The organism is Streptomyces sp. NPDC001848, assembly GCF_042891915.1.
In the GTDB taxonomy this organism is placed as follows: Bacteria; Actinomycetota; Actinomycetes; order Streptomycetales; family Streptomycetaceae; genus Streptomyces.
This window is the reverse complement of the sequence record NZ_JBIATP010000006.1, coordinates 210,534-266,190: the sequence shown is the minus strand read 5'-3', so window position 1 is coordinate 266,190 and position 55,657 is coordinate 210,534. Positions and strand designations below refer to the sequence as shown.

Genomic DNA, 55,657 nt, shown 5'->3' with positions numbered 1-55,657 from the left:
GTCCCCGACTGACGCTTTCGAAATGCGTTCGACGGCCACTGGCGCCGCTTCAACGGCCCCGGCATGCTGTCGCATCGGCGACAGGCCGAACCGATCGCCGAGGTCATCGGGCGCTCCGACGGTCTCATGGAGCGGACCCGGGCGTCGGTGTCCCGAATCTCGTTCGACGACCTCGGGTTCGTACGGCAGACTCTTCAGGCTTTGTCGGGGCGTTCGCGGAACCACGTGCGGGGTTGCCGCACCGAGGGGGCTGGAGAGCGTTGGCGTTCAAGTTGGAGGGACCGCTCCTGGAAGGCGCGTTGGTGCGCCTGGAGCCGCTGGAGCACCGGCATGCGGCCGACCTGGCGGTGGCGGCGGAGGAGGACCGGGACACGTACGCATTCACCTGGGTGCCCAGGGCGGACCAGGCCGGGGCGTACATCGACGCCCAGCTCGGCCGTGCGGCGGCGGGACGGCTCGCCCCGTACGCACAGATCTCCCTCGCCACGGGGCGGGCGGTCGGCACCACGGCGTTCTGGGACCCGCGCTCCTGGCGCACGGACGACCGGCTCGACGCCATCGAGGTCGGCTTCACCTGGCTCGCCCGCTCCGCCCAGGGCACGGGCGTCAACGCCGAGTCCAAACTCCTGCTGTTCCGCCACGCGTTCGAGAAATGGGGTGTGGCCCGCGTCGACCTGAAGACCGACGCCCGCAACGACCGCTCCCGCGCGGCGATCCAGAGCGTCGGCGCCCGCTTCGAGGGCGTCCTGCGCAACTGGTCCCGCTCCTGGGCACCGGGCGAGGAGGGCCGACTCCGGGACTCCGCGATCTACTCGATCACGGCGGAGGAGTGGCCCGAGTGCCGGTCGCTGCTTGAGGCCAGGGTGGCGAGGAAGTCGGCCCAGGCGGCGGGGGAGACGGTGAGGTAAGGGCGGTCCGGGGTCTTGGAGTCGCGGATGTGTATCGCCGTGGTGGCGGCGACTTCCACGCATTCGCCGCCGCCGGAGTCGCTGTAGGTGCTCTTGCACCACTTCAGCTCAGTCATAGCTCACCCGCCAACTGCGTGATCGCGTCTACGGATTCCTCCGGCCGGAGGGCCTGCCGACTGATCATCGCATAGCGGCGCGCGAGGATACCCACTTCGTCAGGCTTGGATACCAGCAGGCTCTTGCCCAGAGCTTCCGTGTACACCAGCGAGGTCTGTTCCGGCGTCTCTACGACCGTCATGGGACCGCGAAGTCCTGCGTGGGCGCCGAGCCGAGAAGGCATGACCTGAATAACCACGTTGGGGCGCTCTGCGCACGCGACGAGATGCTTGTACTGATCGTGCATCGCTTCTGCCGTGCCGATCTGCCGCCTGAGAGCCTCCTCTTCGAGGATCACGTTGATCACGCACACCGGCTTCCGGTCGAGCAGCGCCCTGCGTTCCAGCCGGGCCTGCGTCAGTTGCTCGATCTCTTCGTCGTCGAGGGGCGGGAAGTCGGACTGGAGCAGCGCCCGCGCGTACGCCTCCGTCTGCAGTAGCCGTGCACCAACTGAGTGCTGTATGACGACACGCTCAGCGCCTCCTGCTCCAGTTGCACGAAGCCCTGGAAGTACTCCGGATACCGCTCCAGCCGCACCTACTTCGCCGCCGCCGCAACCAGCCCCCCGGCATCCAACGCCTTCTCCGCCGCCGCGATGAACTCGTCCGTCGCCGGTTTCGCGCCGGTCTCCACCGCGCTCACCGCCGCCCCCGAGTACGCCATCAGGTTGCCCAGGTCGTTCTGCGACAACCCGGCCTGCACCCGCAGCGTCCGCAGCACCTCCGCGAAGTACTGCGCGGCGGGCGACGCCGAGTTCTTCTTGAGCTGCCCCATCGCAGCCACCCCCCTCTACACGGCTCCACACGACTCAACGCGCGCACCGCACCGGTTGCCGTGCGCGACCGTCGACGCTCCTCCCCTGGTGGTGGCGGCTTCCATGGCCGACAGTATCTACATGAGCACAGAAAGTGATGACGTATCTCCACAACTCCGCACCTGGAGGCTGAGGTTCGCGCCGACCCCGCGCAACGTCGTCGAGGCCCGCCGCGGCGCCCGCTGCGTGCTGCGCTCCTGGGCGGTGTCGGCCGATGCGCGGGACGTGGTCGAACTCGTCGTCTCCGAGCTGGCGACGAACGCGATCCGCCACGGCCGCGTCCCCGGGCGCCACTTCGAGGTGGCGATGACGTACGACGGCGAGAAGACCGTGGACGTGGAGGTGTCCGACGCCTCCCCGCGCCGACCGGTCCTGTCGGCCCCGGACCCGGAGGCCGCCTCGGGCCGCGGCCTGCTGCTGGTGGCCGCGCTGGCGGAGACGTGGGAGGTCAGGGAACGATGCGTGGGGAAGACGGTGTGGGCCCGCGTCGTCGTCTGACCGACGCGCGTTCATACCATCGACCCATGAGCGCCTACCTCCTCCTCCACGGCTGGCAGAACCACCGCCCGAAGGACCACTGGCAGCACTGGCTGGCCGACCGGCTCACCGAACTCGGCCACCACGTCACCTATCCGCAGTTGCCCGACCCCGACGACCCGGATCTGGACGTGTGGCTCGCAGAGCTGGCCCGCCACCTCGACGACCTGCCCGACGGGGCCGAACGCGTCGTCGTCGCCCACAGCCTGTCCAGCGTGCTGTGGCTGCACGCGGTCGCGCGCGGGGTGAAGGGCCTGGAGGTGGACCGCGTGCTGCTCGTGGCCCCGCCGTCCGCCTCCGTCCTCGCCCGGTACCCGGAGGTCGCCGCCTTCGTACCGCCGCAGCTCGACGGTCTGACACCGCCCGCGCCCACCCTTCTCGTCGCTGGCGACGACGACCCGTACTGCCCGGAGGGCGCGAAGACGGTCTTCGGGGATCCCCTCGGCATCCCGGCCGAGATCATCCCCGGCGCCGCCCACCTCGACCTGGACGCCGGCTACGGCTCCTGGCCCGCCGTACTGGAGTGGTGCCTGGACGGGTCCGTACGGTTCACGGCGCGTCCGGCGTAGTCCGGTCGCGCGGTTCCGGGGTGCCCGCGCCACCCACACCACCGTGAGCAGGCAGAACTGGCCGCGGAGGAGAGGGCTCCACACGGGGGGAGGCGAACGGGGCCACGAGAACCGGCGACGGGGAGCACGGTGTCTGTGAAGCCGGCAGGGACCGGTTCCCGCGGACGGCTCGCCCGGGCGTATCGACCACCCGAGTGGCCGCGTACGGATTGCGGCGTCGATCGGGTGTCAGCAGGCTGTAGCTGGCCAGCGACCTGCTGACCCGAAGAGGAGATCAGGTTGGACCGCGTGCGCTCGGTCCGCCCGCCGGAAGATTCGTCCGGGTGACGCCTGCCCGTCCTGGGCCGATACGCCGGTCGTCCGGTCGCGGCCCTCCGGTGACCCCGCCCGTCCTTCTTCGCAGCATGCGCTGCGGGCCGCCCGACCGATCCGTCCTGTCCGCTGCCCCTGTGGCCCGCGGTGGACCACGGGGCCGACGTGTGTGACCCCCGGTTGCCGCAGCCCGCCACCAGCGACAAGGAGCCACACCACATGGGTGGAATACAGAAGACACTCGCCGTGCTGACCGGGACCGCGCTGGCAGCCGGACTCACCAGCCCTGCCTTCGGATCCACCGCCACTCACGCGCAGCCCCTGCGCACCGCCGCCGCAGCTTCCGGGATGCCGGTCGTCGAGTGGAACCGCGAGCTCATCACCATCCTGAGCGATCCGAAGGCTCAACCGTCCACCGTCCACCCCACGCGCAGCTTCGCGATCCTCCAGGCCGCCGAGTACGACGCGGTGGTCTCGATCACCCGGACCGGCCCCGCCTACGTGTCCTCGGTGTCGGCTCCGCGAGGCGCCCGTGCGGATGCCGCAGCGGACCAGGCGGCCCACGATGTGCTGGTCGCCCTCTATCCGGCCAAGCGCGCAGGCCTGGACCAGCGGCTGAAAAGCCGGCTGTCCGCCATCCCCGACGGCGCCGGCAAGCAGGCAGGCACGCGCGTGGGAGCCGAGGTCGCCCGCCGGCTGATCAGCCTGCGGTCCCATGACGGGTCCTCGGTCAAGCCCCCACCGTTCAGGCCCGGCAGCAAAGCCGGTGACTACCGGTCCACACCTCCCGATTTCCCCGCACCGGTGTTCACCAACTGGGGCTCGGTCAAGCCGTTCGTGCTGGCCACCGGAAGCCAGTTCCGCCCGCCGGCACCCCCGGCCGTGAGCAGCGCCGCGTACGCCACCGCCTTGAACGAGGTCAAGGCTCTGGGGAGCAAGACGAGTCGCACCCGCACCCCCGACCAGACCGCGGCCGCGAAGTTCTGGGCGGCGGCGCCGGTCTGGAACGTCTGGAACCAGATCGCGCAGAACCTCGTCACCGCCCAGAACGCGAGCCTGGAGAAGGCGGTGAAGGTCTTCGCCCGGCTCGACCTGGCCCTCGCCGACACCGCGATCGCCATGTACGACGCGAAGTACGCCTACCGTGTCTGGCGGCCCGTGACCGCCATCCGGCTCGGCGGCACGCACTACAACCCGCGCATCACCGGCGATCCCGCCTGGACCCCCCTGCTGCCGACCGCCCCGGATCCGTCCTACCCCGGTGCTCACGGTGCGCTCAGCCAGGCAGCGGCGACGACGCTCGCCGGACTCTACGGTGCGCACCACCCTCTCGCGGTGACGTCGAAGGGCGTCACCCGCACCTTCCCCGGCTTCCAGGACGCCGCCACCGAAGCGTGGCTCAGCCGGATCTGGTCGGGCCAGCACACCTCCCTCGACAACAGCGCGGGCCGACAACTCGGCACGCAGGTGGCCGACTTCGTGGCACGCCGCCTCTGACCGGCCGCATCCGCGCGCAGCCGGCGCGCCGCACGGCGAGTGAGCCGAGGGCGGTTCCCCCCGCCGCCCTCGGCGCCTTACGCCGACTCGTTGAGCAGCCGCCCCAGGTGCTCCCGCCCCGCCCCCAGCAGCTCCGGCAGCGGTGTCACCGACTCGTACCAGCGCTTCTCGTACTCCCAGCACAGCCAGCCGTCCCAGCCGTGGCGGGAGAGGACCTCCACGCACTCGGCGAGCGGGAGGACACCGGAGCCGAGCGGCAGCGGGGTCGTGTCGTCGGCGGACGCGATGTCCTTGACCTGGACGTAACCGAGGTACGGGGACAGTGCCGCGTACGTCTCCTGCGGCTGCTCGCCGCCCAGCCAGGTGTGCATCACGTCCCACAGCGCGCCCACCTGACGGTGGCCGACCGCGCCGAGGACGCGTAGGACGTCCGCGCCGGTGCGGTGCGAGTCGTGCGTCTCCAGCAGGATGCGCACACCGGCGTCGGCGGCGTACTCCGCGGCGGTGCCCAGGCGCCGGGCGGCCGTCGCGTCGGCTTCCTCCGTGCTCTGTTCGGTGCCGCCGCCGGGGAAGACGCGGATGTAGGGGGCGCCCAGGTCGCGGGCCAGGTCGAGGAGTTCGCGGATCTCGGCCAGGACGGGCGCGTCGTCACCGGGCGCGGCGACACGCGTGTACCCCGCGAGTCCCAGGATCTCGACCCCGGCCGCCTTGAACGCGGCGGCCGCGTCGGCCCGTTCGGCGGCGCCGATGCCCGGGTGCACGGGCTCGTCCGGATGCGCGCGCAGTTCGACACCGTGGTAGCCGTGCGTGGCCGCGAGGTGCACCACGTCGGGTATGGGCAGGCCGGGGACACCGAGGGTGGAGAACGCGAGCTTCATGCAAACGGACCCTACTCGGCACGTGGGGGCGGCGCCCGTCGGCGACACTCGGGCGCGCCGGGCCGATGTCCCTGCCGAGCCAGAAGGGCGCCGGGGGCCGGCTTCCACGAACAGCGCACGGGACGGGCCGACCGCCGGCCCCAGCCGGGGCCTACCCCCGCGGCGCCCCCGTGGACCCCCGCACCATCAACTCCCCCCGCACCGCCGCGATCCCGCCGGGCGGTGGCTCCTCGCGCCCCATCGCGATACGGCCCGCGCGTGCTCCCGCCTCCGAGAGCGGGAGGCGGACCGTCGTCAGGGCCGGTACCGCGTCGATCGCGAACGGGAGGTCGTCGAAGCCCGCCACCGAGACGTCGTCGGGGATGCATAGCCCGGAGTCCCGCAGGGCCGCGCAGGCGCCCAGCGCCACCGTGTCATTCGCGGCCACGATCGCGGTGAGGGACGGGTCCCTGCGCAGCAGTTCGAGTGTCGCCTCGTAACCGGCCCGGCGGTCGTAGCGGCCGTGCACCGTCAGCTTCGGGTCGTCCTCGATCCCGGCGGCGGCCAGTGCCGCCCGGTGGCCCTCCAGGCGGTGCCGCGTCGTCGTGCGTTCCTCCGGGCCCGCGATGTAGCCGAGTCGCCGGTGCCCGAGCCCGATCAGGTGCTCGGTGAGCTGCCGGCCGCCGCCGCGGTTGTCGAAGGTGAGTGCGATCGCCTCGGGCGCCGGCGGCCGGCCGCACAGCACGACCTTCGTCCCCGCCGCCGCGAGCTTGCGCAGCTTCGCGCCCACGGCCTCCACATGCGCGCTGACCTCCATCGCGCCACCGGTGAGCACCACGGCCGCCGCCCGCTGCCGCTGCAGCAGCGTCAGATACGTCAGCTCGCGCTCCGGGGAGCCGCCCGTGTTGCAGACCACGGCGAGCCGTTCGCCGCCGGCCCGCCCGCCCGGGCCCCCGATCTCCGACTGGATCGCGCTCGCCATGATCCCGAAGAAGGGGTCGGCGATGTCGTTGACCAGGATGCCGACCAGGTCGGAGGTGGCCGCCGCCAGCGCGCTGGCCGGGCCGTTCAGGACGTAGTCCAGCTCGTCCACCGCGCGCAGCACCCGCTCCCGGGTGGACGCCGCCACGGGATAGTTCCCGTTCAGCACGCGCGACACGGTGGCGGGCGACACCTGTGCGCGCGCCGCCACGTCCGCCAGGGTCACCGTCATCGTCGTCGTCCTCCGGTCGCGTGTTCTCGTCGTCGTACCCGTCGTGCTCGGCGGCGTCCGTCGTGTCCGTCCACGGACATCCACCGACTTCCGCCGAGATCCATCTACAGCTCTACAGACACCCGTGTACAGGCCCGCGGTTCACCGTGTTCGACGGATCGACCAACTTCACGCTCCCGAACCGTCCGAGTTCACGGCACCGTGCCCGCAGTGTCACGTTCTGTGACGCCGTATACGGACACGTACATATCGCCGCCCCCCGCGGTCTTGTCCGAGCGGCCGCACAGAGGCTAGCGTCTCACTGTATAGAAAGCGCTTGCTGTCACGCTCACCGCACGAGCGTACGAGGCGCCGGACGCGTACGAAGGGATCGACGTGACACGCAAGACGGTGCGTATCGCCATGAACGGCGTGACGGGACGCATGGGCTACCGCCAGCACCTCGTCCGTTCCATCCTGGCCCTCCGCGAGCAGGGCGGCCTCGACCTGGGCGACGGCGCCGTGCTGTGGCCCGAGCCGGTCCTCGTCGGCCGCCGCGAACACGCCCTGAAGGCGCTCGCCGAGCGGCACGGCCTGGAGCACTGGTCGACGGACGTGGACGCGGTCCTCGCCGACCCGACCGTCGAGATCTACTTCGACGCTCAGGTCACCTCCGCCCGCGAGGAGTCGATCAAGAAGGCGATCGCGGCGGGCAAGCACATCTACACCGAGAAGCCGACGGCCACGGGCCTCGAGGGCGCCCTGGAGCTGGCCCGCCTCGCGAGCGAGAAGGGCGTCAAGCACGGCGTCGTCCAGGACAAGATCTTCCTGCCCGGCCTGCTGAAGCTGAAGCGGCTCATCGACGGCGGCTTCTTCGGCCGGATCCTTTCGGTGCGCGGCGAGTTCGGCTACTGGGTGTTCGAGGGAGACTGGCAGCCCGCCCAGCGCCCCTCCTGGAACTACCGTGCCGAGGACGGCGGTGGCATCGTTGTCGACATGTTCCCGCACTGGGAGTACGTGCTGCACGAGCTGTTCGGCCGCGTGAAGTCCGTACAGGCCCTGGCGACCACCCACATCCCGCAGCGCTGGGACGAGAACGGCAAGCCGTACGACGCGACGGCGGACGACGCCGCGTACGGCATCTTCGAACTCGAGGGCGGCGCGATCGCCCAGATCAACTCCTCCTGGGCGGTGCGCGTGAACCGCGACGAGCTGGTGGAGTTCCAGGTGGACGGCACCGAGGGTTCGGCCGTCGCCGGACTGCGCAAGTGCCGCGTACAGCACCGCTCGGCGACCCCCAAGCCCGTGTGGAACCCGGACATCCCCGCCACCGAGGTCTTCCGTGACCAGTGGCAGGAGGTCCCGGACAACGGCGAGTTCGACAACGGATTCAAGGCGCAGTGGGAGCTGTTCCTCAAGCACGTCTACGCCGACGCCCCCTACCACTGGGACCTGCTGGCCGGCGCCCGCGGCGTCCAGCTCGCCGAACTCGGCCTGAAGTCCTCGGCCGAGGGCCGCCGCCTCGACGTACCGGAGATCTCCCTGTGACCATCCACCTCCCGGACACGAGCGGGCGGCTCAGGGCGTACGAGCCGCGCCGCGAGCCCCTCGCCCTCTCCGCCGGCACGCCGTTCACCTCCCGTACGGTCTTCTCCGCGGCGCACGTCGTCGCCGACCCGTACGCGGACGTCTCCCCCGACTCGCCCGCCGCCGTCGACTGGGACGCCACCCTCGCCTTCCGCCGCCACCTGTGGTCGCACGGGCTCGGCGTCGCGGAGGCCATGGACACCGCGCAGCGCGGGATGGGCCTGGACTGGGCGGGCGCGGCGGAGCTGATCCGCCGGTCCGCCGCCGAGGCGAAGGCGGTCGGCGGCCGGATCGCCTGCGGCGTCGGCACCGACCAGCTCGCCGCCGGCTCCCTGGAGGAGATCCGCAAGGCGTACGAGGAGCAGCTCGCCGTGGTGGAGGAGGCGGGTGCGCAGGCGATCCTCATGGCGTCCCGCGCCCTGGCCGCCACGGCGAAGGGCCCCGAGGACTACCTGGAGATCTACGGCCACCTGCTGCGCCAGGCCGCCGAACCCGTCGTCCTGCACTGGCTCGGCCCCATGTTCGACCCGGTCCTGGAGGGCTACTGGGGCTCAAGTGACCTGGACGCGGCGACGGACGTGTTCCTGCAGGTCATCGCAGCCCACCCGGACAAGGTGGACGGTGTCAAGATCTCCCTGCTCGACGCCCGGCGCGAGATCGACCTGCGCCGCCGCCTCCCGCCGGGCGTGCGCTGCTACACCGGCGACGACTTCAACTACCCGGAGCTGATCGCCGGCGACGAGAAGGGCTTCAGCCACGCCCTGCTCGGCATCTTCGACCCGCTCGGCCCGCTGGCCGCCGAGGCGGTACGGGCCCTGGACACCGGTGATGTGAAGGGCTTCCGGGAACTCCTCGACCCGACCGTGGAGCTGTCCCGCCACCTGTTCCAGGCGCCCACCCGCTTCTACAAGACGGGCGTGGTCTTCCTGGCCTGGCTCGCGGGCCACCAGGAGCACTTCACGATGGTCGGCGGCCTGCAGTCGGCGCGCTCGCTGCCGCACTTCGCGACGGCGTACGAACTCGCCGACGGCCTCGGCCTGTTCCCCGACCCCGAGCTGGCCGAGACGCGCATGAAGACGCTGCTGTCCCTGTACGGAGTGGCCCAGTGAGCACGGCACCGGAGCGGTTCTCCATCAACCAGATGACGGTCAAGCAGCTGAGCCTGCCCGAACTGGTCGACGCCTGCCAGGAGTTGGGCGTGCGCGGCGTGGGCCTGTGGCGGGAGCCCGTCCAGTCGTACGGCCTGGAGGCCACCGCCAAGCTGGTCCGTGACGCCGGGCTGACGGTGACGACGCTGTGCCGGGGCGGCTTCTTCACCGCGATCGACCCCGAGGAGCGGGCGCGAGCCCTCGACGACAACCGGCGGGCCGTCGACGAGGCGGCCACGCTGGGCACGGACACGCTGGTCCTGGTGTCGGGCGGGCTGCCGGCCGGCTCCAGGGACCTGCGCGGGGCGCGCGAGCGGATCGCGGACGCGCTCGCGGAGCTGGGCCCGTACGCGGCCGAGCGCGGCGTGCGGCTGGCCATCGAGCCGCTGCACCCGATGTACGCCTCGGACCGTTGTGTGGTCTCGACCCTGGCCCAGGCGCTGAACCTGGCCGAGCGCTTCCCGGCCGAGCAGGTGGGCGTCACGGTGGACACGTACCACATCTGGTGGGACGACACGGCCCCCGAGCAGATCGCCCGCGCGGGCGCCGGTGGCCGGATCCACACCTTCCAGCTCGCCGACTGGACCACCCCGCTGCCGGAGGGCGTGCTCACCGGGCGCGGCCAGCTCGGTGACGGGGCGGTCGACATGCGCGAGTGGAAGGGGTACGTGGAGGCCGCCGGCTACACCGGTCCCATCGAGGTCGAGCTGTTCAACGACGGGCTGTGGGCGCGGGACGGCCGGGAGGTCCTCGCGGAGACGGTGGAGCGGTTCGTGGAGCACGTGATCCGGTGACGCCCGGGTGGGTGGACCGGGCTCCGCGCCCGGCCCACCCACCGGCCGTCAGGGCGGAAGCAGCGTGCCCAGCGGGCCCAGGTCGATGTTGAGGTCGGCCATGGTGAGGCCGTACTGGTCGCACAGGTCGGCCATCCGGTCGTGCAGGAGCATCAGGGTCAGCCCGAGCCGTTCCTCCTGCGCCTCGGTGAGGTCGCCCTCGTCGACGCGGTGCAGGGCCTGCCGCTCCATCAGCTGGCGCAGCAACTCGACGATGGTGAGGACCAGTTTGACGAGGTCCCGCTCCACCGTGTCCGGGTCGGCGTGCAGACGGCGCGCGAGTTCCGTGCCCCGGCCTGCGGACGGCGGGGGGACCTCGTCCGGGCGGGCGGGCAGCAGCGAGAAGGCGCGGGTAGCCGCCTCGGCCACCTCCCGCAGCCGGTCCGCGCCCGAGCCGTCAGCCGGGCCCGTCACCGTGGCTCCCGTGGACGGGAAGCGCGGAGCTGCCCGGGGGAAGGAACGTCGCCCACTCCTCGTCCAGCTCCTCGCGGATCGCGACGATCACCGCGCGCAGCGAGATCCGCACCAGGTCGACGTCGGCGATGGACAGCACGAGATCGCCGGTGAGCACCACACCGCCGCTCAGCAGCCGGTCCAGCAGGTCGATCAACGCCACCTGCGGCTGAGCGACCGGACGGTCGTCGTACGGGCCGTACTCGCTCACCGCTGCCCGGCCCCTTCCCGCGCGCCGGGCGCGAGCGGCGCGGTGAAGGAGTACGGCGCCCACGGCCCGGTGACATCCACGCGGACCCCGGGCAGGCCGTCGGCGGCGTGCAGCATCCGGTCGCGGAACTCCTCGGACAGCCGGCGCGGGACCAGATAGGCGTCGTTGGCGATGTTCTCGCCCGGCACCTGTGCGAGACCTCCCTGCTGCGGCCGGTGCCGGGTGCGCTCCACCGCCAGGCCCCGGGCCTGCTCCTCGGTCCGCCGTACGGCCTCCTCGGCGAGCCGCCACGCGTCCTCACGCGCCTGCCGCTGGTGCCGGCGGCTGCGCAGATACGCCCGGCCCGGGTTCTCCTCGCCCGCCGGGACGCCGGTGGCCGCCTGGGCGGGCGGCGGCTCGGGCGGCGCCTCGGCGTACACCTTCACGCCCCACTCCACGTGCTCGGCGAGCCGGTCCAGCAGCGCCGTGAACTCCGCCTCCCGCCCGGCCAGCATCTCCTGCACCCGGCTCTCGTCCAGGTAGACGGTGGCCAGCCGCAGCGGAAGGACCGTGGTGTGCCCGGCCAGCGTCTCGATCACGAAGTGGTGCGCCCGCGCCGTCGCCTCCAGCCACCGCAGGTCCTCCAGGCCGGCCCTCAGGGCCGCCTCCGAGAACTCGGCCGCGGGCACCGCGCTGACCGCGGCGGCCACCTGGCCGTGGTGGACCAGGGTGACGGGGGCGTCCGCCACGCCCCGGACAGGCGAGAGCACCGTCTCGTCCAGGGCCGACGCACCCAGCACGGCATACGCATAGCACAGCTGCTCGTCCACCGCCCTCAGCTCCGGTCCTCGTCCTCATCGGCCCTGCGCCGGGTGCGCCGCGGCTCGGTGCGTGGCTCTCGTTCGGTGTCGCGGTCCCGGCGTGGCTCTCGTTCGGTGTCGCGGTCCCGGCGTGGCTCTCGTTCGGTGTCGCGGTCCCGGCGTGGCTCTCGTTCGGTGTCGCGCTCCTCCCGTGGTCGGCTGCGGCGGGCGGACCTGCCCTCGGACAGCTCGGGCGGCGGGGAGGCCGCGAGCTGTTCGCGCAGCTCCTCCAGCTCGGCCCGCAGTCGCTCGTTCTGCTCCTTCAGGCTGCGCCGGCCGTCGGCGCGGGAGGACAGCGCCGGGTCGCGCTCCCACCAGTCGATGCCGATCTCCCGGGCCTTGTCCACGGAGGCAACCAGGAGCCGGAGCTTGATGGTGAGCAACTCGATGTCGAGCAGGTTGATCTTGATGTCGCCGACGATCACGATGCCCTTGTCGAGCACGCGTTCAAGGATGTCGGCCAGGTTCGCGCCGGAAGACCCCTGACTGTAGGGGGTCAGTGGCCGCGACGCGGGGACGGCGGGATCGGACACGGCACACTCGACCTCGTTTCCCTGAGCACCCGGCGCCGGCGACAACGAAGGCCGGCGAGTTCGCGCACCTCAGCGCCCGCGACTATCCGCGGCGCCGACGCCCTTCGGGTGCCTCCCTCTCGTCGTAGCGGTCGTCAGGTTGCTCGTCCTCGTCCTCCTCCCACTCGTCGTCCTCCTCGGAGGACTCGGGCTCCTCCTCGTCGTCCTCGTCCCGGCGTCCCCGACGCCCCTCTTCTCTGTCCGCCTCTTCCTCTTCTTCCTCTTCTTCCGCGTCCTCGTCGCGGCGGCGCTCCTCGGGCTCCTCTTCCCGCTCCTCGGGCTCCTCTTCGCGCTCCCCGCGGCCCTCCCTCTCGGCCTCTTCCTCGCGCTCGACCTCCTCCGAGCTGCGGACCACCTCCCCGTCGCGGATCTCGCCGCGCCAGGCGCCGGTGGCCTCACCGCGGGTCATGACGAACGAGCGGTAGAGCTTGAGATCGAGCCGCACCCGCCGCCCCTGGGCGCGCCACAGGCTGCCCGTCTTCTCGAACAGGCCCTTCGGGTAGTACTGCAGGACCAGCAGCACCTTGGTGAGGTTGTCGCCGAGCGGGTGGAAGGTGACGACGCCCTTGTTCGTGCCCTTGGGACCCTCTGTGGTCCAGGCGATGCGCTCGTCGGGCACCTGTTCGGTCACGACGCCCCGCCATTGGCGACGTGACTTGGCGATCTTCGCCTGCCAGTGGGTGTTGGTCTCGTCGTCCTGCCGGACGTTCTCGACACCCTTGGCGAACTTTTCGAAGTCCGGGAACTGCGTCCACTGGTTGTAGGCCTCGCGGACGGGCACGCCCACGTCGACGTCCTCGATGATGGTCAGCCCCCGCTGCGGTCCGCCGGGCTTGTTCTTCCTGCCGCCTACGCCCGCCGCCTCCTTGACCTTGCCGAGCAGCGTGTCCTTCGCCTGGGACAGGATCCCGCCCGCCCCCGCCCCCGCGCCTTCCCCTCCGAGGAGCCGCTTGCCGCCCTTGAGGGCGAGTCTGCCCAGCATGCCGGGACCGACGTGCGTCTCCGCCAGCCGGCGCGCCCCCTCACCCAGCCGCTCGCCCATGCTCTCGAGCATCACCTGGAGCCGGGCCTGCAGGTAGCTCTCCAGCTCTGCCCTGAGCCGGTCCGCGCCAGGGTTCCCCTGCACCTGATCACGCACCTTGTTGAGGGTGCCCTCAACCATCGTCCGGCCTCCTTGATCGTGCGGACCCGCTCTTCGCCCTCTTCTCGCGTCCCTCGCTCCGGCGACCCGGCTCCTCCCCTGCTCCGCTCCGGCGCTCTCTCCGGCCTCCGTCGTCCCGGCCGCCGTCGTCCCGGTCCCCCTCCTCGTCCGCGTCTTCCTCGTCGCGGGCTTCCTCGCGGCCGCGCCCGCCCTCGCCGTGCGCCCTCTCCTTCAGCCCCGCGGTGCGTTCGTGCAGGGCGTCGGCCAGGCTCTCGGCCTTCGCCGACAGCACGGTGGTGGCCGCGGCCTTGCCCGCGCTCGCCAGCTCACCGCGCACCTGCTTGCTGACATTGCCGAGGACGGGGGAGTCCTGCAGCAGCTTGCCGACCTGCCCCGGCCTCATCCGCGACCCGGCCAGCGCCGCCCCGAGGCTCAGCGCGAGCTTGCCCTTCTTCGTCCGGCCCAGCAGGTAGCCGCCGAGGACGGCCGCGCCGATCTTGACGTTGCTCATGGTTCCGTCTTCTCTCTTCCGCCGACCGTCACGTTTCCTTCGCCGACCGTCACGGCCCGCCCTGCGCACGCCGCAGGTGGTAGGCCCTGATCTCCTCCAGGCGGTGCAGCAGCGCCTCCTCGCGCCGCGCGGCCTCCTCCTCGCCGACCCGGCCCTCGGCCCGCGCCTGCTCCAGGTTCACCAGCTCCTCCTGGATGGGAGCCGGGTCGTAGTACTCCTGCTCCGCGGTCTGGACGACCTTGTCGAGCACCCAGCCGATGCCCTTGAACGGGGCGAGCGGCAGCCCCAGGATCCCGGTGACCAGTCCTCCCACAGCGCCTCCTCATGCCGTCCGGGCCGGTCGGTCGCCACGGTCAGGCGAAGCTGTACGGCGGCAGTGGCCCCCGTACGCGCAGCTCGATGCCCTCTCCGAGGCGCTCGGCCAGTTCCTGCCCGGTCCGTGTGAACTCCTCCGTCCGCTCGCCGTCCACCAGGAAGGACGCGTTCACGAAGTACTGCCTGGACGGCGGGGAGACCTTCTCGGACAGCGCGAACGGCCGCAGCGCGGCGAGGACCTCCTCGGCCTGCGCGTCCTGGCGGCTCTGCACCTCCTGCGCGATGAGCTGACCGAGTGCCAGCCGGTCCTCGTAGCTGCCGCCCTCGCGGGTCCGCTCGTTCAGCACCCGGGCCTGCTCGGACTCCTCAAGGATGGTGCGCAGCAGGGCGTCCTCGTCCTGAACGCCCTTGACGTTGAACTCGGCCCGCCCGGTGAGCTCGTCGAGGCGCCGGGCGAACTCCTCGGCCCGCGACTCCAGCACCGCGCGCACCGCGTCCTCGTTCTCCGCGACGTACCCGAAGCCGAGCGGCAGGATGCTGCCGCCGGCCCACAGACGTCCCTGGACCTCGTTGTGCGCCTCCAGGTCCCTGCGGGCGACCGACAGGTCCTGGGGGGCGTCACTGACGACGGCGCACAGTGAGCCGCTGCGGACGGTCCGCAACTCGGCGGGGGCCTCGCCCACGCCCTTGACCCCGTTCAGGTCCAGCGGATGCGAGTCCTTGGCGATCGCGTACACGTACAGCGACATCGGCTCGCTCACTCCTCCCGGTCCTTCGAGGAGCGGTGGCTCGAGCCGCGTTCGATGTGCTCGGGCTCCCTCTCGCGCTCCTTGCTCCCCTTCTGGAGCGATTCGGTGAACGCCTCCACCGCGCCGGTCAGCGCGCCCTTGCTCTTGCCCCGGGCACCACCCTCGGTGATGCTCTGGGTGATGTCCGTCAGCGTCGCGGGGGCCTTGCGGCCGGACTCCAGGTCCAGCCGGTTGCACGCCTCGGCGAAGCGCAGATAGGTGTCGACGCTGGCGACGACCACGCGGGCGTCCACCTTCAGAATCTCGATTCCGATGAGGGACAACCGTACGAATGCGTCGATGACGAGGCCCCGGTCGAGAACCAGTTCCAGTACGTCGTAGAGGTTGCCGGAGCCTCCGCCGCCCCCGCCGACCGGCAGACCACCGCCCTGCGGCATTACAGTCACAATCTTCTGTCCCTTCAAACGAAGGGCGTCAGCCGCTGTCAGCGGCCCTCTTTGTCGACCTGCGCGCGGGTGTAGCGGCGTACTTGTTCGTAGCCCATCAGATTGCCCGCGGGGTCCAGAACGACCCGGTAGCTGGCCATCACACTGCTCGTGTCCGGAACGCGCTCCAGCTCCACGACCTCGACGAGGGCCTCCCAGCCATGGTCCGTCGGCCTCAGCGCCGAAACGGACTGAGGAGCCCGCCCGAGCAGCTCCGTCAGCTGTTCGGCCGCGCTCCGCATAGCCTGGGGAGCGCTCACTCGCTGAGGAGCGGACGCCTCCCGCGACGAGGAGTCTGCCTTGTCCGGCTCACGGTCGTTCGTGATCCATCACCTTCTCACTCCACTTCCATCATCGACCCTGACCACATCCGGTGCCAGTTCTTGCGCCGCCCGCAACGGACCCTCGGAAAATTCCCCGGCGAAAAGTGCAACCCTTACCGCCCTCTGCGTGTCGTAAGGGGAGTCAGGACTCCCCGGGGGGATCCGGGGGGATCACGGGGGTTCTGGCCGGGTGGGGGGAAACCGAGGGGCCCGGGCAGTGACCGGGCCCCTCGAAGTATCGCGGTATCGCGGGCAGAGCGGCCGGTTCAGAAGAAGACGCCGCAGCGCAGGAGCACGTTCGCGTACGGGCGGGCCTCGCCGGTGCGGACCACCAGGTGCGCGTCGGCCGCAAGCTGCTTCAGCTTCTCGTGCGGGACCAGTTCGAGGTCCGGGAAGCGGGCGTCCAGCAGCGCCGTGGCCTCAGGGTTGGCCTGCCGGACCTCGTGCGCGGCCGTGGCGCCCTCCACCACCAGCTCCTCCAGCAGGCCGTCGAGGATCTCCGCGAAGGACGGCACCCCGGCGCGGAACGCCAGGTCCACGACCCGGGCGCCCGCCGGGATCGGCATGCCCGCGTCGCAGACCAGCACCTCGTGCCCGTGCCCCAACTCGGCGAGTGCGCCCGCGAGGTGACGGTTCAGGATTCCGGTCTTCTTCACAGGGACTCACCTCGCGCGGACGCTCCTCGCGCAGGCGCTCCCGGCTCGCCTTCCCGGCCGGGCGCCCGGGGGTTGTCCCCCAGGCCGGCGCCGCACAGGGCGTCGACCTCCTCGGCGGTGGGGTAGGACTCCTGAGCGCCGGGGCGCGTCACCGCCGCCGCCCCCACCCGCGCCGCGTACGCCGCCGCCTCGGGCAGCGCCGCGCCCGTGCCCAGCCGCCAGGCCAGCGCCGCCGTGAACGCGTCGCCCGCGCCCGTCGTGTCGACGGCGTCCACCTTCACCGAGGGCACGCGGGTCATCGAACCGTCGGCCGCCACCAGTGCCCCCTCCGCGCCCAGCGTCACCACCACCGAGCGGGGGCCGAGCGCCAGCAGTGCCTGTGCCCAGTCCTCGGGCGCCCCGCCCAGCTCGCCGCCCGCGATGACCCGTGCCTCGTGCTCGTTCACGATCAGCGGGTCGCAGGCCGCCAGCACCTCGCCGGGCAGCGGCCTCGGCGGCGACGGGTTCAGCACGAAGCGGGTGCCGGACGGCAGGTTCCGTACCACCTCCTGGACCGTCTCCAGCGGGATCTCCAGCTGCGCCGACACCACTCGGGAGGCGTGCAGCAGGCCCTGCGCGGCCCGTACGTCCTCGGGGGCGAGCCGTCCGTTGGCGCCCGGGGAGACCACGATGCTGTTGTCCCCCGACGGGTCCACCGTGATCAGCGCGACCCCGGTGGGCGCCCCGCCGACCAGGACCCCGACCGTGTCGACGCCCGCCTCGCGCTGCGCGTCCAGCAGCAGCCGGCCGTGCGCGTCGTCGCCGACCCGGGCCAGCAGCGCCGTGCGGGCACCGAGGCGGGCGGCGGCGACCGCCTGGTTCGCGCCCTTGCCGCCCGGGTGGACGGCCAGGTCGGAGCCGAGCACGGTCTCCCCGGCCGCGGGCCGCCGCTCGACCCCGATCACCAGGTCGGCGTTGGCCGATCCCACGACCAGCAGGTCGTAGTCGTACATGAACTGTCTCCCAACGGATCCCCGTGGACCCAGTGAAGTGGATCCGGCAAGCGGTGAAACCGGTGCCACGGCCGCGGACCGCGCGTCCTGCGCGGCCCGCCGCCGTGGCGACCGGATCGGGCGGGTCAGCCGGTGAACCCGGCCACGTTCTCCTTCGTGACCACCTTCACCGGCACCATGACCGTCTGCTCGACCTTCTTGCCCTCAGCGGCCCGCAGCGCGTTGTCGATCGCGATCCGGCCCAGCTGTGAGGGCTGCTGCGCCACCGACGCGTACAGCGTGCCCGCCTTGACCGCGGCGAGTCCGTCCGGCTCACCGTCGAAGCCGACGACCTGGACCGACTTCCCGGCCTTCGACCCCAGCGCCTTGATCGCGCCGAGCGCCATCTCGTCGTTCTCGGCGAAGACGCCCTGGATGTCCGGGTGGGCCTGGAGCAGGTTCGTCATCACGTCGAGGCCCTTGGTGCGGTCGAAGTCGGCGGGCTGCTCGGCGACGACCTGGATGCCCGGGTAGGCCTTCAGGCCCTCGGCGAAGCCCGCGCCGCGCTCACGGCTCGCGGACGTGCCGGCCAGACCCTGCAGGATCACGATCTTGCCCTTGCCGCCGAGCTTCTCGGCGAGCGCCTTGGCGCCCAGCTTGCCGCCCTCGACGTTGTCGGAGGCGACCAGCGCGGCCGTCTTCGCGTTGTTGACGCCGCGGTCGACGCCCACGACGGGGACGCCCGCCTTGTTCGCGGCCCGCACCGCCGGGCCCGCGGCGTCCGAGTCCACCGGGTTGACGACGATCGCGCCCAGGCCCGAGCTGGTGAAGTTCTGCAGCTGGTTGGCCTGTTGCGAGGCGTCGTTCTGCGCGTCCGTGACCGTCAGGTCGACGCCCAGCTTCTTCGCCTCCGCCTGCGCGCCCTGCTTGATCTGCACGAAGAACGGGTTGTTGAGGGTGGACAGGGACAGGCCCACCTTCGGCGTGGTGGAGGACGAGCCGCCGTGCAGGAAGGACATCCCGCCCGCCACGGCCACCGCGACCACGGCCGCGAGCGCGTACGTCAGCGTCTGCCTGCCCTTGCCGCCCGGAGACGTGCCGGCGGCCACCGGGGTCGCCCCGGCCTTGCGCCGCACGGTGTCGAGGAGCACCGCCAGGGCGATCACGACACCGATGACGACCTGCTGCCAGAAGGCGGACACCGACAGGAGGTTGAGGCCGTTGCGCAGCACCGCCAGGATCAGCGCGCCGATCAGCGTGCCCGACGCCTTTCCGGTGCCGCCCGCGAGGGAGGCGCCGCCGATCACGACCGCGGCGATCGCGTCCAGCTCATAGCCGCTGGCGGCCTGCGGCTGCGCGGAGGACAGGCGCGCGGCGAGCACGATGCCCGCGACGGCGGCGAACAGGCCCGCCAGTGCGTAGATCGCGATCTTCTGCTTCTTCACCCGCAGACCCGACAGACGGGCCGCTTCCTCGTTGCCGCCGATCGCGTACATGGAGCGGCCGATGTACGTGCGGCCGAGGACGAACGCGGTGATCAGGCCCATGACGACCATGACGAGGACCGGCACGGGCAGCCAGCCGCCGAGCGTGTCACCGAGGTGCGAGACCGAGTTCGGGAACGCGATCGGGGAGCCCTGCGAGATGACCAGCGACAGACCGCGGCCCACCGACAGCATGGCGAGGGTCGCGATGAAGGGCGGGAGCTTCCCGTACGAGATCAGGACGCCGTTGACGAGTCCGGCGGCGAGGCCGGTTGCGATCGCCAGGATCACCGCTATCGCGACCGGCACGCCCGCCGAGGTGGCGCTCCAGGCCAGGACGGTGGCCGACAGCGCGGCGACCGAACCCACCGACAGGTCGATGCCCGCCGAGACGATGACGAAGGTGGCGCCGAAGGCGAGGATGGCGGTGACGGCCGCCTGGACGCCGATGTTGAGGAGGTTGTCGGCCGTCAGGAAGTCGCCGGACAGCGCCGACATCGCGATGACGAGGACGATCAGTGCGGTGAGCGCGCCGTTGTCGAGCAGGAGTCTGCGGACCCCCGCGGCGCCACCGGCGCCCGCTGTGCTCTTGAGCGTGTCAGTGGCCACGGGTGGCCTCCATTTCGTTCACAGACGTGGTGGGTGTGCTGACGGCGAGCGCCATGACGGAGTCCTGCGTCGCCTCGTCGGCGGAGAGTTCGCCCGCGATCCGGCCCTGGGCCATCACCAGCACCCGGTCGCTCATGCCGAGCACCTCGGGAAGATCGCTGGAGATCATCAGGACCGCGGCGCCGGCGGCCGTGAGTTCGTTGATCAGTTGGTAGATCTCGACCTTGGCGCCGACGTCGATGCCGCGCGTCGGCTCGTCGAGGATGAGCACCTTGGTGTTCGCCAGGAGCCACTTGCCGATGACGACCTTCTGCTGGTTGCCACCGGAGAGGGTGCGCACGTGCTGGCCGAGCCCGGCCATCCGCACCCGGAGCTGGTCGGCGACCTTGGCCGCGGCGGCGTGCTGCCCCTTGCGGTCGACGAGCCCGCCGCGGGTCGCGGCCCGCAGGGTGACGAGCCCGAGGTTCTCCTCGATGGACGCGTCCAGCACGAGACCCTGGCCCTTGCGGTCCTCGGGCACGAGCCCGATACCGGCCTCCATCGCGGCGTTCACGTCGTAGCGGCGCACCTGCGTGCCGGCGACGCGCACGGCTCCCCGGTCATAGGGATCGGCACCGAACACGGCCCGTACCACCTCCGTGCGGCCGGCCCCCACCAGCCCCGCGATGCCGACGACCTCACCGGCCCGCACCTCGAACGACACATCGTGGAAGACCCCGTCCCGGGTGAGCCCCTCCACGGTGAGCAACGCCGCGCCGGTGTCGGGCCGTTCGCGTGGGTACTGCTGCTCGATCGACCGTCCCACCATGAGGCGCACCAGCTCGTCCTCGGGCGTGGCGGCGGGCACCTGCCCGACGCTCCTGCCGTCGCGGATCACGGTCACCCGGTCCCCGAGGGCGGCGATCTCCTCCAGGTGGTGGGTGATGAAGACGATGCCGACGCCGTCCTCGCGCAGGGTGCGCACGATGGCGAACAGCTTCTCGACCTCTTCGGAGGTGAGCACGGCCGTCGGCTCGTCCATGATGAGCACGCGCGCGTTCAGGCTGAGCGCCTTCGCGATCTCGACCATCTGCAGTCGGGCGATGCCCAGTTCACGCACCCGCGCGCGGGGAGACACGCTCACGCCGACACGTTCCAGCAGCGCGGCGGCGTCCGCCTCCATCCTCTTGCGGTCGATCATGCCGAAGCGGCGCGGCTGGCGGCCCAGGAAGATGTTCTCGGCGACGGTCAGGTCGGGGACGAGGTTGAACTCCTGGTAGATGGTGGCGATCCCGAGGCGCTCGGAGTCCTGCGCACCGTGGATGCGCACCTCCTCGCCGCCGACCAGGATCCGCCCGGCGTCGGGGCGGTAGGCGCCGGAGAGCATCTTGATGAGGGTGCTCTTGCCCGCACCGTTCTCACCGAGCAGCACGTGCACCTCGCCGCGGCGCAGATCGAAGTCGACGCCGTCGAGCGCGACCACGCCGGGGAAGGTCTTGCGTATGCCTTCGATGCGCAGCAACTCGTCAGGGTTGCTCACGGCTTGCTCCTTTGCAAGGGGAGGGACTGCGCAGCGGGGGTCTGCGCAGGAACCGGCTCGCCGCACGAGCGGCGTACGACGAGACGGGCGGGGAGGGTGAGGGACTCGGGGTGCCGCCCCTCGATGCGGTCCACCAGCGCGCGCACGGCGGCGCGTCCCAGTCGGCCCGTGGGCTGGGCGATCGCGGTGATCGGCGGATCGGTGTGCACGAACCACGGGATGTCGTCGAACGCGGCGAGCGCGATGTCGTCCGGCACCCGCAACCCGCGTGCGCGGATGGCGTCCAGCGCGCCGAGCGCCATCAGGTTGTCGGCGGCGAAGACCACCTCGGGCGGCTCGGGCAGGTCGAGGAACCGCTCGGTGGCGCTCCGCCCGCTCTCCGCCTGGAAGTCGCCCTGGCCGATGTAGGCGTCCGGGAGGGGAAGCCCGTACTCGGCCAGGGCCTCGCGGAAGGCCTCGACACGTTCACGGCCGGTCGTGGTCGCCGCCGGGCCCGCGATGATGGCGAGCCGCCGGTGCCCGAGCCCGTGCAGATGACAGACGAGATCGTGGACGGCGGCGCGGCCGTCGGAGCGTACGACGGGTACGTCGACGCCCGCGATCCACCGGTCGACGAAGACCATCGGGGTGCCGGCCCGCGCCGCGTCCAGCATGAGCGGCGACCCGCCGTCCGTCGGGGAGACGAGCAGCCCGTCGATCCGCCGGTCCAGCAGGGTCCGCACATGGTGGTCCTGGAGGTCGGGCCGCTCGTCGGCGTTGCCGATGATCACGCTGTAGCCGAGGGCGCGGGCCTCCTCCTCGACGGAGCGGGCCAGATGGGTGAAGTACGGGTTGAGCACGTCGCTGATGACCAGGCCGAGGGTGTGGGTCTGGTCGGTGCGCAGGGACCGGGCGACGGCGTTCGGGCGGTAGCCCAGCGCCTCGACGGCGGCCAGCACGCGGGTGCGTGCCTCGGCGCTGACCGACGGGTGGTCGTTCAGGACGCGGGACACCGTGGCGACGGAGACCCCCGCCTCGGCGGCGACGTCCTTGATGCTCGCCATCGCCGGACCACCTCCTTGTGAGTCCGTGGAATCGTTTTCACGACTGACAAAGAGGATTGGAAACGATTACATTCCCGCCTTCAAGGGGTGGATCGACGGCGAGACCGGATTGTGACCTATGTGACGGCGGTCACTTGGGCGGGCGGCGTGGTGCGACAACACAAGCCGCCGGTGGCGCCGGCGGTGCGGTGGTCGTCAACTTCGCCCGGCCGGTTGGTGATTGGGGAAAGTCGACGTGTGACGTCGCGTCAGGAGAACGTAATCGGCCGCGGGCTGAGCTGCCGGGCGTTCACCGGGTCCGGCCCACCCGCCCCCTTTGTCACACCCCGGCGGTAGCGTCGGATCATGACCAAGGAGGCGAGTCGGGCAGGGCAGGCCGGTGCCGGGGAGCGGCGCCTGGCCGTGCTGGAAGGTGTGCTCGAGCGGATCACGTACGCCAACGAGGAGAACGGCTACACCGTCGCCCGCGTCGACACCGGCCGCGGCTCCGGTGACCTGCTCACCGTCGTCGGCGCGCTCCTCGGTGCGCAGGTGGGGGAGTCGCTGAGGATGGAGGGGCGCTGGGGGTCGCACCCCCAGTACGGCCGGCAGTTCACCGTGGAGAACTACACGACCGTCCTCCCGGCCACCGTCCAGGGCATCCGCCGCTACCTCGGCTCCGGCCTCGTCAAGGGCATCGGGCCCGTCTTCGCCGACCGGATCACCCAGCACTTCGGGCTGGACACCCTGAAGATCATCGAGGAGGAGCCGAAACGGCTGATCGAGGTCCCCGGCCTCGGGCCCAAGCGCACCAAGAAGATCGCCGACGCCTGGGAGGAACAGAAGGCGATCAAGGAGGTCATGCTCTTCCTGCAGACCGTCCAGGTGTCCACCTCCATCGCCGTGCGCATCTACAAGAAGTACGGCGACGCCTCCATCTCCGTCGTCAAGAACCAGCCGTACCGCCTCGCCGCCGACGTCTGGGGCATCGGCTTCCTCACCGCCGACCGCATCGCCCAGTCCGTCGGCATCCCGCACGACAGCCCGGAGCGCGTCAAGGCGGGCCTGCAGTACGCGCTGTCTCAGTCCGCCGACCAGGGGCACTGCTACCTTCCGGAGGAGAAGCTCATCGCGGACGCCGTCAAGCTCCTCCAGGTCGACACCGGCCTCGTCATCGAGTGCCTCGCCGAGCTGGCGGCACCTCCTGAGGACGGCGACGACCCCGGTGTCGTGCGGGAGAAGGTGCCCGGCCCGGACGGAGGGGACCCCGTCACCGCCGTCTACCTGGTGCCCTTCCACCGCGCCGAACTCTCCCTCTCCGCCCAGCTGCTGCGCCTCCTGCGTACGGAAGAGGACCGGATGCCCGCCTTCCGGGACGTGGCCTGGGACAAGGCCCTCGGCTGGCTCAAGGGCCGCACGGGCGCCGATCTCGCGCCCGAGCAGGAGGAGGCCGTACGGCTCGCGCTGACCGAGAAGGTCGCCGTGCTCACCGGCGGCCCCGGCTGCGGCAAGTCCTTCACCGTACGGTCCATCGTCGAGCTCGCCCGGGCCAAGCGGGCGAAAGTCGTGCTCGCCGCACCCACCGGCCGTGCCGCCAAGCGCCTGTCCGAGCTGACCGGCGCGGAGGCCTCCACCGTCCACCGGCTGCTGGAGCTGAAGCCCGGCGGCGACGCCGCGTACGACCGGGACCGCCCGCTGGATGCCGACCTGGTCGTCGTCGACGAGGCCTCCATGCTCGACCTGCTCCTCGCCAACAAGCTGGTCAAGGCCGTGCCGCCGGGCGCCCACCTGCTCTTCGTCGGCGACGTCGACCAGCTGCCGAGCGTGGGTGCCGGGGAAGTCCTCCGCGATCTCCTCGCCGACGGCAGCCCCATCCCGGCCGTCCGTCTCACCCGCGTGTTCCGCCAGGCCCAGCAGTCCGGCGTCGTCACCAACGCGCACCGCATCAACGCCGGACAGCACCCCCTCACCGACGGCCTGAAGGACTTCTTCCTGTTCGTCGAGGACGACACCGAGGCCGCCGGCCGGCTCACCGTGGACGTGGCGGCACGGCGGATCCCGGCCAAGTTCGGCCTCGATCCGCGCCGCGATGTACAGGTGCTCGCGCCCATGCACCGCGGCCCTGCCGGAGCCGGCACCCTGAACGGCCTGCTCCAGCAGGCGATCACCCCCGCTCGCCCCGACCTGCCCGAGAAGCGGTTCGGCGGCCGCGTCTTCCGTGTCGGCGACAAGGTGACCCAGATTCGCAACAATTACGAGAAGGGGAAGAACGGTGTCTTCAACGGCACCGTCGGCGTGGTCACCGCGCTCGACCCGGTCGACCAGCGCCTGACGGTGCTGACGGACGAGGACGAGGAGGTGGCGTACGAGTTCGACGAGCTGGACGAGCTGGCCCACGCCTACGCGGTGACGATCCACCGCTCCCAGGGCAGCGAGTATCCGGCGGTGGTCATCCCGGTCACCACCGGAGCCTGGATGATGCTCCAGCGGAACCTCCTCTACACCGCGGTCACCCGGGCCAAGAAGCTGGTGGTGCTCGTCGGTTCGCGCAAGGCGATCGGGCAGGCGGTACGCACGGTCTCGGCCGGACGCCGCTGCACGGCCCTGGACTTCAGGCTGGCGCCGCGGCCCCTGCAGAGCTGAACCCGCCGCCTTCGGCACCCCATCCCGGGCCAACCAAAAAAATGATCGATCAAATGAGTCGCAAAGGTCACAGAGCACTTCCGGAACCGGTCGGAGGGGGGCAGGATGAGCAGGTTGACGGCACTCAGTGCCGCCGATGAGCCCAACGGCCGACCCCGAGTGCACTCTCCTGCGCCAAATGGGGGATGGTAGAGACAGTCAGGGCACCTCGAAGATGAGGCACTACGTCGGTGAGGGAAGACGTGAGCGACAACTCTGTAGTACTGCGGTACGACGGCAACGAGTACACCTACCCGGTGGTCGACAGCACCGTCGGTGACAAGGGCTTCGACATCGGGAAGCTCCGCGCCCAGACCGGTCTGGTGACCCTGGACAGCGGCTACGGCAACACCGCCGCCTACAAATCCGCCATCACCTACCTCGACGGCGAGCAGGGCATCCTCCGGTACCGCGGCTACCCGATCGAGCAGCTGGCCGAGCGCTCCACCTTCCTGGAGGTCGCCTACCTGCTGATCAACGGCGAGCTGCCCACGGTCGACGAGCTCTCCGCCTTCAAGAACGACATCACGCAGCACACCCTGCTGCACGAGGACGTCAAGAACTTCTACAAGGGCTTCCCGCGCGACGCCCACCCGATGGCCATGCTGTCCTCGGTGGTCTCCGCGCTGTCCACCTTCTACCAGGACAGCCACAACCCGTTCGACGAGAAGCAGCGCAACCTCTCCACCATCCGCCTGCTCGCCAAACTCCCGACGATCGCCGCGTACGCCTACAAGAAGTCGATCGGCCACCCGTTCGTCTACCCGCGCAACGACCTCGGCTACGTCGAGAACTTCCTGCGCATGACCTTCTCGGTCCCCGCGCAGGAGTTCGAGCTGGACCCGGTCGTCGTCTCCGCGCTCGACAAGCTGCTGATCCTGCACGCCGACCACGAGCAGAACTGTTCGACCTCCACGGTCCGCCTGGTGGGCTCCTCGCAGGCCAACATGTTCGCCTCGATCTCGGCCGGCATCAACGCGCTGTGGGGCCCGCTGCACGGCGGCGCCAACCAGTCCGTCCTGGAGATGCTCGAGGGCATCCGCGACTCCGGCAACGACGTCGACACCTTCATCCGCAAGGTGAAGAACAAGGAGGACGGCGTCCGCCTGATGGGCTTCGGCCACCGGGTCTACAAGAACTTCGACCCGCGCGCCAAGATCATCAAGGCCGCCGCGCACGACGTCCTCTCCGCCCTGGGCAAGGAGGACGAGCTCCTCGACATCGCGCTCAAGCTGGAGGAGCACGCGCTGTCCGACGACTACTTCGTCGAGCGCAAGCTCTACCCGAACGTGGACTTCTACACCGGCCTGATCTACCGCGCCATGGGCTTCCCGACCGAGATGTTCACGGTCCTGTTCGCCCTCGGCCGCCTGCCGGGCTGGATCGCCCAGTGGCACGAGATGATCAAGGAGCCGGGCTCCCGCATCGGCCGCCCGCGCCAGATCTACACGGGTGTCGTCGAGCGGGACTTCGTCCCGGTCGAGGAGCGCTGAGCGGCGCTACCGCGTAGCTGCTGTACTACCCGTGGCGTACGCCGTCGTCGTAGAGCGGCGTATGCCATGCGCTCCGCGCACCTGAGCCGGAAAAGCGGAAGGCGCCCCGGCGCGCCGGTCCCCCCACGGGCCGACGACCAGGGCGCCTTCCCATGTCCCGGTGCGGATTCCCCCCACGGGATCCGGCCGGGCGTCTGCGGGACAGCGCCTGAATCGCTGTGAGCAAAACGAGCAGAACTCGGCGTACCACTGCGGTGCGGTCTGCCGGGACGCGTACGGACGGGAGGGCCGCTCAAAGCTCCCCGGTGTACGTGCCCCGGCAACGCAGTTTCCTGGGAACGTCCCCCAAGACATCCCCAGATGTCAGTCACGCCCCCCAAGACGCTTCCGACATCGCCAACTTAGACCCACGAACCCTTCCGCTGGTTACGTTCACGTCACTGTGATCTGTGTCTCTTGCGCAGGTCCGGAAGACACGCAAGAGCCTCGACACGATGATCGAGGCCCAGCGTAAGGATGATGCGCGGGCCCTGTGAAGAGCTTATGTGAGGCCCGCCTCCGACTCTAGAGGGACTCTTACCCCTTCGACATGAGGACCGTCTCTCACGAGAACGCCCGCAGCCGCAGGCTGTTCGTCACCACGAACACCGACGAGAAGGCCATGGCCGCTCCCGCGATCATCGGGTTGAGGAACCCTGTCGCGGCCAGGGGCAGCGCGGCCACGTTGTACCCGAAGGCCCACGCCAGGTTCCCCTTGATCGTGGCGAGCGTGCGCCGGGACAGCCGGATCGCGTCCGCGGCGACCCGCAGGTCCCCGCGCACCAGTGTCAGATCGCTTGCCTCGATCGCCGCGTCCGTCCCGGTGCCCATGGCCAGGCCCAGGTCGGCGGTGGCGAGGGCGGCCGCGTCGTTGACGCCGTCGCCGACCATGGCGACGGTCCGCCCCTCGCCCTGGAGCCGCCGGACGACGCCTGCCTTGTCCTCGGGCAGCACCTCCGCGATCACATCCGCGCCGTCGATCCCGACGACCCGCGCCACCGCCTCGGCCACCGCCCGGTTGTCCCCGGTCAGCAGCACCGGCCGCAGCCCCAGTGCGCGCAGGTCCCGTACGGCTTCGGCGCTGGTCTCCTTGATCGCGTCGGCCACGGTGACGACACCCAGTGCCACCCCGTCCCGGACGACCACGACGGCCGTACGTCCCTCCGTCTCGGCCCTGGCCTTCGCGCGGGCCAGCGGCTCCGGAAGCGTGCCGGGGAAGCGGCCCACCGTGACCTCGTGTCCTTCGACGCGGCCGCGCACGCCGAGACCGGGCACGTTCTCGAAGTGCTCCAGCGCCGGAAGGTCGCCGACGCTCCCCCACGCTCGGCTTCGCTCGCGCGGGGGGACCCCCATCTGAGCGCCCTCCGCGATCGCCCGGGCGATCGGGTGCTCGGAGGCGTGTTCCAGGGCCCCTGCGAGCCGCAGAACCTCCTTCTCGTCGGTGTCCTCGGCGGCGTACACCTCCTGGAGCGTCATCCGGCCGGTGGTCACCGTTCCGGTCTTGTCCAGGACCACGGTGTCGACCCGCCGCGTGGACTCCAGCACCTCGGGACCCTTGATCAGGATGCCGAGCTGGGCGCCGCGGCCCGTGCCGACCATCAGGGCGGTCGGGGTGGCGAGGCCCAGCGCGCACGGGCAGGCGATGATCAGCACCGCGACCGCCGCGGTGAAGGCGGCGACGGTGTCCCCGGTGACGCCCAGCCACACCCCGAAGGTGCCGAGCGCGATCAGCAGCACGACCGGCACGAAGATCCCGGAGATACGGTCGGCGAGGCGCTGCACCTCGGCCTTGCCGTTCTGCGCGTCCTCCACGAGCCGCGCCATCCGGGCGAGCTGGGTGTCCGCGCCGATCCGGGTGGCCTCGACCACCAGCCGGCCTCCGGCGTTGACGGTCGCACCGGTCACGGAGTCGCCCACCGTCACATCGACCGGCACCGACTCGCCGGTGAGCATGGACGCGTCGACGGCGGAGACGCCCTCGACGACGGTTCCGTCGGTGGCGATCTTCTCGCCGGGCCGTACGACGAACCGGTCGCCGACGGCCAGCTGTGCCACCGGAACGCGTACCTCACGTCCCTCGCGCAGCACCGCGACGTCCTTCGCGCCCAGTTCGAGCAGCGCCTTCAGGGCCGCGCCCGCGCGCCGCTTGGAGCGGGCCTCCAGGTAGCGGCCGAGCAGGATGAACGCGACGACACCGGCGGCCACCTCCAGGTAGATCGTGGACGCCCCGTCCGTGCGGGAGACGGTGAACTCGAAGCCGTGGCGCATGCCGGGCATGCCCGCCCGCCCCCAGAACAGCGCCCACAGGGACCAGCCGTAGGCGGCGAGCGTGCCGACCGAGACGAGCGTGTCCATGGTGGCCGCGCCGTGCCGGGCGTTCGTGACCGCTGCCTTGTGGAACGGCAGTCCGCCCCAGACGACGACGGGTGAGGCGAGGGTGAGGGAGAGCCACTGCCAGTTGTCGAACTGCAGGGCCGGCACCATCGCGAGCAGCACCACGGGCAGGGCGAGCAGCGCGGAGACGGTCAGGCGCTGACGCAGAGAGGTCAGCTCCGGGTCTTCTTCGAGGGCCGTGGACGCCGCGGACGCCTCGGTCCCGGCGGGGCGTTCGGGTCGTGGCGGTGGGGGTTCCTCGGCCGTGTAGCCGGTCTTCACCACAGTGGCGATCAGATCGGCGACCTCGATCCCCTCGGGGTAGGAGATCTTCGCTTTCTCCGTCGCGAAGTTCACCGTGGCGGTGACGCCGTCCATCCGGTTGAGCTTCTTCTCGACGCGGGCCGCGCAGGAGGCGCAGGTCATGCCGCCGATCGTGAGCTCGACCTCGGAGCGCGCGGTCGTGTCGTTTATCGGAGATGGTGCCGTGGTGCTGGTCATGTCCGGACTCCAGACAACGGACCGGGTCGTGCGGAGCCAGTATCAGCTGGTCGGTACGACCCGGTGCGGTGGGCGATGCCGGTGGTTCAGGCCTTGCCGACGAGCTCGAAGCCCGCCTCGTCGACCGCGGCGCGCACGGCCTCGTCGTCCAGCGGTGCGGCGGAGACGACCGTGACCTCGCCGGTGGACGCGGCGGCGGTGACCGAGGTGACGCCTTCGATGCCGGAGATCTCGCCGGAGACGGAGCCTTCACAGTGTCCGCAGCTCATCCCGCTCACCTTGTAGACGGTCGTCACGGAACCCGGGGTGTCGGTCTGCGCGGTCATGGCATTACTCCTCAGGGAGGCGGGTGTGGCTTACGTGAACCCCACTATACCCCCTGGGGGTACCTGGCGAGGGGAGGTGGGGGCGCATCGGCGGGGCGCGTTCGCTCTTGGGCCGACAGGGAGGAGCGACAGGAGGAGCAACAGGGAAGAGGACGGGACCGGGACAGGGGGGCGGGGTGCGCGGCCGGCGTTCGCCGGGAGACGATCTCCGGGGCAGGGATCACGGGACATGGGCGGAGGGTGCGGTCGTATGCGCGCGGTGGTGTTCGAGCGGTACGGAGAGCCGGCCGAAGTGCGGGAGGTGGCGGATCCGGAGCCGTCGGAGCACGGGGCGGTGGTGCGGGTCGAGGCGACGGGGCTGTGCCGCAGCGACTGGCACGGCTGGATGGGGCACGACCCGGACGTCGCGCTCCCGCACGTGCCCGGCCATGAGCTCGCCGGTGTGGTCGAGGCGGTCGGCGTCCGGGTGACGCGCCGGCGGCCCGGCGACCGGGTCACGGTGCCGTTCGTCTGCGCCTGCGGCAGCTGTCCGTCCTGTGCGGCGGGCGATCAGCAGGTGTGCGAGCGGCAGACCCAGCCGGGGTTCACGCACTGGGGGTCCTTCGCGCAGTACGTGGCGTTGGACCACGCGGACGTGAACCTGGTGGCGGTGCCGGAGGAGATGTCGTTCCGGACGGCGGCGGCGCTCGGGTGCCGGTTCGCGACGGCGTTCCGCGCGGTCGTCCAGCAGGGCAGGCCGGCCGCCGGGGAGTGGGTCGCGGTGCACGGCTGCGGGGGTGTCGGACTGTCCGCGGTGATGATCGCGGCGGCCGTGGGAGCGCGGGTCGTGGCCGTTGACGCGTCGCCCCGGGCCCTGGAACTGGCGCGGAAGTTCGGCGCGGCCGAGTGCGTGGACGCGAGGGACACGGACGACACGGCCGGGGCGGTCCGCGCCCTGACCGGTGGCGGCGCCCAGGTCTCGCTCGACGCGCTCGGCTCCCCGGCGACGTGCGCCGCCTCGGTGAACGGACTGCGCCGCCGCGGACGTCACGTCCAGGTCGGCCTGTTGCCCTCCCCGGACGGCACCACCCCCGTCCCCATGTCCCGGGTGATCGCCCTCGAACTGGAGATCCTCGGCAGCCACGGCATGGCGGCGCACACCTATCCAGCCATGCTGGAACTGGTCCGGTCCGGCACCGTGCGCCCCGACCTCCTGGTCACGTCGGCCATCCCGCTGGCCGCGGCCCCCGAGGCGCTGGCGGCCATGGGTACGGCACCGGGACAGGGAGTGACGGTCGTCGAGCCCTGGCGCTGAGCCGGCCGACAGCCGTGTGGCCCGCCCCGGCCGGGGCGGGCCACACGGAGCAAGGAGAACGGTCAGGGCTCCCCACGGCCGCGGTTGCCCGGGCGGGAGGCGACCCAGGCCCGGACCGTGTCGGCGTACCAGTAGGGCTTTCCGCCCTCCACATGGTCGGGCGGGGGAAGCAGCCCGTGCTTGCGATAGGACCTGACGGTGTCCGGCTGCACGCTGATGTGAGCGGCGATCTCCTTGTACGACCAGAGGCGACGGTCGGTCATCTTCAAGCACCTCCTCGCGCACACCACGGCGGCGACCGGGGGGAGGTCGTCGGGGGAGCCGGGCCTGCGCTGACGATCACAAAGCCTGTGCCGGGTCAACGACCGCGATGCGCGGGGGGACAGGGCCTGTGAACCGGCTGTGACAGAAGACCGGCAGAGCTGGGACATGCGTGACCGCAGGGAGTTCTTTGTGACACGGGCGGCGCATCGGGGCGGGAGCGCTGTGCGGATGAACGGCGCAGGGGCGGCGTCCGGAGTGGACGCCGCCCCTGCGCGGTGAACTTCAGGGAGTGACGCGTGAACGCCGGCGCCGGACGTGGGACGCCCGGCACCCGGCGCGCTACCGGCGGGAGGTGACCCGGCCCCGTCGGTACAGGATGAGCCCGCCGGTCAGCATCGCGACGCTGACGGCCGAGGCGGCGAGGATGCCCTCACCGCCAGTCTCGGCCAGGGCGGGCAGTGTGCGCGAGGCCGCGACGGGCTGCGCACCGGCCTGCGGGGTGTTTGCCTGCGGGGTGTTTGCCTGAGGGGCGTTCGCCTGCGGGGTGTTTGCCTGCGGGGTGTTTGCCTGCGGGGCACCCGCCTGGGGCGGCAGCGTTCCTTGCGGCGGCAGCGTTCCTTGCGGCGGGGTCGTCCCGGTGCCCGGCTGCTGGCTGCCCTGTCCCGTGCCCGGCGTATGGGGCGCCGTGCCGGAACCGGGCGGGGTGCTCGTGTGGCCGGACCCGGGCGGGGTGGTCGGCGTACCCGGACCGTTGCCGCGGGGCGTCTGCGCCGGGACGGTCGGGGTGGGGGCGGGGGTCACGGGTGCAGGGGATGCCGTGGCGCCCCGGCCGTTGGCACAGGCGTTGCCGAACGCCGGGTTCAGTACGGCGATCACGTTGACCGTGTTGCCGCAGACGTTGACGGGGACGTGTACGGGGGCCTGGACGGTGTTGCCGGACGCGAGGCCCGGTGATCCGGTCGTGGTGCCGTCGGCGCTCGAGTCGGCGAACACCGGGCTGCCGCACAGGGACAGAATGCCCGTCGCGGCGGCCGCCGCGACCATTCCCCTGCTCAGGGTCTGTCGCAATCTCGTTGTCTTCCTGCTGGTAGAGGTGGGAGAAGTGGAAAAGCCGGCCCTGGAACCGAGAAGCGCAGTCCAAGGCCGGCCGTGCCACAGCCGGACGGCTGGTGCGTGACGACCTCAGCCGTTGTCGGCCATGGCGTCAGTGGTTCGAGCACGCGTTGCCGGACGTGGGGTTCAGCAGCGCGATGACGTTGAGGCTGTTGCCGCAGACGTTGACGGGGATGTGCACGGGAACCTGGATCACGTTCCCGGACAGGACACCCGGGGAGTTGGTCGCGGAACCGTCGGCTGCCGAGTCCGCCATGGCCGGGGCGGCCATTCCCAGAGTCATGATGGCGCCGGCCACGACGGCGGCGCTCTTCTTGTGCTTCACGGAGTTTCCCTTCTGTGCGGTCGTGCCCCTGTGACGGCCGAAACCGAGCGAGCACAGCTTGAAACGGCTCGCCGCACGACCTGCATCTGTGAAACGAGGAATAGGCGTCCGAAGCAACTCCCTCGCACGGGCCGCCGCGTAATTCACCCGAACGCCGATCGTGAATGCACGCGAAAGGCGGGCGGGCCGTCGGCGTGGCTTTGTGCGCTCGAAAGCCATTCCAGAGGAGGCGCGGAAAAGAAGAACGTGCCGGCGACCGGGCCCGTACCGGGGCCGCCCGACAAGCCGGAAGGCGGGCGGCCGGCCGTGCTCGGCGGTGGTCAGCCGTTGCCGGTGCCGTTCGCGGACAGGACCGGAATGTCGTCCAGGAAGTGCGACAGCGGCTCGTCGCCCTTGGCTTGGGTGGAGTTCTCGGTGCACTGCTGGTTCTGCGGAGCCGACAGGACCGGGACGTCCTGCACGGCGACCGGCACGACGCCGACGAGCGAACCGGCGTTGGCCTTGGCCGGCACACCGACGCAGAGCTTGTTCAGGGAGCCCTGCACCAGCGACAGCTGAGGGCTCATGGCGCCCGAGGTCGCCGCGTTGCCGAACGACTCCGAGACGGTGTTCGAGTTGGTGGACGTGGTGCCGGTGTCGTCACCGAGCGCCAGGGCCTGCGGAGCGGCCGCCGCCGAGACGCCCACCACGGAAGCCGCGACCGCCGCCGCGGCCATCGCCTTCTTGAACATGTCGCGTTCCTTTCCTGACAGAAGACACGTGTTCCTGCTCTGCGACCAACCCGGCACCCTCGAATTGGTTTCGGTCATTCACCCGGTCGGACCGTTCCGCGGGCAGTAATTCTGGAAATACGCGCCCGGTATACGGCTCCGCTCGCCCCTCTCGTGTGGGCCATCGGAGTGAAGGGGAGCAACCATGACACCGTGCGGCAGTTGTCCAGAGCGCTCCGGTGGACGGGGTTTCTCCAGAAGGGACTAGCAAGTGATGAAGAAGTTCATGGCCGCCGCGGCGGTCGCTGCTTCCGTGGTGGGTGTGTCGGCGGCGGCCGCTCCCCAGGCGCTGGCGGTCGGCAACGACACCGGGACGACGTCCACCAACGGCAACACTTCGACGCAGCAGTACGGCAACTCGGCCACCTATGGCGCCATGAGCCCCCAGATGGCGCTCATCCAGGGCTCGTTGAACAAGCCCTGTGTCGGTCTGCCGGCGAAGGTCAACGCCGGTTCGCTCGTCGGCGTCGTGCCGATCGGCGTGCAGGACGTCCCGGTCCTGTCGGCGTCGCAGAACCAGCAGTGCACCGAGAACTCCACGCAGGCCAAGGGCGACGAGCCGCTGTCGCACTTCCTGGAGGACATCCCGGTCCTCTCCGCGAACGGCACGAACAACAGCTGAGCCCGGTGCACGAGGAGCGGCCCACCGCACGATGCGGTGGGCCGCTCCTTCGCGTGCTCCCCGGCCGCTGTGTTCCGGGGATCCTCGGCTGATCTACGAGACGACGTCCTTGCGGGCGAAATTGCGGAACGCGAGCGCGAACAGCACCAGCGCGTACGTCACCGAGATCGCCGTGCCCTGGACCATGCCGGCCCACTCCGGCCGGGTCTGGACCGCGTCGGCCCAGGCGAACTGCCAGTGCGCCGGCAGGAAGTCGCGCCAGTGGCCCAGAGCCGTGACCGCGTCCAGCACGTTCCCCACGATGGTCAGCCCGACCGCGCCGCCCACCGCGCCCAGCGGGGCGTCCGTCTTCGTCGACAGCCAGAACGCGAGCCCGGCGGTGACCAGTTGGGACACGAAGATGTACGCCACCACGACGACGAGCCGCTCAGCCGCCGTGCCCGGGGAGAGGGAGCCGCCGGTCGGTATCTCCAGCGGGCCCCACCCGTAGGCGGCCGTACCCACCGCGAGCGCGACCACCGGTAGCAGCACCATGGCCGCGAGGCTCATACCGAGTCCGACCGCGAGCTTGGACCACAGCAGACGGGCGCGGGGGACGGGTGCCGCGAGCAGATAGCGCAGCGAGGACCAGCTCGCCTCCGAGGCGACCGTGTCACCGCAGAACAGGGCCACCGGGATGACCAGCAGGAACCCGGCGGAGACGAAAAGGTTCACCGCGGCGAAGTTGGCGCCCGACGCGGTCGCCGTGTCCATCAGCGTGACCCGGCCGTTGCGCGAGCCCGGGTCACCGCCGATGGCGAACGCGACGACCAGCACGAACGGCAGCAGGGCCAGGATGGCACCCATCACCAGGGTGCGGCGCCGCTTCAGCTGCCGGACGAGCTCGACGCGCAGCGGCAGCGTCCGCCGCGCCCGGTACCCGTCGGCCGTCTCCGCCCGCTCGGCGAGCGCACTCATGCGGAACCTCCGATCAGGGTCAGGAAGGCGTCCTCCAGACGCCGGTGGGGGCCCACGGACTCCACGGGGACGTCCAGCCGCACCAGCTCCGCGACCAGCCGCCGCGCGCTGCCGCCCGCATCGAGCCGAACCAGCAGCCCGTCCTCCGTGCGCACCGCCGAGGCGACGCCCGGTAGCGCGCCCACCTTCTCGACGAGGGGCTCCTCGACGGGTGCGGCGGTGCCGACCAGCAGGGTGTCCCCCGAGCCGATGATCTCCTTGACCGGGCCCGCCTGGAGCAGTCGGCCGCGGTCCATGACCACCAGGTGGGTGCAGGACTGCTCGACCTCCGCGAGCAGGTGGCTGGAAACGATGACCGTGCGGCCGTTCGCTGCGTACCGGATCACGACCTCGCGCATCTCGCGGATCTGCGGCGGGTCCAGGCCGTTGGTGGGCTCGTCCAGGATCAGCAGGTCCGGCAGGCCGAGCATCGCCTGGGCGATGGCGAGGCGCTGCCGCATGCCCTGCGAGTAGGTGCGCACCGCGCGCTGCAGCGCGTCGCCGAGCCCCGCGATCTCGAGCGCCTCGTCCAGGTGTGCGTCCTTCGCCGGGCGGCCCGTCGCCCGCCAGTACAGCTCCAGGTTCTCCCGGCCGGACAGGTGCGGCAGGAAGCCGGCGCCCTCCACGAAGGCCCCGACCCGTGACAGCACGGGCGCACCCGGGCGTACCGCATGGCCGAAGACGCGGATCTCGCCGCCGTCCGGCCGGATCAGGCCCATCAGCATGCGCAGCGTGGTCGTCTTGCCCGCGCCGTTGGGCCCCAGGAGGCCCAGCACCTGGCCCTTCTCCACACGGAAGGAAAGGTCCTTGACCGCGTACCGGTCGGCGGACTTCGTGTACCGCTTGCTCAGGCCGGTGATCTCCAGGGGCACGTCCGCCAACGCGGGGTCGGGCGCCGGTGCCGTCGTACGGCGGCGGGCTGTGAGCAGCAGGGCCACTGCGACCAGCGCCCCGGTCACCGGAAGCCACCACACCCAGGAGGGCAGCGGGGCCGCCGCGGTCGTCACGCCGGGTGCCGTCGGCACCTTCAGGCCGCTCTTCAGGGAGACCGTGTACGTGGCGGGCGCGGCCGGGGAGGCGTAGCCGAGGTCCGTGGAGGCGAGGACCAGCCGCAGCCGGTGCCCCTTCTGCACCTCGTGGTCGACGGCGGGCAGGGTCAGTGTGACGTCCTTGCCGCCCCTGGCGCCCTCCACCCGGACGGGAGCGACCAGTTGCGAGGGCAGCACCGGCTGGGACGTGCCGGGGCCGACGTCGTACACCTTCCCGAACAGCACGGCGTCGTCGCTCGTCGACGTGACGTGCACCGTCACGGTCGGCGAGCCGGTGATCCACAGGCCCTGGCGCACGGGACGTGAGTCGAACTGCGCGTACTGCCCGGGGAAGTCGAGCGACACCCCCACACCCAGCGACGACAGCTGGGCGAGTCCGCCGGAGCCGCCGAGGCCGGGGAGCGCGGAGATCGCGGGCGGGCTGGCGCCCGCCGGGTTGGTGAAGCGCTGCTCGCGGCCGCTGAGTGCGACCGTCAGCTGCCTGTTCTCCAGCCCCGGGTACGAGGAGCCGGTCGCGCCCTTCAACAGGGCCGCGCCGTCCGTGGAGTCGATGCCGCCGGTGCGGGTGATCCGGAAGGCTGGCCCCGTGTCGATGCCCTTGGCGCCCTTCAGATAGCGGTCGAACCACGCCGTCACGCGCGCCTGGACACGGCTCGTCTCCATGTCCCCGCCGTCGTGACCACCCGCGATCCAGTCGACGTCCACGGGGGCGCCGTTGGCACGGATCGCCCGGGCCGCCGCGTCCGCCTGCCCGAGCGGGAACAGCGAGTCGGACTGGCCCTGCACCAGCAGGGTGGGCACCTTGATGTCCTTGCCGACGGCGGACGGCGAACGTGCCTGGAGCATGGCGCGCGCCCGCGCGTCGGGCTTGCCGGACTCGGCGACCCGCTCGTACATGCGGCACAGCTCGGCGGTGAACTTCGCGCAGCCGCCGCCGGAGTTCACGAAGACGCCGGCCCACAGCTTCTTGAACACGCCGTTCGGGAACAAGGCGTCCGCCAGGTTCCAGTACGTGATGGACGGGGCGATGGCGTCCACCCGGTGGTCGTACCCCGCGGCGAGCAGCGAGATGGCCCCGCCGTAGGACGCGCCGGCCATGCCGACGCGCGGATCTCCCGGCTTGTCCAGCTGGACCTCCGGCCGCTTCGCCAGCCAGTCGAGGAGCCGGGAGACATCGGCGACCTCACCCTTGGGGTCGTTCAGCCCGATCTTCCCCGTGGACCCGCCGAAGCCGCGCGCCGACCAGGTCAGCACCGCGTACCCGTGCCGGGCGAGCGTGACCGCCTGGTCCGTCATGTCGTCCTTGCTGCCGCCGAAGCCGTGTGCGAGCAGGACGGCCGGGCGGCGGCCGCCGGATCCGGACGTGAAGAAGGAGGTGTCGATCCGTACTCCGCCGCCCATGCCCATGACTCTGTCGGTGCGGTGCACCGCAGGCGCGTCGTCCGACGCGACGGCCGTCCACGTCCCGACAGCGGCCAGCACGAGGAGGACCGCGACCGCGGCGGCCACGGCCCCTCGGTGCAGCCCCCGGACCGCGGGCAGTCGAAGATCCATGCGTCCACGGTAAAGGCCACCACCGACAACCGCGGCAGCCGCCGGGCTGAACCCCGGGCCCTCCTACGGGCGTACGGGCCTGCCACCGCGTACCGCAGCCGTGGTACGAAGACCCATGGAGATCCGCCGCGCCACCACCGTCGCCGAAGTCGCCGCAGCCGAGTGCCTGTTCGATCACCCCGTCCGTTCGGAGTGGGCCGAGCGCTTTGTGACCGCTGCCGGACACCATCTCCTTCTGGCCTACGAGGACGGTGAGCCGACCCCCGTCGGGTTCGTCAGCGGCGTCGAGACGACCCACCCCGACAAGGGCACCGAGATGCTCCTGTACGAGCTGGCGGTCGCGGAGCCGTATCGGCGCCGGGGGATCGGGCGGGCGCTCGTGGAGCGCCTCGCGGCACTGGGCCGTGAACGCGGCTGCTACGGCATGTGGGTTCCGGTGGACACCGGGAACGACGTCGCCCTTGCCGCCTATCGCAGCGCGGGCGGCAAGGACGAGGGGACGTGTTCCGTGGTGACCTGGGACTTCAGCTGAGCCGGCCGCGGGCTACGCCCGCGCGTCCTCCGGGAGCGACACCAGCCAGCGCGTCGCGCGGCGCGGGCGGAGGTAGAAAGCCCAGTACAGGGTGGCGGCGGCCGTGATGCCACCCGTCCACAGCAGGTAGCTCACCTCCTGCTGGGTGAGGACGTACGCCAGGACCGCGATCAGCAGGACTGGCGTCGCGGGCCACAGCGGCATCCGCCAGGCCGGCGTCGTCGCGTGCGTGCCGCGCCGGGACAGCAGCGCGGCCACCGCGACGAGCAGGTACATGCCGGTCACCGAGACGCCCGTGACGCCGTACAGCGTGTCCAGGTTGACGAAGCAGAGCAGCGCTCCGGGGACGCCGACGACGAGGGTGGCGACCCACGGGGAGCCGAACCGGCCGAGCTTGGCGAGCGCGTTGTTGACCGGCTCGGGCCAGGCCTTGTCACGGGCCGAGGCGAACAGCACGCGAGAGTTCTGGATGACCATGACGATGCCCGCGTTGATGATCGCGAGCGCCACGCACAGGCTCACGAAGGTGCCGACGGCCGTGTCGGACCAGGCGGTGACCATGGTGCTGAGGTCGCCGCCGGTCAGCGCCTTGAGGTCGGGGGCGCCCATGGTGATCGCGACGACCGGGACCAGGATGACGACGGAGGAGATGGCGAGGGTGGCGAGGACGGTGCGGGCGACGGTGCGGCGCGGGTTCTCCAGCTCCTCGGACAGGTAGACGGCGGTCGAGAAGCCCTGGGTGACGAAGAGGGCGATGGCGAGGCCGGAGACCACCATCATGGCCGTCACGTGGTTCGTGTGCCCGCCCGCGCCGGTCACCTGCATGGACACCAGGCTGCCGATCCCGCGCTCGCCGTGGGCGAAGCCGAGGACCGCGACGACGCCCGCCGCCACGACCTCCAGGACGAGGAAGATCCCGGTGATCCAGGCGTTGGCGCGCAGGTCCAGCAGGCCGGCGAGGGTGGCCAGGAGCATGACCCCGGCGCCCGTCATCGCCGGGTCCAGGTGCACCACCGGGGCCAGGTAGTCCGCCGTGCCCATCGCGATCACCGGTGGCACGATCATGACGACCAGCAGGGACAGCACGAACACCAGCCACCCCGCGAGCCGTCCGGCGAGCGTCGACACCATCGCGTACTCGCCGCCCGCGCTGGGGATGAGGGTGCCCAGCTCCGAGTAGCAGAACGCCACGGCGATACAGAGCACGGAGCCGATCGCGATGGTGAGGGCGGTCGCGGTGCCCAGCGAGCCGAACAGGTCGGGGACGACCACGAAGAGCGTGGAGGCGGGCGTCACGCAGGACAGGGTGAGCAGGGTGCCGCCGGTGACACCGATGGACCGCTTGAGCTTCTGGGGGCTGCCCGACGCCGGGACGGGAGCGTTCTCGGCGTTCTCGACAGGGCGGAGCGTGTCGGTCATGGGGCGGTTCCGATCGACTCGTGCGACATGGTGGGGTCGGGAGCGTTCTCGCCTCCGGCGGCCGCGGTGGTACGTGCTGTGGTCCGCTCCCGGCGGACGCATCGAACCCCGACGAAAACCGCTGCGTCAATGGGTGTTCACCTACGAAATCCGCAGAATAAAAGCGATCGACGACTGAATCAGGGGTCAATCGGTCCGTGGGTTCGGCTTCTTGCGCGCGTACGGGAACCGTACTTTCCGCGCCGAAATCCTCGGATTTTCGTCCGGACTCCGGACACCTGCCGCAGCTCCGGCCGCACGAAAACCTGTCGCAGGCGTGTCAGTGGGTCCCGCTAGAGTCGCCGTTCACAACCGAATCACAGCAATGGGGTGGGACAGATGAGACTGCGACACACCGCCGCCTGGGTGGGGGTCACGGCGGCGGCGCTGATGGCGGTGTCCGCGTGTGGCACAGAAGGCACGAAGACGGCGGCCAAGGCGGTCGACGACGCCGGCAAGATCATGGCGACGCTCGCGCGGGTGACCGACCGGACCGAGAACGTGGGGTCCGCCGAGGTCAGGATGACGACCGAGATGCCGACGACCGGCCCGATCGCCATGGACGGCACGTACTCCTGGGGCCACGGCTTCGCGTTCGACGTCGAGATGGACACCAAGGCCGTCCGGATGCAGCGGCTGCACGCCGCCGCGAAGACCCGCATGGTGTTCGTGAACGGCGCCTACTACTACGACATCGACCCACAGCCCTCCGGCCCGCTCAAGGGCAAGGAGTGGATGAAGATCGACGCGTCGGCCGTGTTCGGCGACAAGGGCGCCCAGGCGTTCCAGGGGAACACCGGCGGCGGCAGCCCGGCGGACGCCATGAGAAGCCTGAAGTACGCCAACAACGTCGACGACCTCGGCAAGGAGACCGTGGACGGGCAGAGCACGACCCACTACCGGGCCGTGGTCGACCGGGAGCACATGGGCAAGTTCAAGGAGGCCTACGGCAACAAGAACAACGCCTTCGGCTCGCTGACCGGCGGCGCGGACTCGATCACCGTGGACATCTGGGTCGGCGCCAAGGACCTCCCGGTCCGGATGAAGCAGCGGTTCGGCAGCGCGACGGTGACGATGGACTTCGAGAAGTTCGGTGCCACCGCCGCGATCAAGGCCCCGCCCGCGGCGCAGACCGGTGACATCACCGATCAGCTGAAGAAGGCCACCGAGCGGCAGGGCTGAGCCGGGCCCGGACGCGCCGGTGACCCGCCCCACGTGGGGCGGGTCACCGTACGGCCTCAGTGGTTGCGCGGGAACCCGAGGTCCACACCCGCCGGCGCGTCGGCCGGGTCGGGCCAGCGGGAGGTGACCACCTTGCCGCGGGTGTAGAAGTGCGTGCCGTCGTTGCCGTAGATGTGGTGGTCGCCGAAGAGCGAGTCCTTCCAGCCGCCGAAGGAGTGGTAGCCCACCGGCACCGGGATCGGCACGTTCACGCCGACCATGCCGGCCTCGACCTCCAGCTGGAAGCGGCGGGCGGCGCCGCCGTCCCGGGTGAAGATGGCGGTGCCGTTCCCGAAGGGCGAGGAGTTGATCAGGGCCACGCCCTCGTCGTACGTGTCCACGCGCAGCACACACAGCACCGGGCCGAAGATCTCGTCCCGGTACGCCTTCGCCGTGGTCGGCACCTTGTCCAGCAGCGAGATGCCGATCCAGTGGCCGTCCTCGTAGCCGTCGACGGTGTACCCGGTGCCGTCCAGGACCACCTCGGCGCCCTCCGCCGCCGCGCCCGTGACGTACGACGCCACCTTGTCGCGGTGCGCCTTCGTGATCAGCGGGCCCATCTCGGACGTCGGGTCGTCGCCCGGACCGATCTTGATCTTCTCGGCGCGCTCACGGATCTTCTCCACCAGTTCGTCGCCGATCGAGCCGACCGCGACGACCGCGGAGATGGCCATGCAGCGCTCACCCGCGGAGCCGTACGCCGCCGAGACCGCCGCGTCCGCCGCCGCGTCCAGGTCGGCGTCCGGCAGGACCAGCATGTGGTTCTTGGCGCCGCCCAGGGCCTGCACGCGCTTGCCGTGCGCGGAGGCCGTGGTGTGGATGTAGCGGGCGATCGGGGTGGAGCCGACGAAGGACACCGCCTTGACGTCCGGGTGTTCGAGCAGCCGGTCCACGGCCACCTTGTCGCCGTGCACCACGTTGAAGACGCCGTCCGGCAGCCCGGCCTCGGCGAGCAGCTCGGCCAGGCGGATCGACGCCGACGGGTCCTTCTCCGACGGCTTCAGCACGAACGTGTTGCCGCACGCGATGGCGATCGGGAACATCCACATCGGCACCATCGCCGGGAAGTTGAACGGCGTGATGCCCGCGACCACGCCCAGCGGCTGCCGGATCGAGGCCACGTCCACCCGGCTCGCCACCTGCGTGGACAGCTCGCCCTTCAGCTGCACGGTGATGCCGCAGGCCAGATCGACGATCTCCAGGCCGCGCGCCACCTCGCCGAGCGCGTCGCCGTGCACCTTGCCGTGCTCGGCGGTGATCAGCTCCGCGATCTCGTCGCGATGCTCGTCCAGCAGCGCCCGGAACCGGAAGAGGATCGAGGTGCGCTGCGCCAGCGAGGACTGACCCCAGGTCGCGAAGGCCTCCTTGGCCGCGGCGACGGCCGCGTCCACCTCCTCCACGGTCGCGAACGCGACCTTCGTGGTGACCGCGCCGGTCGCCGGGTCCGTCACCGGCCCGTACGTGCCCGACGCGCCTTCAGCGGTCTTGCCGCCGATCCAGTGGTTGACGGTCTTCGTCATGCCCGAGAACTCCTTCACAGATGGCGGCGCCGGGTGGCAACGTGCCGTTCGTAGACCTCACGCGCCTTGACCGCGGGCGGCCGGGTCGCGGTCTCGGCCACGGGTACATCCCACCAGGCCTGCGCCGGAGGCGCGCCCGACACAGTGTCTGCGGTTTCGGTCTCCACATAGACACATGTGGGACTCTGCGCGGCGCGCGCCTCGGCGAGCGCGTCACCCAGGTCGCGTACGGTCCTGGCGCGCAGCACCCGCATCCCGAGACTGGCCGCGTTGGCGGCGAGGTCCACGGGCAGCTTCGGCCCCGTGTACGTGCCGTCGTCGGAGCGGAAGCGGTAGGCGGTGCCGAACCGCTCGCCGCCCACCGATTCCGAGAGGCCGCCGATGGACGCGTAGCCGTGGTTCTGCACGATCAGCACCTTGATGGCGATGCCCTCCTGCACGGCCGTCACGATCTCCGTCGGCATCATCAGATAGGTGCCGTCGCCGACCAGCGCCCACACGGGCCGCTCCGGCGCGGCCAGCTTCACCCCGATCGCGGCCGGGATCTCGTAGCCCATGCACGAGTAGCCGTACTCGAGGTGGTACTGGTCGCGGGAGCGGGACCGCCACAGCTTGTGCAGGTCGCCGGGGAGCGAACCGGCCGCGTTGATGATGACGTCCGACTCGTCCACCACCGCGTCCAGCGCGCCGATGACCTGCGGCTGCGTGGGTCGCAGATCCGGTTCCTCGGCCTCGAAGCAGGCCTCCACGCGCTGCTCCCAGCGCTCCTTGTCCTCCGTGTACTCGGTGACGTACGCCGGATCGACCCGGTGGTCGTGCAGCTCCAGCGCCTCGGTGAGCTCCTCCAGGGCGCTGCGCGCGTCCGCGACCAGCGGCACCCCGCCCATCTTGTGCCCGTCGAACGACGCGATGTTGACGTTGAGGAAGCGGACACCCTCGCCGCTGAAGAGAGTGCCGGAGGCCGTGGTGAAGTCCGTGTAGCGGGTGCCGACACCGATGACCAGGTCGGCGGTGCGGGCCAGCTCGTCGGCGGTCGCGGTGCCGGTGTGGCCGATGCCGCCGACGTCCTGGGGGTGGTCCCAGCGCAGCGAGCCCTTGCCGGCCTGGGTGGAGGCGACCGGGATGCCGGTGGCCCCGGCGAACTCGGCGAGGGCCTCCTCGGCCCGGCTGTGGTGGACACCGCCGCCCGCGATCACGAGCGGGCGCCGGGCGGCGCGGATCGCCTGGACGGCCTCGCCGAGTTCGACCGGGTCGGGACCCGGACGGCGTACGTTCCAGGTCCGCTCGGCGAAGAACTCCTCCGGCCAGCCGAAGGCTTCCGCCTGCACGTCCTGCGGGAGTGCCAGCGTGACCGCGCCCGTCTCCACCGGGTCGGTGAGCACGCGCATCGCCTGCAGGGCGGCCGGGATCAGCGCCTCCGGGCGGGTGATCCGGTCGAAGTACTTCGACACCGGGCGCAGACAGTCGTTGACGGACACGTCGCCGGCGTGCGGGACCTGAAGCTGCTGGAGGACGGGGTCGGCCGGGCGGGTGGCGAAGACGTCACCGGGCAGCAGCAGGACCGGGAGGTGGTTGATCGTGGCGAGGGCGGCACCCGTGACCAGGTTGGTCGCGCCCGGCCCGATGGACGTCGTCACCGCGTGCGTGGACAGCCGGTTCGACTGGCGGGCGTAGCCGACCGCCGCGTGCACCATCGCCTGCTCGTTGCGGCCCTGGTGGTACGGCATGGCGTCGGGGTACTCGACCAGCGCCTGCCCGAGGCCCGCGACGTTGCCGTGCCCGAAGATCCCCCAGGTGGCGGCGATCAGGCGACGGCGTATGCCGTCGCGCTCGGTGTACTGGGCGGCCAGGAAGCGTACGAGCGCCTGAGCGACCGTGAGCCTCGTCGTTGAGGTCATCGGTATCCCTCCGTGTGGTCCGGGTGGAAGCAGATCCGCACCTGAGGTACGGCGCTGCCGCCCTGCACGTCTCGACCGTACGTCGCTCGGACCTCCGGCGCGGGGCCGTAGCGGGCGGGGAGTCTGCGCTCGCACTTCGCTCCTGCCAGGGCGAAGCGGTCTCCCGCGCCGGAGGCGATCGGTGCCCGGGCGTCCCGGACCCGTGTGCGGAGTCGGTCATCTCCGCGAACACGGTGTCCCTGCCCGGGAGTTGTTATGTTTTGTCCTCTATGTGCACGGTACCGTCCCGGGGCCGGGCAGTTCCTTCTCGTGCCGCACGCGCGCGGTGGCGACCTGTTCGTGCCGCACGCGCGCGGTGGTGTCGTTCGCGGCGGTCACCGCACCGCTCCCGCCGTGATCGCCGCCTCCACCTCGTCGGCCGTGGGCATCGCGGAGGAGCACTCCAGGCGGGAGGCGACGATGGCGCCCGCCGCGTTGCCGTACCGCATGATCCGCTCCAGGTCCCAGCCGGCCGGCAGCCCGTGGCACAAGGACCCGCCGAAGGCGTCGCCCGCGCCGAGGCCGTTGAGGACCTTCACCGGGAGCGGCGGCACCTCGGCCGACTCACCCGTGCTGCTGACCGCGAGGACGCCCTTGGGTCCCTGTTTGACCACCGCCAGCTCGACCCCGGCGTCCAGCAGGGCGCGCGCGGCGGTGTGCGGATCGCGCTCACCGGTGGCGATCTCCACCTCGTCGACGTTGCCGACCGCGACGGTGGTGTGGCGCAGGGCCTCGGCGTAGAACCGGCGCGCGGTGGCCGGCTCACGCCAGAACATGGGCCGCCAGTCGAGGTCGAAGACCGTCGTACCGGCCTTGGCGCGATGGGCGAGCGCGGCGAGCGTCGCGGTGCGGCTGGGCTCCTCGCACAGGCCCGTGCCCGTGACCCAGAAGACGCGTGCGGCACGGATCGCGTCCAGGTCCAGCTCGTGCGCGTCGATCTCGAGATCCGGCGCCTTGGGCTGCCGGTAGAAGTACAGCGGGAAGTCGTCCGGCGGGAACACCTCGCAGAACGTGACCGGTGTGGGCAGCCCGGACACCGGCCTGACCCAGCGGTCGTCGACGCCGAAGCCGTGCAGCGCCTCGTGGAGGTAGGCGCCGAAGGGGTCGTCGCCCGTGCGCGTGATCACCGCCGTACGGCGGCCGAGCCGGGCGGCGGCGACCGCCACGTTCGTCGCCGAACCGCCCAGGAACTTCCCGAAGGACGTCACCTGCGGCAGCGGTACCCCGGTCTGCAGTGGGTAGAGGTCCACGCCGATCCTGCCCATGGTGATCAGGTCGTAGGCCTCCATCGGTTTCCCTTCGCATCGGCTGTTCCCCAGGTCTAGCCGCGCCGGGGGAGCCCTGTCAATGTTTTGTCCAGACATTCGGATGACACCTTGACGTGGTTTCGGGAATCCAAGGGCGGTGGGCTTCCGGAGGCAGTCGTGGGTGGGCACCATGGGTGGCTTCCGGTGTGCCGGGAGGGTGCATGGCGAGCGGGCTGGTGGCGCGGAGTGGGCGCGGACCGCGCGGCAGTTGGGAGACCGTGGTCGCACGGCCGCACCCCCGGCTGCGCCCCGGTGTGATCAGCTACCGCGGGATCCGGCTGGCGCTCGACGGCCCACGCAGCCGCCTGGAGACCCCCATCGGCGCGGCCACGCTCCTGCTGGGCATCGAGGGCTCCGTCCGCATCGGGCGCCCCGGCCGGCCCTCGACGACCCTGGAGTCGGTGTACTCCGGGCTGAACACCACGGCGGCCGTCGGCGAGCACGACGGCCGCATCTTCGGCATCGAGGTGCTGCTCACCCCATGGGCCGCGTTCACGCTCTTCGGAACGTCCCAGTACGAGTTGACCAACCGGCCCGTCCATCCGGACGACCTGCCGCGTCCGGCAGGACGTGGCGGCCGGGCGGGCGTGGCCGAACTCGCCGCCGCGCTGGCCGCGTTGCCCGGCTGGGCGGACCGTTTCGCACTCCTGGACGACGTGCTCGCGCGCTGGGCACAGGCGGGGCCGCCGAGTTCGGCCCGCGTGGTGCGCGCCTGGTCGCTGCTGCGGCGCAGCGGAGGCGCGGTGCCGGTGGCGCGGCTCGCGGAGGAGGTCGGCTGGAGCGTACGGCAGTTGGAGAACCGGTTCCGCGAACAGATCGGGCTCGGTCCGAAGGCCGCCGCCCGGGTGCTGCGGCTGCAGCGCGCGCGGCGGCTGCTCGCCTCCGGGCGGTCGGCCGCCGAGACCGCGGCGCTGTGCGGCTTCTACGACCAGGCGCATCTGAGCGGGGAGTTCCGGGCGATGACCGGCTGCACGCCCCGGGAGTTCGCTGCGGCGCGCGGGGCGGTCGCGACGGCGCCGTCCGGGCTGCCGGGGGCGGACCGGATGACGGGGGAGGCGACGAGCCTGATCCTCTCACCGAACGACAGTGCGCATTTTTCCAAGACCGGAAGGATCGCCTGACGGCAGGGTGGGGCTGCGGCGGTCGCTGCGGGGGAACGCGCGGACCGCGGGCCGGACCCGGCGCAGCGGATCCGGCCCGCCCTGTACGGGGGCAGGGCCGGCCGGGACCGTGCGCGACACCGGCTCGCACGGCGCGGCGGCGACCGCCCGTCCACGGCCCGATGCGCCGGCTCCTACGGCGTACGAAACCCGTCAAGTGGGTCGCAGGGGTGAAGCGCGGCAATTGAGGACATCACCCCATCGGAGGCGCAACCCGGGCGGGTGCATCGCAGTTGACTCAACGTCGGGCATTCCGCCCGGCTGTTGTGACGATCCCCAAGGAGCACCTCTCCATGTCGCGTATCGCGAAGGGCCTCGCCCTGACCTCCGTTGCCGCCGCGGCCGTGGCGGGCACCGCCGGCATCGCCGCCGCCGACAGCGGCGCCAGCGCCGCCGCCGACAACTCCCCGGGCGTTCTGTCGGGCAACGTCGTGCAGGTCCCGATTCACGTTCCGGTCAACGTGTGCGGGAACACGATCGACGTCGTCGGCCTGCTGAACCCGGCGTTCGGCAACACCTGCGCCAACGGCTGACGCCCGGCAGCGGACCCTTCTGCCGGCCGTTCCCTCCTCGGGGGGACGGCCGGTTGGCGTCGCTTGGCCCGTTCGGCGTTGCCCCGAACGGGTGGCGCTGTCTCCAACCCGCTCACATGGCGTCTCATCAGCGGAAACGTGGTGCATGACAGGCCGCGGACGCTACTGCGGGCAGCCGATCTGTTGCATGCCATGGCGGCTCCTTCCACGGTGAGCACAAGCACCCTCACCGACCACGAAGGGGAACACTCATGCCCGCCCTGTCCGCACGTCACCTTGCTTCCACCGCTGTCTGCGCCACCCTGCTGCTCGGCATCACCGGGCCCGCCGCGATGGCGGCCGACCACGACGCGCCGCGTGGCCGTACCCACGACTCCGCCCCCCTGCCCGGGCCCGACGTGCTGCTGCCCCGCGTCCAGCGGCTGGCCGAGGCCGACCGTGCCGTGGCACCCGTCTCCGAACTGCTCAAGGCCGCGCTCACGGCGGACAACCACCGGCTGCCGGCCAAGGAGGCGGCGAGGCTGGCCAAGGCCGCGGAGGACTCCATCACCAAGATCACCCCGCCCACGCCGGCGCCGACCGTGCCCATACCGGCGCGCAACGACTCGCAGAGCGACGCGCTCGCCGCGCTGCGCAAGGCGGTCGACGACCTGGCCGCGGCGGCCACGTCCGGTAACGCCGGTCAGGTCCTGCCGGCGGCCACGACCGTGCTGAACAAGCTCATCAACGTCCTCGTCGCCTCGGTGACCGGCGCGGTGACCATGCCGAGCCTGCCGAGCCTGCCCAGCCTTGCGCCCTCGCTGATGCCGAAGCCCACCGGCATCCCCTCGGGGAAGCCCAGCGCGACGACGCCGTCGGCCAGCCCGACGGGCACGCCCACGGCAAGCTCGACGGCGACGCCGGGTCTCAGCGGGAAGTCCACGCCGTCCGGCACGCCCACGGACCCGCCGCAGCGCACGGTCCTGCCCACGCCGTACCCGCCCAAGCACTGAACCGGAACGTCCGAATCCTCCGCACGCGGGTTTCCGCCGGGTCGGGGGCTCGTTAGCCAGGACGCAACCGTCCCTCCGGTGACCTTCGGTCACCGAAGCTCCGGTGACATCGGTCGCCGAAGAAAGGAACACGGATGAAGTCCCTCAAGGCCGCCGCCGTCGTCGCCGGGTCCCTGGTGGTCGCCGGCGTCGCCGCACCCGCCTTCGCCGACGACGCCTCCGGCCTGACGCCCACCAGCCTCAACGGTGCGCTGGAGACCATCACCACCCAGAAGACCCTCGACGTCCGCCCCATCGCCCACCAGTCCGAAACCCTGGACACCGAGAACAAGCACTCCGTGCTGAGGAGCGTGAACGGCGCGGCGGCCGCCCTCAACCGGCAGGTCGGCGCCTCCCGGCTGCTCGGCGGTCTTCCGCTCCGCGGCGGCCGGTAGCCGTCCGCATCCCCCGTCCCCGTCCGCGTCCCTCGTTCGTGTGGTCACCGCCGTCCGTATCCCCCGGTCGGGCGAGAATCCGCACGGTGACCCGCCGGGCCGTCGATACGGTTCCGCGGTGACCACAACTTCCAGCGCGGCGCGTCCTTTCCGCGCGGCCGACCTCGGCACGCTCGTCGTCCTGGCCTGGAGCGGCGAGGCCCCCGACGGGGACATGCCCTACCTGCTCGCCTACTCCCTCGGCGACGGCGACAGCGGTCCGGAGGGCTCGGCGGCCGCCGTCGAGGCGCTGCTGCGCGCCAACGGGCTGAACCCGGGCGATCAGCTCATCGACGGCACCCAGCGGCCCGGCCTGCCCGTGACGCTGCTGGTCGAGGCGGGCCAGGCCGTCGTCACGATGCCGTATCTGAACGCCCAGTGCACCGTGCCGCCCCAGTGGCTCGCCGCCCTCCGCGCACGCGGCCACGCCTACTTCCTGTTCGCCACCCGCCCGTGGCCCGAGGCCGCGCCCGGCAGGCCCGTCGAGCCGGAGCGGCTGGCGGCGTTCGCGGGCGCCGAGGAGACCTTGACCACGGCCGCGCACGCCCTGGTGCCGGCCCTCAGCCTGCGCGGCTGACCCCTGAGGCCGGGGATCACGCGGCGGCACGTCATGGGTCATTGTCCCTTCCTGCTGCCCCAGAGGTGGACGCTGTCTCCGACACGGAGCAGGGACCAGAGCGCCTTGGCGTCGTCGTAGCGGAGATTCACGCACCCGTGCGATCCCGGGTCCTCGAAAATCGGCCGATAGCTGGCATGGAGCGCCTCACCGCGGTCGAAGAACTGGCTGTACGGCATCGAGCCGGGGAACAGATTCGAGTAGAAGTCCTTCACGCGCCGGTAGATCTTGTGCCGGCCATTGCGGGTCGCGTAACCCGGCCTGCCGGTACGCGCGGGGACGGGGCCGAATACGATTTGTTTCCTCTTCCGCACCCACAGCAACTGACGGTTCTGGTCCACGCAGACCACGACCTTGGGCCCTTCGGGGCATCCGGTGAGGGACTTCTTGTGGGCCGCGGCCCAGGCCACGACCGCGGCCCGGTAACTGACGAGGTCGGCATAACCGTCCGCAGGGTCGATCTCGTACTTCTGCTGCATTTTCCGGATGGTCGCGCAGTCCTTCGCGGACTGCTTTCCGTCCTGGCGCAGACCCAGATATTTCTCCACCTGCCGCTGAAAAGGCCCGGTGCTGAGCCGGCATTCCGGCGTGACGTCGCCGCCGTCCGTGGTGTCGTCGGCGGGGCGGACCTCGCTGGTACTCGCGGCCGAAGGCGCCGAGGCGACGGCAAGCGTCACGGGAAACACGATGCCCGCAGTGGCATAGATGCGAATCCAACAGAGGGGGATTCGTCTCCTCCTTGCCATCAGGTTCCCTCTCGGTACCGGGCCCTGGAATTCCCGGGCGTCACGGGGGACCAGTTGACATTTCCGGTTCCTGCCAAACGTCAGGCGCCGCGGGCATCACCCCAATGTCCCCGCGGCGCTCCCGCGACAGCGCCCTCCTTCACCCTCGAAGGGCGCGCCGTCGCCGCCGTCAGCCCTCGTAGCCCTGAGCGCGCAGGATCGCGTCGACGCGGGCCCGGTGAGCCTCCTCCCAGGCGTCCAGGGTCTCGGCGGCCTCCTTGGCCAGCTTGGCACGGGCCGCCGCGAGCACCTCGTCGGCGCGGGCGGCGGGGACCACGACGACGCCCTCCTCGTCGGCCACCACCAGATCGCCGGCACACACCGACACCCCGCCGCAGCGGACCTCCACGTTGAGCGGCGCCACGACCGACTTGCCGCCGGGGATGGGGATGACGCCCCGGGCGAAGACGGGAAAGCCCATGGCGCGGACCTCGGCGAGATCGCGGATCAGCCCGTCGGCGACGAAGCCCGTGACGCCGCGGCGCCGGGCCACCGCGCAGACGTTTCCGCCGGCCGGCGCGTAGTCCAGGTCGCCCGACTCGACGACGATGACCGACCCCGGCTCGGCACGGTGGATGGCCGCGTGCAGCATGAGGTTGTCGCCGGGAGCGCACCGCACGGTGAACGCCGGCCCGGCCGTGCGCGGCACCGGCTGCCACAACGGTCGTATGCCGATGTCCATGACCTGCTCGCGGCCCAGGAGGTCGGCGAGGGTGGTCGTGGGAATGTCGGCGAAGGCCGATGGGGCGGAGCCGGTGGCTCGGGAGTCGGTGGCTCGAGAGGCGTCTGTCATGGTCCCTCCGTACGTCGTACACCGTGGTGGCCTGGCACATGAAACACCCTGGAGGGGATGTCCCCCGCAGGGCGTTTTTCGCCGGTGACGGGTGGCGTCCCGGCAGCAGCCGCAGACCGGCCGGTCATGCTGAACCCCGCGAGAGATACGGAGATTCGGTGGTCGTGACCATCGTGACCGTGCCGGCGCGTCTGCCGAAGAGGCGTGTCGGCCGATGCCATCGCTCGCGGCGCCGCGGGCCCGTGCCCGCCACGGCGTCCGAACGCCGACCTCAATTCCCTTGTGCGTGACGGTCATTGGCTTCGCTACGCTCCCTGACGTGATCAGGAAGGAGTGTCATGAGCAGTAGCGTGCACACCGTTGAGGTTCCGCTGGGGCAGGACGGCGAGGACGTCATCAAGGTGCAGATCCGCGAAGTGGACGAGTCGCTGGTGAGGGTCGGCCGGGGCGGGCGCCCGGCCGCGCGGGCCTCGAGGACGTTCGGGGAGATGCTGGACACCGTGCGGCCCGTCGCGGAGAGCTTCGTGGGGAGACTGAGCGGACTGGTGAACGCCCCGGACGAGATCACGCTCGAGTTCGGGGTCTCCCTGTCCGCGGAGGCCGACGTCGTCATCGCCAGCACCGCGACCGAGGCCAATTTCTCCGTCAGTCTCACCTGGAACAGGAGTGACCGACAGAGCGTCACGGGGGATAATTCACAGGGGAGTTGACCCCGTGTGACGGGCACGGGGGCGGTTCACGCACGGGGGCACGATGGTCGACACGGCAGCGCACTCCAGAAGTCCTGAGACGGCCCTCGCCGCGGCGGTGGTCCGGGTCTCCGGGGCCCGCGTCGGTACGGTCGGAGCCGGCTTCGTCATCGCTTCCGACCTGGTGCTCACCTGCGCGCACGTCGTCGCGGATGCCCTGGGCCTGCCGCGGGGCGATACGCCGACGCCGGGCGCCGAGGTCTTGGTGGAACTGGTGCTGGCCGGTGGCGCCCGCTCCCGGGCCACAATCGAGCACTGGGTCCCCATGCGGGACGACGGCACCGGGGACATCGCCGTACTGCGCATGCGCACTCCGCTGCCGCGCGCGGAACCGGCGCGGATGGCGGCACCCGAAACCGTATGGGGCCATGACGTACGGGTCTTCGGACTGCCGGACCACTCCCCGGGTGGGATCTGGTACGTGGGTCGGTTGCGCGGCGGGACCGCCGAGGGATGGGTACAGCTGTCGGCCGCCGATGCGCAGGGGGCACCGATCGAGGAGGGGTTCAGCGGCAGCCCCGTATGGGACGAACAGACCGCGGCCGTCGTGGGCATGGTCTTCGCCACTCAGCTGTCGGGAGCCCAGCAGAGCTTCCTCATCCCCACCAGGACGCTGGTCGAGGAGGTTCCTGCCCTCGCGCCCATACTCCACCCCCCGTCGCCCTTCCGCAGCCTCGTCCCCTTCCGAGAAGCCGACGCGGGCGTCTTCTTCGGCCGTGACGCCGAGGCGGAGGCCGTCACCGCGCTGCTCGCGGGGGACGCCGATCACCCGTGCGTCACCCTCGTGGGCCCCTCCGGCTGTGGCAAGTCCTCCCTCGCCCTGGCAGGGGTGGTGCCCCGACTCCGGGCCAGGGGATACGAGGTCATCACCGTGCGTGCCACGGAGTCCGGTTCGCTCCGGTCCGCACTCGCCGCGGCACAGGCGCGCACCGACCGCACCGACGGCGTCGCCCCGCTGCTCTTCGTCCTCGACCAGGCGGAAAGCCTCCTCGCGCGCAGGGACCGGGACATGGAGGACGTCGTGCGGTTCCTCTTCCCCGAGCGTCGGCGTCCTGGTGTGCAGGTGCTGCTCACGCTCAGATCCGACTTCCTCGAGGCGGCGCTCTCCCATCCGCTCGTCGGCCCGGCGCTCAGCCGCGGCGCGATGAGCCCGCTGGCCCCGATGAGCCGGGCGCAGCTCAACGAGGTCGTCTGCAGGCCCGTCGAGACGCTGCCGGCGGTCGACTACGACCCCGGGCTGGTCCGGCGCATCCTCGACGACGCCGCCAACCAGCCCGGCGTGCTTCCGCTGCTCGGCTTCGTGCTCGGCCGGCTGTGGGACGACCAGTCCGTCGGACGGCTGCGGTTCGCGACGTACGAGGCCATCGGCGGCGTCGGTGGCGCGCTGGGGCGGCACGCGGAAAGTGTGTGGAACACGGCGGTCGGCGAGGGCGACCGGGAGGACGCCCTGCGGCTGCTGACCGCGCTGGTGCGGGTGCTGCCCGGCGGAGAGGCTCCGCTACGGGCCGTGCTCACCCGGGCGGAGGCGGGCCCGGAGAGGTGGCGTATCGCCGAGGCGCTGGCCCGCGGGCGGATCCTGGTCCTGGGCACGGACCCGGAGCACGGGCAGACCGTCGAACTCGCGCACGAGGCGCTGATCACGGCGTGGCCGACGCTGGCGGACCAGGTTGCCCGGAACAAGGAGTTCCTGGCCTGGCGAGCGGGATTGCGGCACGCCATCGACAACTGGCGCAGCGCCGGACAGGAGAAGGAGCAGCTCCTCGCCGGAGAGCGCCTCGAAGAGGCCAGGCGCATGCTGGCCGAGCGCCCCGGTGAACTCACCGCGGAAGAACGGCGGTTCATCGAGGAGAGCGAGCGGCGGCGGGCGGCCGCGGCGCGAGCCGAAGCGGTGAACAAGCGGATCAAGAGGGTGCTCACCGGGCTGCTGGCGGCCGCCACCGCGGTCGTGCTGGTCGTCGCGCTCCTGTACGTCGCCAAGAACAGCGCGCTCGACTCGCAGCTGCGGCAGGCCGCCTCCGAGCAGTTGGCCGCGCGCGCCGAACAGCTCGACGACGTCTCGCTGATCACCTCGGGGCTCTTCGCCACCGCGGCCTACAAGACCGCGGACGGGGCCCAGTCCAGGTCCGCCCTGGTCGCGCAGTACCTGCGGATGCGGAACGTCGACCACGTGGTGCTCGACGGCCGGGGCGAGGTCCAGGACGTCGTCATGAGCCAGGACGGCAGACGGATGCACGCGCTGCTGCGCAGCGGCGAGACGATCGACCTGGATCTGGACGGCGGCGGCGCGCGGACGGCCGTGCGCTCGCTGGTGAAGGGCAACGGCACCGACCTGCTGGCGATCTCGCCCGACGGGTCCGTCTCCGCCCGTGCCTCGGACTGGGGCCATGTGTCCCTGGGTGTCCGTACGGGGAAGAAGACCTGGCGCACCATCACCCTGCGCGGCAACGAGGACGTCCGCCGCAACCCTCGCGCGGCCACGGATCTGCGCTTCGACGCCACGGGGCGGCGCATCCTCGCCGCCGTCCGCGGTGAGGGGGTCCTCGTCTGGCGGACCGGGGACGGCCGGCGCCTCGGCAGGACCCTGACCGCCCCCGGCGGCTGGGAGGTGGCCCAGGCGTGGTTCGGCCGCGACGACGACACGGTCGTCGGCCGGCTCACCCCGCAGAACGCGGGAGACGACGCGGGCGCCCGACTGGTGATGTGGCAGCTGGACAGCGGGCGCCCACGGACGCCGTGGGGCACGGCGACGACCGGCCCTGTCACGGTCAGCGGCGACGGCGGGACACTCGTCCGGTGCACACCCCAGGGGGTCCTGGAAGCGTGGGACCTCTCGGGGACGCCGACGTTGCGGCGCTCCTACAACAACGGGCAGTTCGGCCTGCTCTGCCCGCTGTACACGCCCCGGCTCGACAGCACGGGTCGCTACCTGCTCAATCCCGTCCGGCGCGTGGGTACGACGTTGGGCCGGTACCAGTTCCTGGTGCTCGACATCGACCAGGGCCGGCCCGGCCTCCTCGACCTGCCCGCGCCCGCTCCGCAGGACCAGGCCGTCACCGGTCAGGCGCAACTGCCCGCGGTCGCGTTCACCGGACCGCCGAACGCGTTGCGGGCCGCGGTCGCGATCGGAGGCAGCATCGTCACGGCCCGGGTTCCCGTGCCGACCGTCTTCGACAGTGACATGCTCCTGAGCCCGGTCAAGACGGTCGACGCCGACCACCGCCGCATCGCCTCCGTCACCGCGGACGGCACGAGCCTGCGCCTGTGGGACCTGACCTCGCACCGGCTCCTCGGGCAGGCGCGTCCCTCGCGTCCCCTGGCCCGGCAGTACGCCTCGTACACGCCGGACGGCAGGCGGCTGCTGACCGTGTCCGCCGACGGCCGCTCCGTGCTCGTGTGGCGGCTGACGGACGGCTCCGGGAATCCCACCCTCGCCGAGGACCGTCGGCTCGACCTGCCGACGCCCCCGGGCATCGACCCGGCCGGCCCGGATGGCAGGACCGGCCTCACCCCGGCCTGGGTGAACGTGTCCTTCCAGGACGACGACCACGCCGTGGTCTCCGCGATGTCGTACGTCAGCCGGTGGCGGCTCTCGACCGGGCGGATCGACGGCGAGGTGTACCGTCCGCCGCTCCAGGAGCCGGCCGAAGTCGCGAACGCCGCGGCGAACACCTTCGCCGCGGCACGTCCCGGGCATCCACAGGCGGCCATCCGCACCGTGGACGACGGGCGGATCGAGATCTGGGACTTCGACAGGGGCGAGTCGGTCGAGACGATCCGCAGGGAGCAGGGATACCGCTCGGTCAAGCAGCTCGGGTTCGCACCCACCGGCGATCTGCTGGCCGTCCTCGAATACGGCGGCAAGGTGGGGCTCTGGGACATGGCCAAGAAGGAATGGCGCAAACCCCTGACC

54 protein-coding genes and 1 pseudogene (1 of these 55 running past the window's edge) are annotated in these 55,657 nt (G+C 71.4%); 20 read left to right on the top strand and 35 right to left on the bottom strand.

Annotated elements, in window-relative coordinates; translation table 11 throughout:
- Positions 1–260: 260 nt before the first annotated feature.
- Complete coding sequence (locus ACFYZJ_RS14675; protein WP_388567214.1) at positions 261–908, top strand: GNAT family N-acetyltransferase; 648 nt, start codon at positions 261–263, stop codon at positions 906–908.
- Here ACFYZJ_RS14675 and ACFYZJ_RS14670 read toward each other — a convergent pair.
- The 3 genes from ACFYZJ_RS14670 to ACFYZJ_RS14660 form a co-directional block, all read right to left on the bottom strand.
- Entirely contained in the window at positions 809–1,024 is a 216-nt protein-coding gene (locus ACFYZJ_RS14670; protein ID WP_388567211.1) for a DUF397 domain-containing protein, read from the bottom strand. The two genes, ACFYZJ_RS14675 and ACFYZJ_RS14670, sit on opposite strands and share 100 nt — an antisense overlap.
- Positions 1,021–1,473 carry a DUF5753 domain-containing protein gene (locus ACFYZJ_RS14665; protein ID WP_388567627.1) on the bottom strand — a complete coding sequence of 151 codons (453 nt, stop codon included), beginning with the start codon at positions 1,471–1,473 and terminating at the stop codon, positions 1,021–1,023. The genes ACFYZJ_RS14670 and ACFYZJ_RS14665 overlap by 4 nt, the downstream gene beginning before the upstream one ends.
- Before the next feature lie 128 nt (positions 1,474–1,601).
- On the bottom strand, positions 1,602–1,838 hold the full coding sequence (locus ACFYZJ_RS14660; RefSeq protein WP_388567209.1) for a multiprotein-bridging factor 1 family protein: 237 nt from the start codon (positions 1,836–1,838) through the stop codon (positions 1,602–1,604).
- Between the two features lie 121 nt (positions 1,839–1,959).
- On the opposite strand from ACFYZJ_RS14660, the gene ACFYZJ_RS14655 reads away from it, so the two are divergent.
- The 3 genes from ACFYZJ_RS14655 (at position 1,960) to ACFYZJ_RS14645 (ending at position 4,793) form a co-directional block, all read left to right on the top strand.
- A complete protein-coding gene (locus tag ACFYZJ_RS14655) occupies positions 1,960–2,376 on the top strand; it encodes an ATP-binding protein (RefSeq protein ID WP_388567206.1) in 417 nt (138 codons plus the stop codon).
- Between the two features lie 26 nt (positions 2,377–2,402).
- Positions 2,403–2,984 carry an RBBP9/YdeN family alpha/beta hydrolase gene (locus tag ACFYZJ_RS14650; protein WP_388567203.1) on the top strand — a complete coding sequence of 194 codons (582 nt, stop codon included), beginning with the start codon at positions 2,403–2,405 and terminating at the stop codon, positions 2,982–2,984.
- A gap of 531 nt (positions 2,985–3,515) precedes the next feature.
- Positions 3,516–4,793: a vanadium-dependent haloperoxidase gene (locus ACFYZJ_RS14645; protein ID WP_388567201.1), complete on the top strand. Its 1,278-nt coding sequence runs from the start codon at positions 3,516–3,518 to the stop codon at positions 4,791–4,793.
- Positions 4,794–4,870: 77 nt separating this feature from the next.
- Here the strand turns inward: ACFYZJ_RS14645 and ACFYZJ_RS14640 are convergent, their stop codons facing one another.
- Positions 4,871–5,671 (bottom strand): sugar phosphate isomerase/epimerase family protein, encoded by an 801-nt coding sequence (locus ACFYZJ_RS14640; protein ID WP_388567199.1) that lies wholly within the window; start codon positions 5,669–5,671, stop codon positions 4,871–4,873.
- 151 nt (positions 5,672–5,822) lie between these two features.
- Positions 5,823–6,863: a LacI family DNA-binding transcriptional regulator gene (locus tag ACFYZJ_RS14635; RefSeq protein WP_388567197.1), complete on the bottom strand. Its 1,041-nt coding sequence runs from the start codon at positions 6,861–6,863 to the stop codon at positions 5,823–5,825.
- A 375-nt stretch (positions 6,864–7,238) separates the two neighbouring features.
- Here ACFYZJ_RS14635 and ACFYZJ_RS14630 point away from each other — a divergent pair, with 375 nt between their 5' ends.
- Genes ACFYZJ_RS14630 through ACFYZJ_RS14620 form a run of 3 tightly spaced genes read left to right on the top strand, consistent with a single transcriptional unit; the run spans position 7,239 to position 10,371 of the window.
- Entirely contained in the window at positions 7,239–8,390 is a 1,152-nt protein-coding gene (locus tag ACFYZJ_RS14630) for a Gfo/Idh/MocA family protein (protein ID WP_388567193.1), read from the top strand.
- Complete coding sequence (locus ACFYZJ_RS14625; RefSeq protein ID WP_388567190.1) at positions 8,387–9,538, top strand: dihydrodipicolinate synthase family protein; 1,152 nt, start codon at positions 8,387–8,389, stop codon at positions 9,536–9,538. The genes ACFYZJ_RS14630 and ACFYZJ_RS14625 overlap by 4 nt, the downstream gene beginning before the upstream one ends.
- Positions 9,539–9,570: 32 nt before the next feature.
- Positions 9,571–10,371, top strand: a complete 801-nt coding sequence (locus ACFYZJ_RS14620) for a sugar phosphate isomerase/epimerase family protein (RefSeq protein ID WP_388567625.1) — start codon at positions 9,571–9,573, stop codon at positions 10,369–10,371.
- A gap of 48 nt (positions 10,372–10,419) precedes the next feature.
- Here ACFYZJ_RS14620 and ACFYZJ_RS14615 read toward each other — a convergent pair whose 3' ends face one another.
- The 15 genes from ACFYZJ_RS14615 to ACFYZJ_RS14545 all read right to left on the bottom strand — a co-directional run bounded on the left by ACFYZJ_RS14615 (position 10,420) and on the right by ACFYZJ_RS14545 (position 22,291).
- A complete protein-coding gene (locus ACFYZJ_RS14615) occupies positions 10,420–10,824 on the bottom strand; it encodes a gas vesicle protein K (RefSeq protein WP_388567187.1) in 405 nt (134 codons plus the stop codon).
- Complete coding sequence (locus ACFYZJ_RS14610) at positions 10,808–11,074, bottom strand: gas vesicle protein (RefSeq protein WP_388567185.1); 267 nt, start codon at positions 11,072–11,074, stop codon at positions 10,808–10,810. The genes ACFYZJ_RS14615 and ACFYZJ_RS14610 overlap by 17 nt, the downstream gene beginning before the upstream one ends.
- A complete protein-coding gene (locus tag ACFYZJ_RS14605) occupies positions 11,071–11,883 on the bottom strand; it encodes a GvpL/GvpF family gas vesicle protein (RefSeq protein WP_388567182.1) in 813 nt (270 codons plus the stop codon). The genes ACFYZJ_RS14610 and ACFYZJ_RS14605 overlap by 4 nt, the downstream gene beginning before the upstream one ends.
- 5 nt (positions 11,884–11,888) lie before the next feature.
- Positions 11,889–12,356: a gas vesicle protein GvpJ gene (gene gvpJ, locus ACFYZJ_RS14600; protein ID WP_388567179.1), complete on the bottom strand. Its 468-nt coding sequence runs from the start codon at positions 12,354–12,356 to the stop codon at positions 11,889–11,891.
- Positions 12,357–12,528: 172 nt separating this feature from the next.
- Positions 12,529–13,647 carry an SRPBCC family protein gene (locus tag ACFYZJ_RS14595; protein ID WP_388567177.1) on the bottom strand — a complete coding sequence of 373 codons (1,119 nt, stop codon included), beginning with the start codon at positions 13,645–13,647 and terminating at the stop codon, positions 12,529–12,531.
- On the bottom strand, positions 13,640–14,137 hold the full coding sequence (locus ACFYZJ_RS14590) for a hypothetical protein (RefSeq protein WP_388567174.1): 498 nt from the start codon (positions 14,135–14,137) through the stop codon (positions 13,640–13,642). The genes ACFYZJ_RS14595 and ACFYZJ_RS14590 overlap by 8 nt, the downstream gene beginning before the upstream one ends.
- A 49-nt stretch (positions 14,138–14,186) precedes the next feature.
- Positions 14,187–14,450 (bottom strand): gas vesicle protein GvpG, encoded by a 264-nt coding sequence (locus ACFYZJ_RS14585; protein ID WP_388567172.1) that lies wholly within the window; start codon positions 14,448–14,450, stop codon positions 14,187–14,189.
- A gap of 40 nt (positions 14,451–14,490) precedes the next feature.
- Positions 14,491–15,213 (bottom strand): GvpL/GvpF family gas vesicle protein, encoded by a 723-nt coding sequence (locus ACFYZJ_RS14580; RefSeq protein WP_388567169.1) that lies wholly within the window; start codon positions 15,211–15,213, stop codon positions 14,491–14,493.
- Positions 15,210–15,638 carry a gas vesicle structural protein GvpA gene (locus ACFYZJ_RS14575; protein WP_388567622.1) on the bottom strand — a complete coding sequence of 143 codons (429 nt, stop codon included), beginning with the start codon at positions 15,636–15,638 and terminating at the stop codon, positions 15,210–15,212. The genes ACFYZJ_RS14580 and ACFYZJ_RS14575 overlap by 4 nt, the downstream gene beginning before the upstream one ends.
- A gap of 47 nt (positions 15,639–15,685) precedes the next feature.
- Positions 15,686–16,012 (bottom strand): gas vesicle protein, encoded by a 327-nt coding sequence (locus ACFYZJ_RS14570; RefSeq protein ID WP_103838719.1) that lies wholly within the window; start codon positions 16,010–16,012, stop codon positions 15,686–15,688.
- A gap of 263 nt (positions 16,013–16,275) precedes the next feature.
- Positions 16,276–16,665 (bottom strand): D-ribose pyranase, encoded by a 390-nt coding sequence (gene rbsD / locus ACFYZJ_RS14565; RefSeq protein WP_388567166.1) that lies wholly within the window; start codon positions 16,663–16,665, stop codon positions 16,276–16,278.
- On the bottom strand, positions 16,662–17,657 hold the full coding sequence (locus tag ACFYZJ_RS14560; protein WP_388567164.1) for a ribokinase: 996 nt from the start codon (positions 17,655–17,657) through the stop codon (positions 16,662–16,664). Before ACFYZJ_RS14560 ends, rbsD begins: the two co-directional genes overlap by 4 nt.
- 125 nt (positions 17,658–17,782) lie before the next feature.
- Positions 17,783–19,729 (bottom strand): substrate-binding domain-containing protein, encoded by a 1,947-nt coding sequence (locus ACFYZJ_RS14555; RefSeq protein ID WP_388567161.1) that lies wholly within the window; start codon positions 19,727–19,729, stop codon positions 17,783–17,785.
- Complete coding sequence (locus ACFYZJ_RS14550) at positions 19,719–21,248, bottom strand: sugar ABC transporter ATP-binding protein (protein ID WP_388567159.1); 1,530 nt, start codon at positions 21,246–21,248, stop codon at positions 19,719–19,721. The genes ACFYZJ_RS14555 and ACFYZJ_RS14550 overlap by 11 nt, the downstream gene beginning before the upstream one ends.
- The gene (locus ACFYZJ_RS14545) at positions 21,245–22,291 is read right to left on the bottom strand and encodes a LacI family DNA-binding transcriptional regulator (RefSeq protein ID WP_388567157.1); all 1,047 of its coding nucleotides are present in this window, start codon (positions 22,289–22,291) and stop codon (positions 21,245–21,247) included. The genes ACFYZJ_RS14550 and ACFYZJ_RS14545 overlap by 4 nt, the downstream gene beginning before the upstream one ends.
- Positions 22,292–22,636: 345 nt before the next feature.
- Between ACFYZJ_RS14545 and ACFYZJ_RS14540 the strand changes: the two genes are divergently transcribed.
- Together ACFYZJ_RS14540 and ACFYZJ_RS14535 are read left to right on the top strand one after the other, a co-directional pair.
- Entirely contained in the window at positions 22,637–24,913 is a 2,277-nt protein-coding gene (locus ACFYZJ_RS14540) for an ATP-dependent RecD-like DNA helicase (RefSeq protein WP_388567154.1), read from the top strand.
- 242 nt (positions 24,914–25,155) lie between these two features.
- A complete protein-coding gene (locus ACFYZJ_RS14535; RefSeq protein ID WP_388567151.1) occupies positions 25,156–26,445 on the top strand; it encodes a citrate synthase in 1,290 nt (429 codons plus the stop codon).
- A gap of 603 nt (positions 26,446–27,048) precedes the next feature.
- Here ACFYZJ_RS14535 and ACFYZJ_RS14530 read toward each other — a convergent pair.
- Positions 27,049–29,358 carry a heavy metal translocating P-type ATPase gene (locus ACFYZJ_RS14530; protein WP_388567149.1) on the bottom strand — a complete coding sequence of 770 codons (2,310 nt, stop codon included), beginning with the start codon at positions 29,356–29,358 and terminating at the stop codon, positions 27,049–27,051.
- Positions 29,359–29,444: 86 nt separating this feature from the next.
- Positions 29,445–29,684 (bottom strand): heavy-metal-associated domain-containing protein, encoded by a 240-nt coding sequence (locus tag ACFYZJ_RS14525; RefSeq protein ID WP_388567146.1) that lies wholly within the window; start codon positions 29,682–29,684, stop codon positions 29,445–29,447.
- A 250-nt stretch (positions 29,685–29,934) separates the two neighbouring features.
- On the opposite strand from ACFYZJ_RS14525, the gene ACFYZJ_RS14520 reads away from it, so the two are divergent.
- Entirely contained in the window at positions 29,935–30,978 is a 1,044-nt protein-coding gene (locus ACFYZJ_RS14520; protein WP_388567143.1) for a zinc-dependent alcohol dehydrogenase family protein, read from the top strand.
- Positions 30,979–31,040: 62 nt separating this feature from the next.
- Here ACFYZJ_RS14520 and ACFYZJ_RS14515 read toward each other — a convergent pair whose 3' ends face one another.
- The 4 genes from ACFYZJ_RS14515 to ACFYZJ_RS14500 form a co-directional block, all read right to left on the bottom strand.
- The gene (locus tag ACFYZJ_RS14515; RefSeq protein ID WP_103838731.1) at positions 31,041–31,241 is read right to left on the bottom strand and encodes an AlpA family transcriptional regulator; all 201 of its coding nucleotides are present in this window, start codon (positions 31,239–31,241) and stop codon (positions 31,041–31,043) included.
- A 340-nt stretch (positions 31,242–31,581) separates the two neighbouring features.
- Positions 31,582–32,286: a chaplin family protein gene (locus tag ACFYZJ_RS14510; RefSeq protein WP_388567620.1), complete on the bottom strand. Its 705-nt coding sequence runs from the start codon at positions 32,284–32,286 to the stop codon at positions 31,582–31,584.
- 160 nt (positions 32,287–32,446) lie between these two features.
- Complete coding sequence (locus ACFYZJ_RS14505; RefSeq protein WP_388567617.1) at positions 32,447–32,638, bottom strand: chaplin; 192 nt, start codon at positions 32,636–32,638, stop codon at positions 32,447–32,449.
- 362 nt (positions 32,639–33,000) lie between these two features.
- Positions 33,001–33,411 (bottom strand): rodlin, encoded by a 411-nt coding sequence (locus tag ACFYZJ_RS14500; RefSeq protein ID WP_388567140.1) that lies wholly within the window; start codon positions 33,409–33,411, stop codon positions 33,001–33,003.
- 250 nt (positions 33,412–33,661) lie between these two features.
- Here ACFYZJ_RS14500 and ACFYZJ_RS14495 point away from each other — a divergent pair, with 250 nt between their 5' ends.
- Positions 33,662–34,072: a rodlin gene (locus tag ACFYZJ_RS14495; protein ID WP_388567137.1), complete on the top strand. Its 411-nt coding sequence runs from the start codon at positions 33,662–33,664 to the stop codon at positions 34,070–34,072.
- 93 nt (positions 34,073–34,165) lie between these two features.
- On the opposite strand, the gene ACFYZJ_RS14490 is transcribed toward ACFYZJ_RS14495, so the two are convergent.
- Both ACFYZJ_RS14490 and ACFYZJ_RS14485 read right to left on the bottom strand, forming a co-directional pair.
- Complete coding sequence (locus ACFYZJ_RS14490) at positions 34,166–35,029, bottom strand: ABC transporter permease (protein WP_388567134.1); 864 nt, start codon at positions 35,027–35,029, stop codon at positions 34,166–34,168.
- Positions 35,026–37,671 carry an alpha/beta fold hydrolase gene (locus ACFYZJ_RS14485; protein WP_388567131.1) on the bottom strand — a complete coding sequence of 882 codons (2,646 nt, stop codon included), beginning with the start codon at positions 37,669–37,671 and terminating at the stop codon, positions 35,026–35,028. The genes ACFYZJ_RS14490 and ACFYZJ_RS14485 overlap by 4 nt, the downstream gene beginning before the upstream one ends.
- A gap of 115 nt (positions 37,672–37,786) precedes the next feature.
- On the opposite strand from ACFYZJ_RS14485, the gene ACFYZJ_RS14480 reads away from it, so the two are divergent.
- Positions 37,787–38,203, top strand: a complete 417-nt coding sequence (locus ACFYZJ_RS14480; RefSeq protein WP_388567128.1) for a GNAT family N-acetyltransferase — start codon at positions 37,787–37,789, stop codon at positions 38,201–38,203.
- Between the two features lie 12 nt (positions 38,204–38,215).
- On the opposite strand, the gene ACFYZJ_RS14475 is transcribed toward ACFYZJ_RS14480, so the two are convergent.
- The gene (locus tag ACFYZJ_RS14475; RefSeq protein WP_388567125.1) at positions 38,216–39,622 is read right to left on the bottom strand and encodes an APC family permease; all 1,407 of its coding nucleotides are present in this window, start codon (positions 39,620–39,622) and stop codon (positions 38,216–38,218) included.
- Positions 39,623–40,000: 378 nt separating this feature from the next.
- Between ACFYZJ_RS14475 and ACFYZJ_RS14470 the strand changes: the two genes are divergently transcribed.
- Positions 40,001–40,843: a hypothetical protein gene (locus ACFYZJ_RS14470; protein ID WP_388567122.1), complete on the top strand. Its 843-nt coding sequence runs from the start codon at positions 40,001–40,003 to the stop codon at positions 40,841–40,843.
- A 56-nt stretch (positions 40,844–40,899) separates the two neighbouring features.
- Here the strand turns inward: ACFYZJ_RS14470 and mmsA are convergent, their stop codons facing one another.
- The 4 genes and pseudogenes from mmsA to iolC form a co-directional block, all read right to left on the bottom strand.
- A complete protein-coding gene (mmsA, locus tag ACFYZJ_RS14465; RefSeq protein ID WP_388567120.1) occupies positions 40,900–42,402 on the bottom strand; it encodes a CoA-acylating methylmalonate-semialdehyde dehydrogenase in 1,503 nt (500 codons plus the stop codon).
- A 14-nt stretch (positions 42,403–42,416) separates the two neighbouring features.
- Positions 42,417–44,300: a 3D-(3,5/4)-trihydroxycyclohexane-1,2-dione acylhydrolase (decyclizing) gene (gene iolD, locus ACFYZJ_RS14460; RefSeq protein ID WP_388567117.1), complete on the bottom strand. Its 1,884-nt coding sequence runs from the start codon at positions 44,298–44,300 to the stop codon at positions 42,417–42,419.
- A gap of 89 nt (positions 44,301–44,389) precedes the next feature.
- A pseudogene (locus tag ACFYZJ_RS14455) lies at positions 44,390–44,553 on the bottom strand (5-deoxy-glucuronate isomerase); the annotation flags it as partial.
- 121 nt (positions 44,554–44,674) lie between these two features.
- The gene (gene iolC / locus ACFYZJ_RS14450) at positions 44,675–45,628 is read right to left on the bottom strand and encodes a 5-dehydro-2-deoxygluconokinase (RefSeq protein ID WP_388567115.1); all 954 of its coding nucleotides are present in this window, start codon (positions 45,626–45,628) and stop codon (positions 44,675–44,677) included.
- A gap of 179 nt (positions 45,629–45,807) precedes the next feature.
- Here iolC and ACFYZJ_RS14445 point away from each other — a divergent pair, with 179 nt between their 5' ends.
- From ACFYZJ_RS14445 to ACFYZJ_RS14425, 5 genes are all read left to right on the top strand, one after another.
- A complete protein-coding gene (locus ACFYZJ_RS14445) occupies positions 45,808–46,767 on the top strand; it encodes a helix-turn-helix domain-containing protein (protein WP_388567112.1) in 960 nt (319 codons plus the stop codon).
- Positions 46,768–47,099: 332 nt separating this feature from the next.
- Positions 47,100–47,339, top strand: coding sequence for a chaplin ChpG (gene chpG / locus ACFYZJ_RS14440; RefSeq protein WP_181138935.1), 240 nt, complete (start codon positions 47,100–47,102; stop codon positions 47,337–47,339).
- Positions 47,340–47,590: 251 nt separating this feature from the next.
- Positions 47,591–48,331, top strand: a complete 741-nt coding sequence (locus ACFYZJ_RS14435; protein WP_388567109.1) for a hypothetical protein — start codon at positions 47,591–47,593, stop codon at positions 48,329–48,331.
- A gap of 134 nt (positions 48,332–48,465) precedes the next feature.
- A complete protein-coding gene (locus tag ACFYZJ_RS14430) occupies positions 48,466–48,765 on the top strand; it encodes a hypothetical protein (protein ID WP_388567106.1) in 300 nt (99 codons plus the stop codon).
- A 118-nt stretch (positions 48,766–48,883) separates the two neighbouring features.
- Entirely contained in the window at positions 48,884–49,381 is a 498-nt protein-coding gene (locus ACFYZJ_RS14425; protein WP_388567104.1) for a DUF5949 family protein, read from the top strand.
- A 38-nt stretch (positions 49,382–49,419) separates the two neighbouring features.
- On the opposite strand, the gene ACFYZJ_RS14420 is transcribed toward ACFYZJ_RS14425, so the two are convergent.
- Positions 49,420–50,097 carry a L,D-transpeptidase gene (locus ACFYZJ_RS14420; RefSeq protein ID WP_388567102.1) on the bottom strand — a complete coding sequence of 226 codons (678 nt, stop codon included), beginning with the start codon at positions 50,095–50,097 and terminating at the stop codon, positions 49,420–49,422.
- Positions 50,098–50,335: 238 nt separating this feature from the next.
- Positions 50,336–50,998, bottom strand: a complete 663-nt coding sequence (locus ACFYZJ_RS14415) for an RraA family protein (RefSeq protein ID WP_388567099.1) — start codon at positions 50,996–50,998, stop codon at positions 50,336–50,338.
- Between the two features lie 338 nt (positions 50,999–51,336).
- Here ACFYZJ_RS14415 and ACFYZJ_RS14410 point away from each other — a divergent pair, with 338 nt between their 5' ends.
- Positions 51,337–51,708: a CU044_2847 family protein gene (locus ACFYZJ_RS14410; RefSeq protein WP_388567097.1), complete on the top strand. Its 372-nt coding sequence runs from the start codon at positions 51,337–51,339 to the stop codon at positions 51,706–51,708.
- Positions 51,709–51,751: 43 nt separating this feature from the next.
- Positions 51,752–55,657, top strand: the 5' portion of a protein-coding gene (locus ACFYZJ_RS14405; RefSeq protein WP_388567094.1) for a trypsin-like peptidase domain-containing protein. Its footprint extends 327 nt past the window's final position; the window shows 3,906 of its 4,233 coding nt (coding positions 1–3,906); it begins with the start codon at positions 51,752–51,754; its stop codon lies off the right edge, out of view.

Coding starts and splice junctions, on each gene's coding strand:
- ACFYZJ_RS14670 (WP_388567211.1), bottom strand. CDS start 1,024: ATGACTGAGCTGAAGTGGTGCAAGAGCACCTACAGCGACTCCGGCGGC.
- ACFYZJ_RS14660 (WP_388567209.1), bottom strand. CDS start 1,838: ATGGGGCAGCTCAAGAAGAACTCGGCGTCGCCCGCCGCGCAGTACTTC.
- ACFYZJ_RS14655 (WP_388567206.1), top strand. CDS start 1,960: ATGAGCACAGAAAGTGATGACGTATCTCCACAACTCCGCACCTGGAGG.
- ACFYZJ_RS14650 (WP_388567203.1), top strand. CDS start 2,403: ATGAGCGCCTACCTCCTCCTCCACGGCTGGCAGAACCACCGCCCGAAG.
- ACFYZJ_RS14645 (WP_388567201.1), top strand. CDS start 3,516: ATGGGTGGAATACAGAAGACACTCGCCGTGCTGACCGGGACCGCGCTG.
- ACFYZJ_RS14640 (WP_388567199.1), bottom strand. CDS start 5,671: ATGAAGCTCGCGTTCTCCACCCTCGGTGTCCCCGGCCTGCCCATACCC.
- ACFYZJ_RS14635 (WP_388567197.1), bottom strand. CDS start 6,863: ATGACGGTGACCCTGGCGGACGTGGCGGCGCGCGCACAGGTGTCGCCC.
- ACFYZJ_RS14620 (WP_388567625.1), top strand. CDS start 9,571: ATGACGGTCAAGCAGCTGAGCCTGCCCGAACTGGTCGACGCCTGCCAG.
- ACFYZJ_RS14595 (WP_388567177.1), bottom strand. CDS start 13,647: ATGGTTGAGGGCACCCTCAACAAGGTGCGTGATCAGGTGCAGGGGAAC.
- ACFYZJ_RS14590 (WP_388567174.1), bottom strand. CDS start 14,137: ATGAGCAACGTCAAGATCGGCGCGGCCGTCCTCGGCGGCTACCTGCTG.
- ACFYZJ_RS14575 (WP_388567622.1), bottom strand. CDS start 15,638: ATGCCGCAGGGCGGTGGTCTGCCGGTCGGCGGGGGCGGCGGAGGCTCC.
- ACFYZJ_RS14560 (WP_388567164.1), bottom strand. CDS start 17,657: ATGTACGACTACGACCTGCTGGTCGTGGGATCGGCCAACGCCGACCTG.
- ACFYZJ_RS14545 (WP_388567157.1), bottom strand. CDS start 22,291: ATGGCGAGCATCAAGGACGTCGCCGCCGAGGCGGGGGTCTCCGTCGCC.
- ACFYZJ_RS14540 (WP_388567154.1), top strand. CDS start 22,637: ATGACCAAGGAGGCGAGTCGGGCAGGGCAGGCCGGTGCCGGGGAGCGG.
- ACFYZJ_RS14530 (WP_388567149.1), bottom strand. CDS start 29,358: ATGACCAGCACCACGGCACCATCTCCGATAAACGACACGACCGCGCGC.
- ACFYZJ_RS14525 (WP_388567146.1), bottom strand. CDS start 29,684: ATGACCGCGCAGACCGACACCCCGGGTTCCGTGACGACCGTCTACAAG.
- ACFYZJ_RS14520 (WP_388567143.1), top strand. CDS start 29,935: ATGCGCGCGGTGGTGTTCGAGCGGTACGGAGAGCCGGCCGAAGTGCGG.
- ACFYZJ_RS14515 (WP_103838731.1), bottom strand. CDS start 31,241: ATGACCGACCGTCGCCTCTGGTCGTACAAGGAGATCGCCGCTCACATC.
- ACFYZJ_RS14510 (WP_388567620.1), bottom strand. CDS start 32,286: ATGGTCGCGGCGGCCGCCGCGACGGGCATTCTGTCCCTGTGCGGCAGC.
- ACFYZJ_RS14505 (WP_388567617.1), bottom strand. CDS start 32,638: ATGACTCTGGGAATGGCCGCCCCGGCCATGGCGGACTCGGCAGCCGAC.
- ACFYZJ_RS14500 (WP_388567140.1), bottom strand. CDS start 33,411: ATGTTCAAGAAGGCGATGGCCGCGGCGGCGGTCGCGGCTTCCGTGGTG.
- ACFYZJ_RS14490 (WP_388567134.1), bottom strand. CDS start 35,029: ATGAGTGCGCTCGCCGAGCGGGCGGAGACGGCCGACGGGTACCGGGCG.
- ACFYZJ_RS14485 (WP_388567131.1), bottom strand. CDS start 37,671: ATGGATCTTCGACTGCCCGCGGTCCGGGGGCTGCACCGAGGGGCCGTG.
- ACFYZJ_RS14480 (WP_388567128.1), top strand. CDS start 37,787: ATGGAGATCCGCCGCGCCACCACCGTCGCCGAAGTCGCCGCAGCCGAG.
- ACFYZJ_RS14475 (WP_388567125.1), bottom strand. CDS start 39,622: ATGACCGACACGCTCCGCCCTGTCGAGAACGCCGAGAACGCTCCCGTC.
- ACFYZJ_RS14470 (WP_388567122.1), top strand. CDS start 40,001: ATGAGACTGCGACACACCGCCGCCTGGGTGGGGGTCACGGCGGCGGCG.
- mmsA (WP_388567120.1), bottom strand. CDS start 42,402: ATGACGAAGACCGTCAACCACTGGATCGGCGGCAAGACCGCTGAAGGC.
- iolD (WP_388567117.1), bottom strand. CDS start 44,300: ATGACCTCAACGACGAGGCTCACGGTCGCTCAGGCGCTCGTACGCTTC.
- iolC (WP_388567115.1), bottom strand. CDS start 45,628: ATGGAGGCCTACGACCTGATCACCATGGGCAGGATCGGCGTGGACCTC.
- ACFYZJ_RS14445 (WP_388567112.1), top strand. CDS start 45,808: ATGGCGAGCGGGCTGGTGGCGCGGAGTGGGCGCGGACCGCGCGGCAGT.
- chpG (WP_181138935.1), top strand. CDS start 47,100: ATGTCGCGTATCGCGAAGGGCCTCGCCCTGACCTCCGTTGCCGCCGCG.
- ACFYZJ_RS14435 (WP_388567109.1), top strand. CDS start 47,591: ATGCCCGCCCTGTCCGCACGTCACCTTGCTTCCACCGCTGTCTGCGCC.
- ACFYZJ_RS14430 (WP_388567106.1), top strand. CDS start 48,466: ATGAAGTCCCTCAAGGCCGCCGCCGTCGTCGCCGGGTCCCTGGTGGTC.
- ACFYZJ_RS14415 (WP_388567099.1), bottom strand. CDS start 50,998: ATGACAGACGCCTCTCGAGCCACCGACTCCCGAGCCACCGGCTCCGCC.
- ACFYZJ_RS14410 (WP_388567097.1), top strand. CDS start 51,337: ATGAGCAGTAGCGTGCACACCGTTGAGGTTCCGCTGGGGCAGGACGGC.